Below are 57,671 nucleotides of genomic sequence, written 5' to 3' on the forward strand. Positions count from 1 at the left end.
CTGCTGCGCCAGGTTTTATAACCCTATATAATTCCGACTATTTAAGCATAAAACCTAGCGCATAATTTTACTCTCTTTCTATTACTTTAGAAAATCAGGTTTCTATTGGCATTGGCTATTCAATCCCGCCATAGCTATTAGCCCTCATTTTGATGCGTTGCCATTCCGGGCTATCCGCTTTGTCGGGTTTATGTAGCTAGCGCAACCACTTTTTTTAATAGACAAATGCCTAAAGTAATATTTGCGCCATAAAAGAATAATATTTTTCAGGTTAAAATTTATTCCTAAAGCCATTAATTAGGCTGGATCGGTTTTTTTAAAGATCCGCATAATCCTTTGTCAATAAACCCGATAACAACGGCAGCCCCTGATTTTTCTTCGGGGCTAGATTGTATAGCAGGGAAATTTTGCCACAAACTACTGGCATACATTTCCCTAAAAGATAAAAAAATAATAATCTCGGTGTGGAATTTGTGTACGCTTCACATCATTACAGTACACACAAAGAAAAATAGATATGAAAAAGTTAATAGTATTTGCACTGGTTGCATTTTTAGGTTTATCATCAGCGATGGCTCAACAAGTAGATTTACGCAGAAAAATAAGCGTAAGCGGAACAGCTGAAACAGAAGTTACCCCAGATATTATTTACATCAGTATTTCCTTAAAAGAATATTTAAACGGAAAGAAAAAGGTAGAAATTACAGAATTAGAGAAACAATTGTTTGCAGCAGTACAAAAAGCAGGCATTGCAAAAGAAAACTTAACCATTAGCAATTTAAGCAGCTGGAACTACGCTACTGAGAAAAAGAAAAATCCTGATTTTTTAGCAAGCAAACAGTACCGTTTAAAAGTTAGCGATTTAAACAAATTCAATTCAATTTTAGAATCAATAGATGCCAAAGGAATTGCAAACACCAATATCGAAAGCTACGATTACTCTAAAATTGAAACTTTAAAAAAAGAGCTTAAAGTTAAGGCACTTTTATCAGCAAAAGAGAAAGCTGCTTACATGGTAGAGGCTTTAGGCGATAAATTAGGTGGTGTAATTGAAATACAGGATGGTGGAGACAATGTGATACAACCTGTTTACAGAAATTTTGCAATGAAAGCTGAAATGGCCGATGCAACAGAAGCACCAGAAATCGATTTCAAAAAAATTAAGCTGAATTTCACAGTAAATGCCATTTTCGAGATCAAATAAAAATTTTAACAGTTAAATTAATGCTTTTTTAAAACCTACCGGAACATTTTGGTAGGTTTTTTGTTAGGTAGAGGTTGAACACTAAAAAATTAGATATTATGAAAAAATTCATCTACACGTTAGCCTTGATTTTCGCTTTGGGAATTAGTTTTAATTCAGTTCAGGCGGCTGATAAACCTGCAAAAAACCCAACAGAATTAACTGCAGAACAAGCTGTAAAACTTGAAAAAATTAAAACCCGTGTTGAAGAAATCAGAGACATGGACAAATCGAACTTAACTAAAGCAGAACGTAAAGCGTTACGTAGCGAGTTAAGAGAATTAAAAGGCCAGGCCCGTGCAGTTTCTGGAGGTGTTTACCTTTCAGTTGGTGCAATTATCATCATCATTTTATTATTGATCTTGATTTTATAATCAATACACAACACTCATCTATCTATAAAAACAAAAAAGCTTTGCACTACTGCAAAGCTTTTTTTTTATGAGGAATATCGTCATTGCGAGAAAATACGACGAAGTAATCTTATCTTTTTAGATTCATAACTGGTTTTTCCTCATTTCGCTACAGCATTAAGATCGCTTCGTGCCTCGCAATAATGATTTATCAATTAATCAATAATATCAAAACCTGTATATTTTACTAAAGCTTCAGGAATTTTAATACCATGCTCTGTTTGATAATTTTCTAAAATTGAAGCTACAATACGCGGTAAGGCCAACGCACTTCCATTTAATGAATGTGCAAGCTGTGCTTTTCCTTCTTTTCCTTTAAAACGCAATTTTAAACGGTTACTCTGGTAGGTTTCGAAATTAGATACAGAAGAAACTTCCAACCAACGCTCTTGCGCTGCGCTCCAAACCTCCATATCATAGGTCATGGCAGAAGTAAAGCCCATATCGCCACCGCATAAACGCAGCACACGGTAATGTAAACCAAGTTCTTTCAGTAAAGACTGAACATACAGACTCATATCTTCTAAAGTTTTATAAGATTTATCCGGGTGGGTAATTTGAACCACTTCAACCTTATCAAACTGGTGTAATCTATTTAAACCACGCACATGCGCCCCATATGAACCTGCTTCTCTACGGAAACATGGTGTATAAGCGGTATTTTTAATCGGCAGATCCTCTTCCTTTACAATTACATCACGGTACAAATTGGTAACAGGAACTTCGGCTGTAGGAATTAAATATAAATCATCAACAGTTGAGTGGTACATCTGTCCCTCTTTATCTGGCAACTGGCCCGTTCCAAAACCCGAAGCTGCATTAACCAAATGAGGTACCTGCATTTCTTTATAACCTGCAGCCGTAGCATGATCGAGGAAAAAATTGATTAATGCACGTTGTAACCGTGCTCCTTTTCCTTTATAAACCGGAAAACCTGCACCCGTGATTTTTACACCCAGTTCGAAATCAATAATATCGTACTTAGCTGCCAGTTCCCAATGTGGCAAAGCTTTGGTAGGCAATTTTGCGGGTTCACCATGGGTTAAAACAATTTCATTATCCTCGGCAGTAGAACCTTGTTTTACCAAATGATGAGGTAAATTAGGTAACTGAACAATTAAATTATGTTGGGCAGTTTCCAACTCGGTAAGTTTATCGCCAAGGTTTTTAATGCTTTCTTTATGAGAAGCAGTTTGTGCCTTAATCACTTCAGCTTCTTCTTTTTTACCTGTACGCATTAAATCGCCAATCTGTTTGGCAGCTGCATTAGCCTCAGCAGAAATTTTATCAAGCGAAGTTTGTGTAGAACGGCGGTCTTCATCAATTTTAATGATTTCATCTACCAGTTCTGGCTGTTTAAAATTACGGATACTTAAACGTTCTAAAACTTTCTCTCTATTTTCGCGGATATAGTTAACTTGCAGCATTATTTAATTTTTTAAGCAAAGATAGCAAGAGTTTGGAGTTTGGGGTAAGGAGTTTGGAAAAAACTGTAAACCATTAACTGTAAACTGCAAACTGAAATATGGATGGCAAACTATTTCTCGTACCAACGCCAATAGGCAATTTGGAGGATATGACCTTTAGGGCAATCCGTATATTAAAAGAATGTGATTTAATACTGGCTGAAGACACCCGTACCAGTGCGCCAATGCTTAAACACTTTGGTATTGATAAAAGAGTTTTCTCACATCATCAGCATAATGAGCATAAAGCAACTTCAGAAATCATTAAGTTTTTAAATGAAGGGCAAAAAATTGCCTTGATTTCTGATGCCGGAACACCTGCCATTTCTGATCCGGGTTTTTTCCTGGTACGCGAAGCCATAAAAAATGATATTGCTGTAGAGTGCCTGCCAGGAGCAACGGCTTTTGTGCCTGCTTTGGTTAATTCGGGCTTACCTGCTGATGCATTTTGTTTTGAAGGATTTTTACCTGTTAAGAAAGGAAGACAAACAAAATTTAAAAAACTGGCAGAAGAAGACCGTACCATTATACTTTACGAAAGTCCGCACCGTTTATTAAAAACTTTAGAAGAGTTTGCCCAATATCTGGGGGCAGATCGGCAGGCATCAGTAAGCAGGGAACTGACCAAGATGTTCGAGGAAACCGTTCGCGGTACTTTGGTAGAAATAAAATCACATTTCGAAAACAATACTTTAAAAGGAGAATTTGTAATTTGCATAGCGGGGAAACCCAATATTAAAAGCAAAAACAAATATGATGATGCTGAAGAATAGCATTTAAACGTAACCACACAACAATTTTAAAAACATTATGATTAGCATAGATAGATTTCTGAGTGACGAACAAGACCCAAAAGCGGTTGAAAAAGTTATTGGAAAATTAAACGACCTTTTAACCACAGGCGAAGAACTTTTATATTTGGCCGTACAAAAAAAACCTGCGGTAAATTTGTTGCCAGATAGCATTGCGATTTCGAATAAACGCATTTTTTACTGCGAACCTGGTAATTTAGGTTTGACCATGAACTTTAAAGATATTTCGTGGAAAAGCATTAAAGAAGTATCATTTAAGGAAGAATTTTTTGGTTCTAAATTTATCTGTGTGCCACAACATGGCGAAAATATTGTAACCGAATTTATCCCAAAAGTACAGGCCCGCAAATTGCATCAGGCCGCAAATCAGCAATTGGAAGAATATAAAGAATTGCTCCGTCAACAAAAACTGGAAGAAAACCGTGCAACTTCTTCCCCGATTAATTTAAATGCGCAACCCATTGCCGAAATTCCTGCTTATGAGCCCACTCCTGAGCCAGAACAACCAGTAATTCAGATTGCTGAAGTTGTAGAAGAGCCTGAAGATGAAACCACATTAAAATTACGTAAGCTTAAAACGTTGTACGATAAACACCTGATTACCCAGGAAGAATACGAAGCTAAAAAAGCCAATATTTTAGATAGTTTGTAAACCAAATCCGTCACCCTGAATTTATTTTAGATCTTAATAAAAGTTTATTTAAAAGATGCTGAAATAAATTTAGCAGGACGGGCATAAAACGGCGAAAAATAGCAAAAATGAACAAAAAACAAACTTACCTCCTCGCCCTCTTAAGTGCATTTTTACTTTGGCTCGCCTGGCCACCAATGCCGTTTACCACACCCTTGCTTTTAATCGGTTTGGTACCATTATTTATTGCGCTAAATTCTATTTCGGGCAATCCGGAAAAAAAACAGGGAAAAAGGATTTTCTTAACAGCTGGCTTAACTTTCTTAGTTTGGAATACAGGATCAACTTACTGGGTTTATAATGCCATAAGTGCCTATAACGGACCTTTGGTAGCCATACCGGTTTCTTTAATTCCTTATGGTTTAGGTGCACTTTTAATGACTTTTGCTTTTTGGTTATATTACCGATTGGGCAAATACGTAAATAAAAAAACCGCTTACCTCGGTTTAATTGCCTTTTACATTGGTTTAGAATACCTTCAACAAACCTGGGATCTGGCTTTCCCCTGGATGACTTTAGGAAATGGACTGGCGGGCATGCATCAGCTTGCCCAATGGTATGATTATACCGGCATTTATGGTGGTTCGTTATGGATTTTAGTGAGCAATATCCTGGCTTTTGAAGCTTATAAGAAATTTAAATCACAAAACGGTTATTTAAGGTTTAGAACCACAGGAATTTGGGTTTTAGTGGTAATTATTCCCATCAGCATTTCATTAGCCAAATACTTTACGGCAGAACAAAAAGGAACGCCAAGTAATGTAGTAGTGGTGCAACCGAATATTGACCCTTATCAAAAGCTAGAGAGTATTCCTCCTTTGGAGCAGGTTAAAATATTAACACAATTATCCGATTCGATCGGGCAAACCAACACCGAATATTTTATCTGGCCAGAAACGGCTATACCAAGTTACGACAATGAAGATCGGATCCGTGAAACTACAACTTTTGGTACCTTACAAAACTTCATGGGTAAATATAAAAACGGCACATTAATAACCGGGATAGAAAGCATTAAAATCTATCCGGATAAAAAAACACTTTCTGCGCGATACGATTCGCAGGCAAACCTTTACGTTGATCATTTCAATACGGCCATGCAGATTGAAAACTCTGCTGATGTTCAGTTTTACCATAAATCCAAGTTGGTACCTGGTGTAGAAAAAATGCCTTTCCCGAAAGTCTTTTCATTTTTAGATGTTGTTTTTGCACAATTGGGCGGTGCTGTTGATGGGTGGGGATGGCAGGAAAAACCGGATGTGCTTTACGCACAAAGTGGAATTGGGGTTGCGCCGGTAATTTGCTATGAGAGCCTATGGGGTGATTGGATCGGCCAATCGGTTAAAGATGGTGCCCAATTTATTGCAGTGATAACCAACGATGCCTGGTGGGGAAATACCTCGGGCAAAGATCAGCACATGATGTACGCCAAACTCAGAGCCATAGAAACACACCGCGATGTGGCCCGTTCTGCAAACACCGGAATTTCCTGTTTCATTAATCAACGTGGTGATATTACGCAGCGTACCAAATGGTGGACAAGAACGGCTATCAAAGGCAATGTGAACCTTAATGACGATATCACCTTTTATGTAAGAAGTGGCGATATCATTGCAAAAATATTTAGCGTTTTAGCCGTGATCTTAGCCTTGATTATTCCTTATAAAAAATGGGTAAAAAAATAACCCTTCAATAAACTTCAATTATAAAAACATGCAACATTTTAAAAGCCTTCGGTGGTCTGTTTTATTATTACTGCTAACGCTAAATTTTGGTTGCGATCAGATTTCAAAGAATATTGTACGAACCGAGATTTCAGATTATGAACACATCAGCATCATTAAAGACCGTTTTACACTCACAAAAGTAGAAAATAGTGGCGCTTTTTTAAGTTTAGGCGACAATATGCCTTATATCTTCAGAATTATAATATTAACAGGTTTACCATTGCTATTTTTAGCTTACGGATTGTATTTTTTATTCGCTAAACCAAACCTTCCTGCAAGTATGCAAATTGCGATCTGCTTTTTAATTGGTGGTGGTATCGGAAATCTTTACGATCGGATTGTACATGGCTCAGTTACGGATTTTATGCACCTGGATTTATACCTTTTTCAAACAGGCGTGTTCAATTTTGCCGATATTTCGATCATGATCGGTGTAGGTATATTACTTTTTCAATCTTTTAGAAGTAAAATGGTTAAAGAAGAGCCAACAGAAGCAGAGACTGAGTAATAGCATCATTTCTTAACAAAGAATTGCTACCATTAAACAAACATATTTTTATCTTTAGGTGTTAAACAATCTAAAAATAAAATCCCATCATGAAAAGAAATGCAACAGCCGTATGGCAAGGTTCTATTAAAGAAGGTAATGGCAGTATTACTACCCAAAGCACTACATTAAACAACACACAATATTCTTTTAATTCTCGTTTTGCAGAGGGTGTTGGCACCAATCCTGAAGAATTAATTGCTGCTGCACATGCAGGCTGTTTTACGATGAAATTATCTGCAAACTTAACTGAAGCAGGATTTACAGCTGATAAATTAGAAACAAAATGCGAAATCAACCTTGATCCATCGAAAGGTGAAATTGTAGAATCGCATTTAACTTTAACAGCTTCTGTACCTAACCTAACACAAGAAAAATTTGATGAACTGGTTGCCGATGCAGAAAAAAACTGCCCGATCTCTAAATTATTAAATACAACGGTTACTGTTGATGCTACTTTAGCATAAATAAATTTTAAACCTCGCAGGTTTTGAAAAACATGCGAGGTTTATCATTATGAAAAAATAATATAAGCTGACGATTTTCTTCACACAGTTTCCCGGTTTTCAGTTTACAGCTTAATCAAACCTAATAATTAGGCCGTTAAATAACTTAAGCCATATATTTACCTACTATTGGCATTCTTCTGCCCATACCAAATGCTTTTGGCGATACCCTTAAAATTGGTGGCGTTTGATAACGTTTAAATTCAGCGATATTGACCATCTTTAAAATGCGCTTAACTAATTCTGCATCATAACCCTGGGCTATAATGGCTTTCGAGCCTTGCTTTTTTTCGATATGCTGGTACAATATTCTATCCAGAATTTCATACTCAGGAAGTGAATCAGAATCTTTTTGATCAGGTCTTAACTCCGCTGATGGCGGTTTAACAATCGTATTAACCGGAATAATTTCTCTTTCTTTATTGATGTATTTTGCCAACTCAAAAACCTGCATTTTATATACATCACCAATTACCGCTATCGCACCACACATATCGCCGTATAAAGTACCATAACCTACCGCACACTCGCTTTTATTGGAGGTATTTAATAAAATATAACCAAATTTGTTGCTCATGGCCATATTAATAATTCCGCGGATACGGGCCTGGATGTTTTCTTCTGTAAGGTTAAAAGGCATGCCTTTAAAAGCTGGTGCCAATATCTGATCAAAAGCTTCAGCTGCATCTTTAATCGGCACAATTTCGTGCATGCAACCAATATTATTTACCAGGTCCAGGGCATCTTGTACAGAGTGGTCAGAAGAATATTTTGATGGCATTAAAACCGTCATCACATTCTCAGGCCCCAATGCCTTGCAAGCTAATGCACAAACCACAGCCGAATCTATCCCGCCAGAAAGACCCAAAACGGCTTTACTGAAACCAGATTTCTTAAAATAATCGCTGATTCCTAAAATCAGTGCATCATGAATCTGCTCAATATCCGTCATTCTTTCCAGTTGAGGATATTTGTTTCGTACATTTTCAACTTCTTCCAAATCAAAAACCTGAAGATCTTCTTCAAAATATTTCATTTCGGCTTTCATTGTTCCATCTGCATCGAAAACCATCGATCCACCGTCGAAAATAATTTCAGTTTGTGCGCCAACCTGGTTTACATAAAATACCGGAAGTTTATACTTTTTCGCATTATCCGCCAATACCTGTATCCGTTCATCATCGTGTGTATAAGAAAAAGGCGATGCTGCAATATTGATCATCACATCAGGCTGCTCTTTAATCAGCTCATCCATCGGATTGGATACATACAATGGATTATCATTTATATTCCATAAGTCTTCACAAATGGTTAGCGCAATCTTTTTCCCTTTAAAATCAATACAGCTAAATTGAGTGGCGGGCTCGAAATAACGGTATTCATCAAAAACATCGTAAGTTGGTAAAAGTGCCTTTCTAACCACCGCTTTAATCTTTCCTGCCTCAATAAAATAGGCCGCATTAAACAAATCCTTACCTTGTAATACTTTGTTTTTAATCGGCAAACCAACAATGCAAGCAATATCCGTGCAATGTTTGGCTATTTCCTCCACAGCGGTTTGGCAATGGATTATAAACTCATCAAATTCTAAAAAATCTCTTGGTGGGTACCCACAGATAGCCAGCTCAGCAAAAACAACAAGATCAGCACCTTTATTTTTCGCCAATTGAATATTTTCAGTTATTTTTTGGGTATTATGCTCAAAGTTTCCAATGTGATAATTGAGTTGTGCCAGTGCTATTTTCATTTTGCTTTTCTAGTTTTTGTTATAAAGAGATTGTATCAGGCGGCATATGTGTTTCCTCCGATTAGAAGAAAACACCGAAATTAAGTGCCAGGTAGTGATTTTTAACATTCCTGCCTTTATCCGATACAATATTAGTAAAGCCGTTATTAAAAGTTAAACCAGCTACAATACTGGTATTGCCAGAAATATCAAATTCACCACCACCACCAATAATTAATCCGGCGCGATAAAGTTTGATATTATCTGATACATTTTGATTATCGCCAACAGTAGTACCGCCCGTTACAGCATCTTGTTTAGCACTGATATTAATCGAATTAGACAAGCCAAACTGACCGTACCAACGCTTTCCATCAGCCTTTACCGTTTTTAATTTAACAGTTAAGGGTAGATCTACATATTGCAATTTATACTTTAAATCGTAAGCTTTAGGGGCAGTACTGGTACCGCCTGTATAATATGGCAAAACATTTGCCTCCGTGCTTTTACCGTTAATTGAAGTAATGGTTAACGCGGTAGAAAAACTATAATTGGGTGCAAAGTTAAAATCGCCGATCAATCCATAAGAGAAACCCAATGCTAAACCGTCGGTTTTTCCTTGTTCAGGTTTAATCCATCCAAAAGTTGGCGTAGCGGTTAAGCCCAACCTAAAACCATAGCTGGTTAAAGGAGAATTTTGCGCCCAGGCACCAATAGTTAATAGAGATAAAATTAAAATGGTCGATATTCTTTTCATGCTATAGCTGATTATATATATTTGTTCTACATGATGTATAACGTAAAACACTGGCAAATTTATCTAATTTTTCTTTTTGCCATCGCATTTATTTCCTGCAAGCAAAACAACAGGCCAGATGTTAGTAATACACAGGTAAATATCAAAATAGAACGATTTGATAACGAGCTATTTACAGGTAAAAACAAAAATATTATTGATGTAGATAAGCAGTTGAATATGAAATATGGTGTATTTTATGACGACTTTATTCATAGAATCCTTGATAGCAAATATTCAAATACCGAATCGTTGGCGAATTTGTACCACGATCAGGCCTACACGGATTTAAGCAAAGAAGTTGACAGCGTTTTTCCAAATTTAAAGGCACAGGAAGAAGGACTAAATGAAACTTTTAAATACATCAAATATTACTATCCAAAAGTAAAAATTCCTAGGTTTATTTCTTTTGCTTCGGGTTTTGCTTATCAGATGCCTGTGGGTGATAATTACCTGGGTATCGGTTTAGACATGTTTCTTGGCAAAGACAGCAAATTTTACAGGGCCATTGTGCAAAGTGTTCCATTATACCTTTCAAGGAGATTTGCTCCCGAATATATTGTACCACGCGTGGCAGAAACCTTTGCACACGAAGAACTTTTTTCCGAACCTGATGAAAACAGGACCCTGCTTTCTAAAATGATTTTTCAGGGAAAGATTTTATACTTTTTAGACCAGGTTTTACCTGAAAACACAAGCGACTCTACAAAAATTGGATACACTCAGCAACAATTGGATTGGGCACAAAATTTCGAGGGGGATATTTGGGCATATTTTTTGGAGAACAATTATTTATATGAAACGGATTACCAAAAGATTCAGGTATTCTTATCAGAAGGTCCATTTACTCCAGGTTTAGGAGAGAATAGAGATTCGGCACCAAAATTGGGTGTTTGGACGGGTTGGCAAATTGTTAGAAAATATATGAAAGCACACCCTGAAGTTACTTTACAAAAATTAATGGCCGATCAGGATGCGCAAAAAATTTTAACACAATCGAAATACAAACCTAAACAACAGAAGTAACTGCATTTTTTAATAGTTCATTTATGTACGCAGGTTAAATACAATTACACAATCAAGCAGTTTTTAAACAATTATCCCAAAGTAAATCTATGAAAGTTGGCATTGTATTATCAGGCGGAGGCATAAGGGGAATAGCGCATTTAGGTGTTTTAAAAGCTTTTAGCAATTTAGGCATTACCTTTAGTCACATTAGCGGAACAAGCGCTGGAGCAATTGCGGGAGCATTTTTTGCTGCAGGAATAGATCCGGAAGAAGGTTTGAGCATTTTCTTAAAAACAAAATTATGGCGTTTTGTTAGACCTGCAGTAGGCTCTTTGGGTTTGATTAACATAGAAAATACTTCATTAATTTTAAAAGAATACTTTCCCGACAATACAATTGAAAAGTTAAAAATACCTTTAACCATTGCGGCAGTAAACTTTAGCGAAGGCCGGTTGGTTTATTTTACCAAAGGCCCGTTAATTAGGGCTATTCATGCTTCGAGCTGCATCCCAGGTATATTTAAACCCATTATGATTGATGGTCAGATGTATGTAGACGGCGGCATTTTAAATAATTTTCCTGTAGAACCTTTAATGGAAGATTGCGATTTCATTATTGGATCATCTTGTAATCACCTCAAACCTGTTGATAAAATTACCGGCATAACCAATTTAATGGGACGCGCCGGTATCATGTCAATCAACCACGACATGGAAAGAAAAGCGAAATTTTGCAATGTTTTAATTGAACCAAAAGGTTTGGGCGCCATTAGTACCTTTGATATGAAACGTGCTGAAGATATTTATTGGCTAGCCCATGAAGAAGCCTTAATTACAATCAAAAACAGCCCGTTTATCTCTGATTTAATAACGAAATAAACATCCAGATATTTATTTCATTACCGGATAAAATATAGTATTTATAATACACATATATTTATATTTATTACAAATTTATAAAGTGTATAATATACACTTATGCAATAAAAATATTACAATTCTCTTGGTGATGATGTAATATTATTCTATTTTAGGATTATACTTTGCAAATGCAGAGCCAATCATCCTAAATTCTATCTATGTTTTTCAACCTTATTATTCTTTTCCAAAAAAGAAGAATTCCTGTTTTTACAATTTTCTAACTTGAGTTTCAGACCGAAAAAGATCATTAATTTTTACCTAAAAACCTAAACCATGAAATTCTTAAAATTAAACAAAACGCTATTAACTGCATTAGCGTTAACCACAGTATTATTTGCCTGTAAAAAAGAAAAACCAACAGAAATAACAGACTTAGATAAACCAGAATTAACAGCCGTTAATCCACTTGGTGATATCAAAATCTGTACAGAAAGATCTTTGGATGGTACTACTCCAAGGGGTGCTGTTTTAAAATCTACAAAATGGGCACCAGGAACCACAATTAAAGTAAGTTTAAACGGAAGCACAGCGGCAATCCGTGCCAAAGTAATCCAGTTTGCAAAACAGTGGGAAACCTATGCCAATATAAAATTCAATTTTGTAACCAATGATAACACTGCCAAAATTAGGGTAAGTTTTGTTAGTGGTGATGGATCTTGGTCTTATATTGGTAAATCGACTCCAAGCACCGGTGCCACCATGAATTACGGTTGGTTAACCGCCACTACAGCAGATTCGGAGTATAGCCGTGTGGTAATTCACGAATTTGGCCATGCTTTAGGCTTAATCCATGAGCACCAACACCCATTGGTAGCCATTCCTTGGGATAAACCAGCAGTTTATGCTTATTACGCGGCCGCGCCAAATTATTGGAGCCAAGCTGATGTTGATAACAACCTATTTGCTAAATACAGCACAACACAAACCAACTATAGTGCTTACGACAAAAGTTCGATTATGCATTACTCGGTTCCAAACGAATTAACCATTGGTGATTTCGAAGTGGGATGGAATACCGTATTATCACCAACTGACAAGTCATTTATCGCTACAGTATATCCATTTTAAAAAATAATCAATACACATAGTGGTTTAAATCAACACTATGTGTATTTTGCTTGTATAAACTGAAAAAAATATGTCTATCGCTTTGCGAAACTTTTCTTTAAAACCATTTTTTGCCTGCTTAATTCTTATCCTCTTTTACCAGGTTTCGTTTGCACAAGATGTGTTGCATAAATGGGAAGTAAAGCCATATGTTGGCATAGAACAGGCCAGATTCGATTGGTCTATTGCAGGAAATACTGCCGGAACCAATCCGAATATATTGTCAGAGTTGATTTGGAAAAATCTTAAAGGACCAGGTTTTGGCTTAAATGTAAAATACCTCATCACCAATAGGCTAAGCGTTAAGGTAAACAACCAGTATAGTAATATTACCAAAGGTGATGCAGAAGATACCGATTATGCAGATGATAACAGGCAAAATGCATTCTATTTCGACCTGCTAAATGCGAATAAAGGGTACTTGTACAATGCTGATTTACAATTTAGCTACCAGCTTTTAACTTTTGGGCAATTTAACATTAAACCGATTATTGGTGTATCGTACAATCAGCAAAAATTTTATCTTTTGGAAAGCGCAAACAATCCAGACAGCAAAGGTTTAAATTCTACTTATCAGGCACGATATAAAGGTTTTGATTTTGGCTCTGAATTTATTTTTAAAACACTAAAATTCAGTATCGGCGCAACAATTCTAGCTGGATTTTACAATTATTCGGCAAAAGCCAACTGGAATTTAATTCCTGACTTTGCAAAACCCATAAGCTTTACGCATAAGTCTAATTCTTTCGCACTAGGTGGAAATGTAAATCTTTCTGTCCCTCTGAACAAAAGTTTAGGTTTGCAGCTTGACTATCAATTGAATAATATTAAAACTTATTCTGGCGTAGATAAAGCCTATTTTAATACGCAACCTACTGAAGAAACCCAATTTAACGGCGCAAATTTTAGAAAAAATGCGGTTTTGCTCGGCTTAAACTTTAGCTTTTAGCCCCATTTTGGTGCTTTAATGCTGTAAGGCCACTAAACGTGCTCCATCTAGAACAGGTATTGCTTTGCAAAGATTTAACTGCAAACAGAAAACCACGTCTTCTTCAATATTCAATTGGGCTAAACGATGGCTATGTGAAGATTTATGCAGGTATTTTCGTAAATCTGTTTTTGCCAGTGAATATAAATCTTCAACAGCTACACTAGAATCATCGAAATGTTCAAAATTCTGTCGCAGTTTACTCACTACCGCTCCGGCAAAAAGAGTATCTTCTAAATTAAACTGATCTTTCCATCCGGCACACAGCAAAAGCACATTTTTATCCTGACTTTTCAGGTAATCGCAAAGTGCATCAAGATTTAAGAATGAGCCAATAATTACCTGGTAAGCTCTTTTCTGTGCCAAATGCAACGCTTTAGTACCATTTGTAGTTGTTAAAACAACAGTTTTTCCACCTACTTTTTCTTTGGTGTATGAAAAAGGTGAGTTTCCGAAATCGTACCCTTCTACTACTTCACCATTTCGTTCTGCAGCCAATAAAAATCCACTGTCGCTATACGTTAAGCAATCTTCCACGTTGGCAACAGGAATAATGGCCTCAGCTCCGTTATCTATTCCATAAGTAATGGATGATGTAGCCCTTAAAATATCGATAACCACCACAATACTTTCCTCGATATCATATAAATCGATCAAGGCTGGTGTTAAACAAACTTCTATTTTTTTTGACATTTGACGAGATATGAGGTGTGAGATATGGGATATGAGATTTTAGCGGTCAAACCGTCTCAAATCTCATATCTATTGTCTCAAATCTTATTTATAAAAAGGAAACTTAACTACTTTAGCCTTAATTGGCGTATTACGGATTAAAATAAAAACTTCAGTTCCTTCTTTAGTAAATTCTTTAGCGATATAACCCATACCTATTGCTTTTTGCAATGAAGGGGCCTGCGTACCTGAAGTTACTTTACCAATAATATTTCCTTCAGCATCAGCAATTTGATAATCATGACGTGGAATACCTCGATCGATCATTTCAAAGCCAACTAATTTCTTTTGAATACCCGCTTCTTTTTGTGCCAGTAACGCCTCAGAATTGGTAAAGGTTTTAGAAAATTTGGTAATCCAGCCTAAACCTGCTTCAATTGGCGAAGTGGTATCATCAATATCATTTCCGTATAAACAGAAACCCATTTCTAAACGTAAAGTATCGCGGGCACCTAAACCGATTGGCTGAATATTGTAGGATGCACCAGCTTTAAAAATGGCATCCCAGATTTGATCAGCATATTGATTTTCAAAATAAATCTCGAAACCACCAGCTCCAGTATAACCTGTTGCAGAAATCACCACGTTATCTATACCAGCAAAAGTACCTTTTACGAAAGTGTAATATTCCATTGAAGCCAGATTTACATCAGTTAAGCTTTGTAAGGCATCTGCAGCTTTCGGCCCCTGAATAGCCAAAAGGGAGGTTTGATCGGAAATATTATGCATTTCTACATCTTTCGAATTAAACTGTTGAATCCAGTTCCAATCTTTTTCGATGTTTGAGGCATTCACCACCAACATATAGGTTTTATCGTCTATTTTATAAACCAGAAGATCATCTACAATACCGCCATCTTTATTTGGCAGGCAGGAGTATTGAACCTTGCCATCATATAATTTAGAAGCATCATTACTGGTTACACGTTGAATAAGATCCAGTGCATTTTCACCTTTAAGGATAAATTCGCCCATGTGGCTTACATCAAAAACACCTACACCATTACGAACAGTTGCATGCTCGGCATTAATACCTTCGTAAGTAACAGGCATATTGTAACCTGCAAATGGAACCATTTTAGCGCCTAAAGCGATGTGTTTTTCAGTTAATGCGGTGTTTTTCATCCGTAAGTTTATTTTTTTATGATAATGAAGCTATTTGATCTATATTATTTAACGCATTAGGCTTTGAATAAAGGTTTCCAGCCTAATCTTTCTGGGTGGCAAAACTACTAAGAAAAAGACAAAATTTTGAGGTTAATTTTAAGGAGTTTATTAGCAGAATTCTTCTCGTAATCGTGATGCTGAACTTGTTTCAGCATCTATTTTACGAAATTTCCAGAGTTGACAACTTTTCTTTCTAAATGCATAGAAAAGTTGTAAACTCTTATTATAGCTATGCGCTCACCAATTCTTCGTAAATCTTTAGCATTTTACTGGAGATTAAATGAACACCGTGGTCGTTTTCTACCGTTTTTCGTGCATTTTCACCAATTTCCATCCAGCGTTTTGGATTGATGATACACTGTAATATTGACCGGTAAAATTCATCTGCAGAATCTGCAATCAAAATATCATGTCCATGCCTGCAATTAATACCCTCTGCCGCTGTAGTGGTAGCAATAATGCATTTTTTCATAGCCATACCTTCAATAATTTTTACCCGCATGCCGGTTCCTGAAATTAAAGGGACAATCATAATGGCTTTTGAGTTCATAAATTCTACGGCATCAAACACCTCTCCTTCTACAATAAGGTTTTCGGAATCGTATTCGAAGAAATGTTTTTGCATATTTTTCCCTGCGATATAAAAGCGGAGATCTTTATTTAATTTCTCTATATCGGGCCATATATCATCCAAAAACCATTCTAAACCTTCCTGATTCGGACGCCAATCCATAGCACCCAGATGAAAAAGTGTTGGAAAACTGGTTTTACTTTTATCTACTTTGTATTTTTCTAAATCGATGGCAACAGGAAAAACTGTCATGGGCACTTCGCAGCCAAACATCAGTATACTTTGGCGGTCGGGCTCAGAAATGGCAAAAATTTGGTGAAAACGGTTAATTTGATCAGTTTCGTAAGCTTTTAACCTTTGTGCCAAAAAGGCGAGGTACTTTCGGCGTATTAGAAACTTTTCTGAATGTGAAAGTCGCTCCCAAAGTGTAAATTCGATATTATGCGCACGGTAAATTAACTTCGCATTGCTATTTGCCTTTACTACATCTAAATAGGGAACAACAAAAAGACCTTCAAACTGGATAATATCAAATGCATTTTCGCGCAGGAGATTTTCTAACTGACGGGCGGCATCTTCGCTGTAATACCTGGAAACATTATAAGATTCGTTAGTGAAAATATTAAAAAATGCCGACCATACGTTTACTTCGGTATCTAAATCGTAGGTATGGTATTTAATCTGTTCAAAAATAGGATCATAGATATCTTCCATATCTATTTTTCCTTTTGTTGGGTTAAGGCTAAACAAAGTAATATCCGCACCAAGTTGCAGTAAGCCTTTTATGGTATTGTAAACCACAATGGGATAACCACTATTTGGCGGAAAGGGAACCCGCTTAGTAATCAACAGAATTTTCACAATGTTGTGAAAATACGAAAATTTAGGCGTTTTTTGAAAACAGTTCCAATTGGGGATCGCTCACGTTAAAAGTTTTGCGGTGAAAAGGCGATAAGCCGATTTCTATCACGGCTCTGCGGTGTGCTATTGTTGGGTATCCTTTATTCTGCTGCCAATTGTAATGGGGATAATCAATATGCAGATTAGTCATATATTCATCCCTATGTGTTTTGGCCAATATAGATGCCGCAGCGATATTTAAATATTTGCCATCGCCTTTAACAATACAGCTATGTGGAATTTGGGGATAGGTTTTAAAACGGTTGCCATCTATTACCAGGTATTTTGGTTGGGTATGCAATTTTTCTATCGCCCTGTGCATAGCCAGAAATGAAGCATTTAGAATATTAATCTGGTCAATTTCTTCGTGATCGCATGAGGCCACAGCCCAGGCCAGAGCTTCTTTTTCAATAATTGGCCGTAACACGTCTCTCTGCTCATGAGATAATTGTTTCGAATCATTTAATCCTTCCAACACAAAGCCTTTTGGTAAAATTACCGCAGCTGCAAAAACAGGCCCTGCAAGGCAACCTCTTCCAGCTTCATCACACCCGGCCTCTAATAATTCTTCCTGATAGCAGTTTAACAACATGTTGCAAATTTACTGAAATAGAGATACTAAGAAAATTATTTTGTTCAACATCTTTTAAACATTAATTTTAAGGATAAACAATGCCAATGTACACTACTAAACTCACTTTCCTTTTTGCTTTAATTTGCCTTGTAGGTTTTGCACAAAAGAAAAAATATGAGATAATAGAACCACCTTCGAAAGAAATTGGTGATGTTTTAGAAAAACGAATGGTTTGTATTTACAGAAACATTTATGCACCTGAAGCGCGATTAAGATTTTTCCCTTTCAATGAATACAAAAAGATCGTATTGATTTCCTTCGAACTGCCAGAAGCAAGTACTGATATTGTCATTTATGATACAGATAAGCCATTAGTTAACGCTCCGGACAAGAAAGAAGTTGATCTGCCGTTACTAACAAAAAAACAAAAACTAGATCAAACGAGAATTAAAGAAAAGAAGATTTTATCAACCTTCGAGATTGATAAGCTAACCGACATTTTATATAATTTTGGCTATAAGTCTACCAAGAGCTATAAAGGATTACGTATAGCAGATGAGGGATACAGTTGTTATAATCCCAGAAATGCAATTGTATTTTTAGATGAGAAGGGATTGATCGCAGAATATATTGAGATTTGTTTTGAATGCCGTCGAAGAGAAGAAAGTTCAGAAAAAATAAAATCCGGAGAGTTTTGCACCGAGAAGTATGATCTGATCAGAAAATATTTTTATGCTGCTGGGATTAAATACGGGACAAACAAAAGTAAAAACTAATCGTAAATCATGAAATACAACGAAACCCTCGCCCTGCGTGTTGCCGAACGTTTAATGCATATTCCAGATGTTGAAGAAAAAGAGATGTTCAGTGGATTGGTTTTTATGGTGAACGGCAAAATGTGCATTGGTGTTTCTAAAGAAAGTATGATGGTGAGGCTTGATCCCAATATTTTAGAAAATTTATCTGATAAAGATGGCTGGCAGCAGATGGTTATGGGCGATAGACCAATGAAAGGCTACATTTCGGTATTGGAAGATGTGTTGGTTCGCAATGATGAACTCGATTTTTGGGTAAACCTTGCATTATCCTTTAATCCATTGGCGAAAGCTTCAAAAAGAAATAATAGAAAAGCAGCTAACCTGTAAATAAGGCCGAAACTGGCAAATCCATATTTTTTGATTAATTTTATCTTTCTAATCAAATTTTATGAAAAAAGGAGCTCCTGTAGCGGTATTTCTGCTATCTATTTCACTTACTCTTCTGGCTCAGGTTAAAAGATCAACCACGCAAACTTCAGATATTAAAGAAACAAATACACAACAATTAAAAACAGCTACACCTGAAGGGCATTACTGTGATTATTGCAAATTAAATTACCCTGAATCGCATTTTCCATGCATCATGAAATCCATCAAAGGCAAACTGGATGTAATAACCGGAGAGGTAAGTTTTGCAGCTGGGCAACCCATAGGTGGTATTGTGGTTAAAGGTGGTAAAAATGCCGGAGGGAATACAATAAACCTGGTTACCAATCAAAACGGGGAAATAGAATTTAACAATGAAACTTCAGGAAATTACAAATTGATCATCACTGTTCCTTCCACTAACCCAAACTCAAGGGTAGCGGGTTCGCCAATTGGGGGGATAATTGTGAAAGGTGGTAAAAATCCGGGTGGCAGTTTGATTACGGTAATCACTAACGAAAATGGCGAAATAGAACTTAATAATCTTTCTGCGGGAACCTATAAATTCACCGCTCTTGGTGCTACTTCAACAGAGAAAAGTAATCCTTTGTACAAATCCAGTCATTCGGATAAGACCAACCCTTTATATCAGGAGTAAATTCGTTAAATTTACGTTACATTCCATTTTTGGCACCATTATGGAATCTTTCAAGTTTGTGCATCTTTAAATTGTTACACATTTAAAACACACATTATGAAACGTTTAAATTTAATATTGAGCCTTGCCTTTCTCTTGCTTGGATTTCAATCTTTTGCCCAAACCAATAAAGAAACTACAGTCAGAATTGTAGCCGACAAAAATTATACTTTTATTGCCAACTCAGCCATGCCGATGTCTAATAACGATATTAGCAAAATATTAACGATGATGCCTGGCGGACAAGGGGGAGCAACTATTAACCTATCGGGATCACAATACGATGTACGGGTGACTAAAGATAGTGTTGTGGCATATTTACCTTATTACGGAAGATCTTATACTTCGCCGATAGATCCGAGCCAGGGAGGGATTAAATTTACTTCAAAAGATTTTACCTACACAGAATCGAAAAATAAAAAAGGATCTTATACCATCCAGATCAACACCAAGGATGTAAAAAGAGAAAACTATCGCTTTACCATCAATATTTCTACCAATGGTTATGCTTCATTAACAGCAAGTAGCTTTAATAAACAGCCGATTATTTTTAACGGCTATTTAGACGAACCGAAGAAAAAGGATTAATATGTAAATCGTCATTGCTGAGAAGGAACGACGAAGCAATCTTTCATGCTGGCGAGCCCTGCTATAAAGATTGCTTCGTAGGCTGAAAAAGCCTTTCTCGCAATGACGATTTCACTTACTTCTTCACCAACTCAATTTGAAAAATATGTGGCCACTTTTTACCTGCCACGAAAAGTCTTTTGGTTGCTTTATCATAAGCAATGCCGTTTAAAACATTATTCGCTTTTTCATCTTCAGTTTTAAAGTAATCGGCGGGCAACAATCCTGATAGATCAATTTTGCTTTCTACAGCACCTGTTTCCGGATTGATAATCAGAATTTCGTTTGTTGTATATACGTTTGCATAAATTTTGCCATCAATAATTTCCAATTCGTTCAAGTTTTGAATGGCACCTTTATTGTCGAAAACATCAATTGATCCAATTTTCTGATAAGAATCTTTATCCAGAAAAAATATTGTGTTCGAACCATCAGTATTGTATACTTTTTGTCCATCGAAAGCCAAACCCCAACCTTCTCTGCCAGTGGTATAAGAAAATTCAGACAGTTTTTTAAAAGTTGTCTTATCGTAAACGAAACCAACTTTTTCACGGTAAGTTAACTGAATAATCTTATTGCCGATTACCGTTATTCCTTCGCCAAAATATTGTTTATCTAAATCTGCTTTCTGTAAGATTTTCCCGGTAGAAGGTTCTACTTTACGTAAGCTCGAATGGCCGTAATCTCCTGCACTTTCATAAAAAAATCCGTCATGATATTCAAGGCCTTCTACATAAGAAGCTGTATCGTGAGGCAAGGTTTTAATTACCTTATAACTGTATTCAGAAGGTGCCTGAGCAGCTAAAACATTAATGTTTGAGGTTAAATCTTCTGATTTTCCTTCGCCGAATATTTTTGCTGTGATTAAGTGATTTCCTAATTTTAAACCTGCAGTTTTTAGTTTAATGGCTGAAGTATCAGTTTTCGAAAGTACTTTAACGGTATCGATTAAATAAACAACAGAATCTACCTTTTGCTCGGCTCCAAATTGTACTTTAACATCAAATTCATTACCTGATGCCACATTAAGGCCCGTCATAGGTGAAACAAAGCTTCTGTAGGTTGTGGTAGAACTGTCTTTACAAGAACTTACGAAGGCAAGTGCAATTCCGATAAATAAGAAATTTTTGATTGGGTTAATCTTCAGGCCAAAACGCATCTTCAATATGTTTTAAATTATAATTTTTATTTTTTATAAATGTAATCGCAATAATGTCAAAACGGACATCATTTTGATGATTCATGATTTCAATATAGGCATTCGCAGCCAATTCCATCTGAATTTGCTTCGCTTTTTGTACAAATTCTTCCGGATCGCCAAAAGCTACAGAACTTCGGGTTTTTACTTCCACAAAGATCATGATTCCGTTTTTATATACAATCAGGTCAACTTCGGCTTTTCCGTGCGTCCAGTTTTCATCTAAAATTTCATAACCTTCAACTTCCAAATATTGCTTGGCAATTCGTTCTCCCTCTTTCCCTAAATCATTGTGTAATGCCATAAATGATTAAAACTGGATTTAGATTAAAAATTTCTATAGAAATGATACTAGTTTCTTAACTTAAATTGATCGTCATGCTGAATTTATTTTATTAGCAGTTTTTATTGTTTTAAAGGTCTAATAGCTACTTCGTGGTCAGCATCTTCCTGCTATAAAGACCCTAAAATAAATTCAAGATAACGATACTATTATTTAATACATGAAGTTATGTTATCTATAAAACTAAGCGATCATTTCTATTAAATGATAATCAACTCTAATTTATTTTACAATCACAGAACCCAAAAACTTCGAAATTTCTCTTTCGACGCCCTTAATCACCCCGTAACGCTGCATCAAAATCATTTGATTGTCCTCATTTTTTTCATCTTTAATTTCCTTCAACAGATTCATCAATATTTTTTCGACTTTTCGTTTTTTAAGGTGAAAAATGCCGCCTAAAATCGTAGCTTTTAAATTCATTGATTCATCTTTTACATAAATGAGATGCTTGTTTAACCAATTTTCACTTAAGGCATATTCTGAAGTCGATAATGTGATGGCGAGATCGGCAATGTCTCTATCTTCGTGTTTTACAAAATGGTTGGAAGTAGGCAAACGTCCATTGTCGATTTCTGATTTATAGTAATCAATAATTCTTTTACACAGCGGATCGTCGAATTCTACGTCGCTCAGATTCTGCATAATAAAAGAACCGATGTACATGTCATCAATCTTATCCCAATTTACAAACTCGTGTCCGAAAGCCAGTAATAACCTCACAATTTCTTTTTCCTGATGCTCGTTTTCCTCTACAGGTGGCTCTTGCCCCATCGGGCCTGCGCTATCATCCCATAAATCATCTGGCGGACCAAGCGGCTCGGGCGGACCTGAAGAATATGGCTTTGAACTTGCAGAAGAATTTGATCGCTGGTTGTTATCAAAACTTTTTTTAAGCTTAGCCGAACGCATTTTATTGAGCTCACTTAATAGAATGTGTTCATCAATTTCGAGCAAACTGCTACACTCACGGATAAAAACAGATGCTTTAATAGGATCGGGAATTTTCGCAATACTTTCTACAATATCACGGATAATACCAGCACGTTTAATGGGATCGTTACCAGCGTCTTTTAGTAGTACATTGGCTTTGTATAAAATAAAGTCTTTTCTGTTCTGCTCAAGATAGGTTTTAAAAGCTCCTGCTCCCACATGGTGCATATAAGAATCCGGATCGTGACCATCGGGGAAGGAAACGATTTTCACGTTAAGGCCTTCTTCCAAAATCATATCCAAACCACGGAGTGAGGCTTTAATACCTGCAGCATCACCATCGAATAAAATGGTAATGTTCTGTGTAAAACGCCCGATCAGTTTAATCTGCTCTACTGTTAACGAAGTACCCGAAGATGCTACCACGTTTTCTATGCCGGCCTGATGAACGGAAAGCACATCGGCGTAACCTTCTGCCAGGTAACAGTTATCTAAATCGCGAATGGCTTTTTTAGCATGGAATAAACCATAAAGCACATTCGATTTATGGTAAATTTCACTTTCCGGAGAGTTTACATATTTCGGAACATTTTTATCGGTTTTTAAAGTTCTACCTCCAAAACCGATAATCCTACCCGTAAAGTTGTGGATTGGGAACATCACACGGCCACGGAAGCGATCGTAAATTTTGCCGTTATCGTTTTTAATTGATAATCCGGTAGCTTCTAAAAATTCTAATTTATGGCCTGCGTTGATCGCGCTTTGCGTCATGGCATCCCAAACATCGGGTGAGTAACCTACCTCGAATTTCTTTAGGATGTCTTCTCTAAAGCCACGCTCTTTAAAATAGCTGAGGCCAATGCCTTTGCCTTCTTCTGTTTCCCAAAGTTGTTTCACAAAAAATGCAGCTGCGTATTGTGAAACAACGTAAAGACTTTCTTTGGCACTTTGTGCTTCGGCATCCTGAGGACTTAATTCAGCTTCCTCAACTTCAATATTGTATTTATTGGCTAAAAACTTAAGTGCTTCCGGATATGAATATTTTTCATGATCCATTATAAAGCGCACTGAATCTCCACCTTTGCCACAACCAAAACATTTGTAAATGCCTTTGGTTACGGATACGTGAAAGGATGGTGTTTTTTCGCCATGGAAAGGGCAATTGCCAATTAAACTGGTTCCGCGTTTTTTTAAGTGCACAAAATCCCCTACTACCTCCTCAATACGGGCGGTATCCATTATCTTATCTATCGTTTCGCGGTTTATCATATACGCACAGCGCTTTCCTCTTCTTTTTTACCACAAAGATAACAGAGAAAAAAAACACAAAGAACACAGAGAAAAGTTTCTTTGTGTTCTTTGCGAAATACTTTGCGCGCTTTGCGGTTTAAAATGTTCTACTTCACTAAAGGCAATAACTCATCGGCAACCAATTTATTGCCAGTTTCGTTTAAGTGTACCCTATCAACGGTTAAAACACCTTTTTCTTTATCTTCAGGATTATTTTTTGCTTCGTATTCTGTAAAAATCTTTCTTAAATCGCATACCGGAAGATTGTTTTTTGCAGCCAGTTCTCTAATCCCGGCAGCATATTTATTTAAATCGGCATCCAATTCATTTGTACCATCTTTTTTCTCTCCTACTACAGAAGGTGTTACCAATACTACTTTGCTTCCTACGCCCTGAATTTTATTGATCAACGCCTGGTAAAACTTTAAATATTTATCGTAATCAGTTCCTGTATGAGAAGATTGCTTGTGCCAAACATCATTAATACCCACATAAATTACCACTAAATCAGGTTTTTTATTCAACACATCATCTTCTAAACGGAGGTATAAATCGTATACTTTGTTACCGCCTATCCCTGCACCAGTTACATTGTATTTAGTAGAATCTAACGCTTGTTTGATCAGGGTTACATATCCTTTTTTTGAAACTCCTTGCTGGGTAATCGAATCGCCGAAAAAGATAATCCGTTTTGGTTTAAATGTCATTGAGGTTAATGCAATTAGGCAAAAGCTTAGTAAAATACTTGTTTTTAATAGTGTTTTCATCTTTTTATAATTGGTTAGGGTTATTTATTGTCGGTCTTTTTAAAATCCAGGTCTTGGAAATCGAAACTAAAATCGGTTAGTGGCGAAATTGCTTCTATTTTAAATCCATTTGCTATGGCATTGTTATCTAAACTGAAATTAACAAAAGCATCTGCATCCAAACTTCTATCGTACCATTTTACGATGTAGGTATTTCCTTTATAGTAAGTCATGTCGCCTTTTAATTTTGGAGCATTTTTAGCCTTGAAATGCATTTTACCATTTACTTCACTAATGGTAACATCGCCAAACCAGGCATCGTGGAAAGTGCCGTAGTAATTTTTAGCATCAGGTTTAGAGGTAGATAGTTTTTGTTGTGCGGCAATATCATTCCAAACTTTGCTCACCATTTCATCAGCCTGTTTTTCATTCCTTAACCGGTTATCGTTATAGGTTTTAATTCTATCCTGTGCTTTAATGCCTAAATAACCATCTTTAATTGAATTTGTGATGGCGTTAAATGCAGCACCAGATTGTTGATTGGTTAATACGATAATCCCCAATTTCATTTCTGGCAAAATGGTTACCTGAGTTACAATACCCGATAAACCACCAGTATGCGTTGCCTGAAAATTACCATTAACGTTACTCAAAAACCAGCCTAAACCATAGCTGCTAAAAGCGGCCGGATTACCACCTGCTATGATGGTTTGAGGGGTCCAAAGCTCTTTGGCTACAGCAGCACTGAATAATTTCTTATCTAATGTTTCTCCGTATTTACCACCGTTAATCATTGCTGTTACCCATTTGCTCATATCGGTAACGTTAGAATAAATGCCTCCTGCTGCATTGGCAATTTCGCCAAAACTAAGGCCTACCGGAAGCAATTTACCCTGGTACGGTGCATGGCCATCAATTACATTCGATTTATCTTTTAAGCGGTACCAAGAGGCTGCAGTTTTTGTCATGCCGAGAGGCTTAATAATTCTGCTTTCTATAAAATCCTCATAAGTACTACCCGAAACCCTTGCCACCACATCACCTGCAACAATATACATAAGGTTGTCGTAATCATATTTTGTGCGGAAAGATGAAACGGGCTTTAAATAACGGAGGTTATGGGTTAACTGTTTCTTATTAACTGTTGAAGAATCTGGCCAGATCATTAAATCACCTGCACCTAAACCTAAACCACTGCGGTGTGTAAGCAGATCGCGAATGGTAAATTCGCTGGTAACATAGGCATCATACATTTTAAATTCCGGTATTACATCTGTTACTTTTGTATCCCAGGTAATTTTCTTTTCATCAACCAACATACCCAAGGCAGCCGCGGTAAAAGCTTTTGTATTTGAGGCCACGCCGAAAAGGGTATTTTCATCTACCTTTTTATTGGTTTTGATAGAACTTACCCCGTAACCTTTGAGGTGAATGATTTTACCATCTTTGATAACAGAAACTGCAATTCCAGGTACGTTAAAAGTAGTTAATGTTTTTTCTACAACACTATCGATCTGTTTGGAGGTAAGTACCTGGGCTTGCACCTGGATACCTAAAAACAGTAAAATAGCAAGCGATATTTTGAATTTTAATAAGGAAAAAAGTTGCATTTGTATCAGTTTTAATAATCGGTTAAAGATAATAAGCTGCGTTCGAATAATATTTATTCATGAAGATTAATTTTTATCTCCTCATCTCAACGCCATCGTTATGCTGAATTTATTTTACAACTAAATAGCGTGTTTTAAATTGTCTGGTAGCTACTGCCGGGCAGCCAGCTATCATGCAAACAGTGCCTAAAATGAATTACCTTCAGTGAGCTCGCGAAGGTTTGGTTCAGGGAGAAGGCTCTATGGGTATTAAATGCAGCTTAATACACATAGGAGAAAATCACTCTTTATTTTCCTTTTTCGAGTTTGTAATCTTTATGCACGATTAAAAAACTTGCCCGTTCTTCTTTTTTGAAAGGGTAATCCCAGTTGCCCTGGTAGGTAATTTTAGTTGGCAGCTTATCATCCCCAAAATAGCCCATTTCGATATTCATCTGCACATCGAAATCGAACAGCATGTTGCTGTATTTCATATCAACATAACGGCCCAAAATATTGAAATTCCGCTTATCAAAAATGGTTACCAGTTCTTTAATCATAATGCCATCTTTCGTCCAGCTACTTAAATCCGGTTTTACCGAAACTTTAAAACGGTATACCGGGATAGAATCCAGATAGGTGCCACTTGTAAAACCATAATCGTAATACTGGCGCATATTGGCTGAAAAAATTTCGGTTTTACTCCCAATAAAAGGAACTTTTATCGGTCTGCCAGGATTAAAAATTAATGTTTTCAGCTTGTCTTTATAACTTTCGTTTGTTCCACCTTTGCCATCCGGTTGCGGTGCATTGGGTACAAAATCGGTATTGTAAGCATTCATAAAAATGTAATCGAACATTTCTACGGTATACAATTGGTATTTTCCGTTTTTCTTGTAAATTTTACCCGTGTCTTGTTTAACCAGGTACTCCATTTTATAAGGGCCACTGTTGTTGTGTTTTATTTTACGGTAAACCTTTCCGTCAACTTTATTCTTCTTATCATAGCTATAAATTCTGTTTTCGGCAATGAAGCTATAACGTTTCATATCCCTAAACGATTGATAAAAAGAAGTATCGTACATCACTCTTTTAATAAAGGTTTCTACATTCAACTTTTCGGCCTTAATGTTTACTGTAGAATCGAGTGTAATGGTTTTGATCGTATCCGGATTAAAACGGTTTATTTCCTGGGCAAAACCTTTGTAAGAGATTGACGCTAACAGTAAAAGAAAAAAGTATTTTTTCATCGAAGGTGAATAAGTAAATGGTTTTTGCCTGAAATTTAGGGATGTTAAATGGTGAGTGCGAATGGTTTTTTTATACCGTTTCACCCTTAATTTCCTAATTGTTTCAAAGCGATATAAGCCATCAGTCCTGTTGATATTTTTAAAGCATCTTCATCTACATCAAATCTTGGCGTATGTACCGAATATTGAGTATCTTTAGCTGCATTACCAGTACCTAAACGATAAAAACAGGCATCTGTTACCTGAGAATAGAAAGAAAAATCTTCGGCTGCCATCCAGATATCCAAATCCACTACGTTTTCTTTACCTAAAAAATCTTCGGCAAAAGCCCTTGCATTGGCAGTTAATTTTTCTTCATTGATTAAAAATGGATATCCCCTATGGATATCGAAATCACAGCTTCCACCCATGCTTTCTGCCATTCCTTCGGCCATTTTTTTCATGCGTTTATGCGCTTCATCTCTCCAGTTTTCATCCAAAGTTCTGAATGTTCCTTCGATTTTAACCTCATTAGGAATAATATTGGTTGCGCCATTAGCGATTACTTTACCAAATGATAAAACTGAAGGCAAGCGCGGATCTGCATTGCGACTTACAATTTGCTGTAACGCGATAATAATATGTGATGCAATTACAACAGGATCGATATTTTGGTGAGGCTGCGCACCATGACCGCCTTTTCCGGTTACGGTTACATACAATTCGTCGGTAGAGGCCATATAAATTCCCGATCGGAAACCCACTTTACCAGCATCAATCATTGGCATTACATGCTGGCCAACAATATAATTAGGTTTTGGATTTTCGAGCACACCTTCTTTAATCATAATACTGGCACCACCGGGCAATAATTCTTCTGCTGGTTGAAAAATCAGTTTGATTGTACCACCGAAATCATCTTTCATTTGATTTAAGATATTCGCAGTACCTAAAAGTGAAGATGTATGTACATCATGGCCACAAGCGTGCATTACACCATGGTTTTTAGAACGGTAAGGTTTATCGTTCGCTTCATGGATGGGTAAAGCATCCATATCGGCACGCAAAGCAATTACTTTATCAGATGGGAGATTTCCTTTAATTAAACCCACAACACCTGTATTGGCGCAATCGGTGTATTCTATTCCCCATTTTTTTAATTTATCCTTGATGAATAGTGAGGTTTCGAATTCTTTAAAAGATAATTCGGGATTGGCATGAATATGTTGACGGAAGCCTACAACTTCATTAAAAATGTTGCCGGCCAGTTCTTGTATTTTATTTTTGATCATTGTTTGTTGTGGTATCTAAACTTGGTGCGTTAATTTTTTCCCTGAAAATAAAAAGAGTGGGAAAAGTTGGTCTAAGTTCGTTAATTAGTCGCTGAGCCTCCAATCGACTCCTAAAATCGCCTACCCGAACATAGTAATTTGGTTCTTTATAAGTAAGGTATGTATTTAATTGTGGATAAAGCCCTTTAAACCTTGCCTGTTGGTTAAAAACCTCACGCCGGTCAGAGCCATAAAAAATCTGCACCCTATAACCATAGGCAGAAACGATGGGTTTGCCTGGTTTTACTTCTCCTGAGCTTTTATAAACAGCAATACGTTTGGCTATTAAACTATCAATTAAAGGGTCTTTTATTACCGTTACTTCTCCTTTTTGTGCAAAAGCAGTATTAAAAAGAAACAAAAAACAGATAAAAGTTAATATTTTTTTCATGTGTAAAAACCTGAGCATTTATGAGCAGATGAGTAAAATATCATCTCATATCTTCTTAACAACAAGAATGCCGAAATCGTTGCAAAAATCGGCATTCTTTATGGGTTAAGCAAATTGATATTATCCGAACGAAATATTATCTGTCGAATGGATTGGTAACCTTTAAACTGGAAAGCCTATCAAAGTCTTTAAAATTTCGTGTAATAAGAGTAAGGTTGTTTACAATAGCTGTTGCAGCAATTATTGCATCGGGCAATTTCAGGTTATAATATTTGCGTACCTCTACAGTTTGATTTTTAATTTCCTGGCTTAGTTCATACACATAAGAATCCTTAATAAAGTTTCTTAATATGAGTAAATCGTTTTCAGTAGCAGTTTTCCAGCAAAGAAGTTCAATCTCAGTGATCGCAGAAATGGCAGGCTGGTTAGTAGATATTATATTGTCAATAAACTTTTCAGCTGTTGGTGCAAATTGCCTTTGCAGAAAATAGATTACAGTATTGGTATCCCAAAGATAACTTATTCCCACTCGTTTCGTATACTATTTAATTGTTCATCAACATCTGAAATTGGCTGTTTTTGCATCGAGCCCTTATATTTTGTGATCAGATCGTTACCAGAGAGATCCTGAGTCTTAGAATCTTTTCTTAAGCGAATAACTTTAAGCAATTCCAAATCTTTTAAAAGATCTAATGCTTTATCGTTTAAAATATCCACTGTTACAGTTCTCATACTCAAAAATACTAATTTAAATACAAAAACCAGTCAGCTTAATCCAAAATCTGCATTCTTTATGGGTTAAGCAAATTGATATTATGCGGGTTAGTTTTTTCGGTTTGTGATTTCTTTATACCTCAACAATGACGACCTTTCTTAACAGATCTATCAATGGTAGCGTAGCCGAAGGATTTTAACCATACATCTACACAGATCAGTTTGCCACGGAAACAGAGAAAAGCACGGAGAATTCATAGATTTTAATCCCTTATTTGGGTCATCAGTAGAAGATCTTGTTTCCTAAAAATTTTCAGGTTTTCTCCTCCTCTCAATAAATAAGGCAGATTCGTTTTAAAAACCAGCGTTATAAAAAAAGCCCCAACGATATGTTGAGGCTTTATGTGAAATATTTATTCCGGCTATAAGTTTGCGCCGTGGCAGTTTTTATACTTTTTACCACTACCACACGGGCAAGGTTCATTTCTACCAACTGTAGCTTCTTTACGGATGGGCTGTTGTGGAACAGCCTCACGTGTATCGCCAAACTCAATACCTGGCTCCTCTCTGCCAAACTCTTGTTTAGTAGTTTGCAACTTTGGTTGTTTTACCGGAGCTGGTGCTTCTCTAACTTCATCTGGCTCTTGCTGAACCGGGATACCACCTTTATATAAGAAACTTACCACTTCTTTATTTACCGCATTAAGCATGTTTTTAAATAAGTTAAAAGCTTCCATTTTATAAATTACCAATGGATCTTTTTGCTCGTAAACTGCATTTTGTACAGATTGCTTTAAATCGTCCATTTCGCGTAAATGCTCTTTCCAGCTATCATCAATTAAGGCCAGAACAATGGTTTTTTCGAACGAACGAACCACTTCTTTTCCCTTATTTTCGATTGCTTTCTTCAAATCAACCGCCACTTGAATACCGCGGATACCATCGGTAAACGGAACTACAATCTGCTCAATATGCTCACCACGTTCTTGATAAACCTGGGTTAAAACCGGTAATGACTGTTGAATAATTGCTTCTGATTTACGTGCATAAAATGCTTCAGCTTCATCAAACAATTTTTCAGTTAACTGAGGAGTACTGGTTGAAGTAAATTCTTTTTCGGTAATGGCGGTATCTAAAGAGAAGTTCTTAATCACCTCCAGTTTGAAACCATCATAATTTCCTTCCTGTTTATATTCGCTTACGATATCTTCTGCAACATCGAAAACCATATTGTTCATATCTACATCTAAACGTTCGCCAAACAAAGCGTTTTTACGTTTAGCATAAATTACAGTACGTTGCGAGTTCATTACATCATCGTACTCCAATAAACGTTTACGGATACCAAAGTTGTTTTCTTCTACTTTCTTCTGTGCACGCTCTATAGATTTGGTAATCATTGAGTGCTGAATTACCTCACCATCTTCAATACCCATACGCACCATAATGCTCGAGATACGCTCTGAACCAAATAAACGCATCAGGTTATCTTCCAACGAAACAAAGAACTGAGATGAACCTGGATCGCCCTGGCGACCGGCACGACCACGTAACTGCCTGTCTACACGACGGGATTCGTGACGCTCAGTACCAACGATGGCTAAACCGCCAGCTTCTTTAACACCTGCTCCCAATTTAATATCGGTACCACGACCAGCCATGTTGGTTGCAATGGTTACAGTTCCTGCCTGCCCGGCTTCTGCAACAATATCAGCCTCTCTCTGGTGCATTTTAGCATTTAAAACGTTGTGTTTAATGCCACGAAGTTTAAGCATGCGGCTTAACAATTCTGAAATTTCTACAGAAGTTGTACCTACCAATACCGGACGGCCAGCTTTTGGCTCCAGTTGACCTGTTTCAGGATTAACCGCAGGAATTAATGCACCTTTGGCATCAAGTTTTGGTACGGCTCTGCCAGTTTGATCATATTTAACAACTGGTTTGCCATCTTTTTGCTTTACATTACCTTCTTTATCGGTTTCGTATTCTGTTTCGTAATGAGAATATGGAAAAACAAGGTACTGGATCTCTGCAGCAACAGCGTTGTATTTTTCGCGAACGGTACGGTAAACATAATCCTGTTCATCTATTCTTGAAATGTTCCTGTTTGTTGGTATTTCTACAACGTCTAATTTATAGATCGACCAAAACTCGCCTGCTTCTGTCGTTGCTGTACCCGTCATACCGCAAAGCTTGTGGTACATACGGAAATAATTTTGCAGGGTTACAGTTGCATAAGTTTGGGTAGCATCTTCAACCTTAACATTCTCTTTGGCCTCAATTGCCTGGTGTAAACCATCAGAGTAACGACGGCCATCCATAATACGGCCGGTTTGCTCATCAACAATCTTAATTTTGCCTTCATCGATGATATATTCTACATCAATTTCGAATAATGTATAGGCTTTTAACAATTGGTTTACCGAGTGGATGCGTTCCGCCTTAACAGAATAATCGCGCATTAAAGCATCTTTCTCAATTACTTTTTCTTCCAATGGCAAATCAGATTTCTCTAACTCGGCTACTTCAGTACCAACATCAGGCAATACGAAAAAGTGAGGATCTTCTCCCGATTGGGTAATCAGTTCGATACCTTTTTCAGTTAATTCAACCTGGTTATTTTTTTCATCTATATAGAAGTACAACTCAGAATCTACCTTAGGCATATTCTTGGATTGATCGGCCATATAGTGGTTTTCTGTTTTCAACAACAAACCACGAACACCGCTTTCACTTAAAAACTTAATTAAAGCTTTGTTTTTTGGTAAACCACGGTAAGCACGCAATAAGGCTAAGCCACCTTCGCCCTCTTCGGTTCCGCTATTACCAGCGTTAATTAATTTTTTAGCTTCGTTTAACGCTTGTGTAACATAAGCTTTCTGTGCATTAACCAAACGCTCAATACGTGGTTTTAACTCATAAAATTCATGCTCATCACCACGGGGAATCGGGCCCGAAATAATTAAAGGTGTACGGGCATCATCAATTAAAACTGAATCGACCTCATCCACCATTGCAAAGTGCTGCTTGCGTTGTACCAGTTGATCTGGCGTTTGCGACATATTGTCACGCAGGTAATCAAAGCCAAATTCGTTATTGGTACCGTAGGTAATATCTGCGGCATAAGCTCTTCTTCTTTCTTCGGAGTTTGGCTCATGCTTATCAATACAATCAACAGTTAAGCCATGGAATTCGAACAACGGCCCGTTCCACTCACTATCCCTTCTTGCAAGGTAATCGTTCACAGTTACAATGTGTACGCCTTGCCCGGCCAGGGCATTTAAATATGCAGGCAAAGTACTCACTAATGTTTTACCCTCACCGGTAGCCATTTCGGCAATTTTACCACTGTGTAAAACAATACCACCAATTAACTGCACATCATAGTGTACCATGTTCCAGGCCACTTCAGTTCCTGCGGCATCCCATTTATTGGCCCAGTGTGCTTTATCGCCAACAATTTTAACATTGTTTTTTCTTGCAGCATAATCTCTGTCAAACTGGGTTGCGGTAACTTCTAAATAGTCGTTTTCGCTTAAACGGCGTGAAGTTTCTTTTACAACAGCAAAAGCTTCAGGAAGAATTTCTAAAAGTACTTTCTCCAATTCTGTATCGCGGTCTTTACCTAAAGCATCAACCTGATCATAAATTGCTGTTTTTTGATGAAGATCTAAATCTTCGTTTTCTGCATCAGCTTTTAGGGCTGAAATTTTTCCGTCTATATCGGTTAAGAAAGTAGAAATCCTTTCTTTAAATTCTATGGTTTTACCACGTAACTCATCATTGCTTAGTGCAGATAGTTTACTGTAGTGTTCGTTAATTTTAACAACCAATGGCTGGATAGCCTTTATATCTCTTTCTGATTTACTTCCGAAAACCTTCGCTAAAAATCCTAACATTATAATATTTTAAATCGTATTTATAAAAAAATGGTGTGTTACAACAACCAAGCCATTGTCTGTATTAAGTCAGTTTGGCAGTTATTGCTATCATTGGGGGCTTAAAATCTTTTAAAAGATTCTTATAACAAAAGGAACTAAGGGCTGTTGTTCTTCGGTTTTTTTCTGATGGTTAAATCGGCAATTACCTGATTTACACTTACGTACTTTGCAACTTTTAATTGCGCTTGTGTGCCAATTAAAGCCAGTTTAGTGTAGGATAACAGGTAAGGATTGCGCGCTTCGTTAAGCTGAACCGAGGCCTTACCAGCTGCATTGATACTAATGTTATGCTCATGACAATATTCATTTAATATTCTAAGCCCTTCAACGCGTTCGGCTTTCGCCAAATGTGTTAAGCTAAAAAATACAAGTGATATGGTTACAAGGTGTTTCATTAATAGCGGCAAAGCTAGTTTTAATTTTTATAAAATGAAATTACATCATCCCAAAAATCGTACCTCATTTTTTAATCCTGTATTTCTTTTATCGCCCCTTGATTCTATTTTGCTGAATTGGCTTTTTATAATGACGCCCCCGCTTTTTATAATGATGCCCCCGCTTTTTATATTGATGCCCCCGCTTTTTATAATGACGCCCCCGCTTTTTATAATGATGCCCCTGCTTTTTATAATGACGCCCCCGCTTTTTATAATATTGTTTTATTTTTTAAAAAGACATTAGGAATTCTTACCGTCTTTTTTAATTTTATGGCATGTTGAAAAAAGTAATTACGCTCTGCTACCGAAAAATAATTGATACCACCAACACCAGTGCCTGGGATAAGTTTGTGCATGAAGATAGTTTTGCAGAGTTTAAGATGCAGGCTCAATTTTACAATCAGGAACAACGTTTTACCACTTTTGCCGAAATGTTGATCAATACTCCTGAGGCAGAAAAACTGCACTTTTTGGTAAGCGCAGCCATTACCGGATATTTACGCCAGTTAAATGGCATTATACCGGATATAATGGACAATTTAGGCCGTCGGTTTCTAACTTTTGAAAACTTTAAGTTCGAATTGATCAACTCAGATATCAACGACCTGGAAAAACATAAAATAGCGATCAACTTTTTTTCTAAACCACTTCTTTGGCATGATACCGTTGATAACCTGCTTTTAGTATCGCAATTTAAAGAAGCAAATGAAGCTGAGGTTTTTACAAATCTTTTTCAGATTCAACCTTTTGTGAGTATACATGCTATAAAACATACATATTAAACGATGGAACTTACACCTGGAAAAATATTTTTGGCAGATCAGCGCGGATTAACCGAAAGTTCAGTTTTAAGAAGTTACAATACCTTTAATTTCGAAAAATATTTTAACGAATATAAAGAAGCTTTTGGCAACCTGTTTATATGCAATGACGAATCGATTGTTGGTGGCAAGGTTACGTTTTTTCTATGTAAAGAAGATTCGCTTCAGCTATTTATGCCCATTACCGGCGGCATTGATATTGTTGCCAACGGAAAAGAATTCGCTTTAGAAACCGGCCAGATACAGGTTTTGAATATGGGTAAAGGTGAAGTGTTGGAAATTAGCAATCCTTACCAGAACGATACCATTAATTACATGCAGTTTGGGATTAAAACCGACATGTTTTTAATGCGTACAAGTGAAATGCTTTTTGGTTTTGATTTTGAAAAGAGTCCGAATCAACTGATCAAAATTATCGACAACCAGAAATTACCCTTTAAATTAAGCGCAGGTATTTTTGCCGAACGCGAAGCAGCAGTTTATAAAATTCAAAAGGCGGATAACAATTTTTTTGCTTTTATTATTGAGGGTACTTTCGAAATTGAAGGCCGCTTAATGCACGCCAGAGATGGTTTAGCGCTCTGGGATATTGAGCAGGTTGAATTGAAAGCCCTAAGTAATAATGCGATTGTAGTGGTTTTGGAATTGGGGTTTTAGCTTTTAAATTTTTGCAAACAAATGGTGTGTGAGAACACGAACCATGACGTAAATTTATCCCGCAGATTTTAGAAGGTTATCGCTGAGTCTTTCGACAGGCTACCGTAGATAGAATCCAAAAAGAAGATCGGCAATGCTGAGGAGTAACGACGAAGCAATCTATCATGTAATTTATTATTAAAAAAGATTGCTTCACGCCTACGCAAAGTCCCTTCTTCAGTTCGCAATGACGAAATCAAACCCCAAAACTCACGTGAATATAGCAGCACATTCCCTTAACATTTTTTCTACGCCGGGTTTTGCCTTAGGGATTGGAAGGGTTGGTACCGATTAAGCATCTGTTTTTATTTAATTACGGTATGCTTGCTTGTTTCACAGGTTTTCATCGGTACCGCAGCGAAGCGCAGCCCTGAAAAGCCCGCCCCTTTTCCGTTCTAACGGGATTGGGGAACGCCCAAATGATTAAATAAATAAATTAATTGATGATCTGCCGCCAGGCTCAGGATGATATTTTATTTAAAAACTACCTCCGTAGCCCCGTAGCCAAACTTTTCTTTCCGTGCATCCATATATGTTTTCACATGTGGATTTTTACTGATCAGTTTATGAATTTTATCCCTCAAAGTACCATTTCCTGAACCATGGATAAAAACAATTTTATCGAAATGATGCACAACCGCAGCATCCATAGCCGTTTGAAAATAATTAATCTGGATCTGCAGCATTTCATCAGTTTCTAAAAAATGATGATCATCTCTCAGTTTTTCGATATGCAGATCGATTTCTTTTTGTGGGGCGGCAACCGTTCTTTTCTCTTCTGTTGATTTAAAAAAGCTTTCTTTCAGTTTCTGAGGATCGATGTTTACAGGCACAAGATCATCCAAACGGATTAACCAGCCTTTATTTTTTAATTGTGGCAATTCTTTTTGCTCGGTACTAAAATCTTTTGCCCTAAATTTTTTAGCAATCACCAATGGGTCAATAGGTTTTACATCGGCTTTACTGAAAACCAAAAACTGGAAATTAAATTCCGGCCAAAGATCTAAATCAGCCAGAGAAGCCGAATAAACCAAGGCAGATGCATAAGATTCTACTACCCCATGGAAGGCACCCGCATATTTTTCTTTACGCGCTGTGGTTAAACTTACTAATAAAATATTGGGCGAATGGTTTTGCAGGTGGAAATGCACCACATTACCTGCTTTATCATCTGTAGCTACAGCAACATAAATTCCATTTTCAATTTTACTAATACCGGGAACATTTACCTGGATGGGTTTCGGCATATCAACCTCTTCGGCTACCACACCATGGCCATGTACCGAAGTTAAATTACTAACCGCTACAGGAATTTCGAAACCATCCTCATCAGTTACACCTAAAGTTTGGGCATCGATAATCTTCGTTACATAACCTTCACGTTTTTCATCAACAAAACGCACAAAATCTCCAAGTTTAAATTTCATAGCCCCTAAATCCCCTAAAGGGGAATCTCCATATTATTTAGTAATAGTTATTACAATTTCTCCAAATTTCACTTCACCATGCAGCTCCCCTTTAGGGGCTGGGGGTTAATGACGAGTATCGTTTCCATGGTAAATACTCAGGTAACTTTCGTATCTGGATACTGCAATTTCGCCATCATTTACTGCCGCCATAACTGCGCAGCCAGGCTCGTTAATATGCCTGCAATTGTTAAACCTGCAACTGTGTGAGGTTTTAAAAATTTCCCTAAAAAAATGCCCCAGCTCTTCTTTTTCAATATCAATAACACCGAGTTCTCTAATTCCCGGCGAATCTACAATAAAACCACCCTGAGGCAGTTCGAACATTTCGGCAAAAGTGGTGGTATGCTGCCCTTTATCACTCCAATCTGATACCTCTCCTGTTCTTAAATCGCGATCGGGCAACAATGCATTAATCAAACTTGATTTCCCCACGCCCGAATGACCGGAGATGAGGGTAATTTTATCAGTAATCAGCTCCTGTATCACCGGAATATTGATGCCTTTTAAAGCCGAAACTTCATAGCAGGCATAACCAATATTTTCGTATATATTTTTAAATTCCTGAAGGATTTCTAAACCCTCTTTACTAAACAGATCGAGTTTATTAAATACCAATACGGCAGGCACATCATACGCTTCGGCTGTTACCAAAAAACGATCGATAAAACCTAAAGAAGTGCGTGGCGAGGCCAATGTAACCACCAACATGGCCATATCAAGGTTCGCAGCAAGTATTTGCGCCTGCTTACTCAGGTTAATTGATTTGCGGATGATGTAGTTTTTGCGGGGCAACATCTCGTTAATCAAGCCCTGGTTACTGTCCTTTTCAAGGTCAAATTTTACCCTATCGCCAACCGCAATCGGGTTGGTGGTTTTAAGTCCTTTAATTCTGAATTTCCCTACAATACGACAGTCGTAACGTTCACCATTATCGGCCAAAACGCTATACCAGCTCCCTGTAGACTTAATAACTAATCCCTGCATATTTGCGGTAAAGGTATGAATATGATTTCATTGGTAGAAGCAGCCAACGTGGATAAAAGTTTGGTTATCCGCAATAAAGATTTAAAGTTTACAGCCATTTTCACTATATATTTTCCTTTCTACCAAATATCTTACATAAATTCAACGCTTTAAAAGGCAAAAAACCTAAATTTGCGACAATAAAAATCAAAAATATAATGAGTTTCAGAATAGAACACGATACCATGGGCGAGGTGCAGGTACCAGCCGACAAATACTGGGGTGCACAAACCGAACGCTCACGCAATAACTTCAAAATTGGGCCGGAAGGTTCGATGCCAAAAGAAATTATCCACGCTTTTGGATACCTGAAAAAAGCTGCGGCACTTGCCAATACGGAACTTGGCGTATTATCGGCCGAAAAAGCTGAATTAATTGCCAAAGCCTGTGATGAAATTGTTGCCGGTCAACTTGATGATCAATTCCCATTGGTAATCTGGCAAACGGGTTCTGGCACACAGAGTAACATGAACGGTAACGAGGTAATTGCCAACCGTGCGCATGTAATTAATGGTGGTGCACTGGCCGATGATAAAAAAGTACTTCACCCTAATGATGATGTAAATAAATCGCAGTCATCAAACGATACCTTTCCAACTGCAATGCATATTGCGGCATATAAACTTACGGTAGAAACCACTATCCCCGGTTTAGAGAAACTTAGAAATACATTAGCTAAAAAAGTTGAAGAATTCAGTTCTATTGTTAAAACTGGCCGTACTCACTTTATGGATGCTACTCCCCTTACCCTGGGGCAGGAATTTTCGGGTTATGTACAACAGATTGATAACAGCATCAGGGCAATTAAAAATGCTTTGGTGATGGTTGCTGAGTTAGCTTTAGGTGGTACCGCTGTAGGTACTGGTTTAAATACACCAAAAGGATACGATGTTTTAGTGGCAAAGAAAATTGCCGATTTAACAGGATTGCCATTTGTAACCGCCCCGAATAAATTTGAAGCTTTAGCAGCACACGATGCGATGGTAGAACTATCTGGCGCATTAAAACGTACCGCGGTTGCTTTAATGAAAGTAGCAAATGATGTTAGGATGTTAAGTTCTGGTCCACGTTGTGGCATTGGCGAAATTGTAATTCCTGATAACGAACCAGGCTCTTCTATTATGCCCGGAAAAGTAAATCCTACACAACCAGAGGCTTTAACCATGGTTTGTGCACAGGTAATTGGTAACGATGTTGCCGTTTCGGTAGGTGGTATGAGCGGCCATTTTGAACTTAATGTATTTAAACCGGTAATTGCGGCCAACGTATTGCAATCAGCACGTTTAATTGGCGATGCCTGTATTTCTTTCAACGATAAATGTGCTGAAGGAATTACAGCCAACTTACCAGAAATTGAAAAACATTTACAAAATTCGTTGATGTTGGTAACGGCTTTAAATCCACATGTAGGTTACGAAAACGCAGCTAAAATTGCAAAGAAAGCACATAAAGAAAATAAAACCTTAAAAGCAGCAGCTGTAGAACTGGGATTATTGACCAACGAACAGTTTGATGAGTGGGTACGCCCGGAAGATATGGTAGGCAGTTTGAAATAATTTAGAGGATCGTAATTCCCAACTCGATTGGGAATCTTAATGCGTATTGCATTAAGATTCCCGCCTGCGCGGGAATGACGTCACTTTGAAAAATTAGTTTTTTAATCAATACCATTAATCAAAACAACTGGTAATATGAATTCAATATTCGCTACAATGATCAGTATGACATCGATCATTGCGCCATGTATTGTACTTGGGGCATGTTGCTATTTTTTATCAAAGAGAACGGTTGTTGAAGCTATTTTAATGACCATTGGGGCTGGAATGGGTTTAGTTATTAATGTGCTTTATCTTTTTATGCCAATGTTAACGAGCTATAAAAATATACCCTACACTGATATCTCTAAGTATTATACCGTAATTGGTATTTTTAATCTCATTGCCAGTCTTTGCTTTGCCATCGGTTTTTTAATACTGGTTACCAACACAGTTAAAAAGAATACTGATTTTACTAATCAATTTCCTAAAAGCATCGATTAACCATACAATGAACAAACTGCAGCCGGGTTTAAAGGGTTTTTACATCATCCTTTTTGCATTATCTATTTTTTATATTGCCTGTAGCCCTAGGCCTAACATACAGGGCAAGGGAGAAGATTTTATGCAGGGCGTATGGAACGAAGATTCGGTTGCCTTTAGCAATAAATTAAGCAATTATACCCAGCACCATTTTCGGTTTAGTTGCGATTCTGTTTACATCGATATGGTTACACACAGTAAAGTAAACCTTTACGAAGATTCGTGCTATCATAATGGCGTTTGGAAAGAATATGCAAAGGGTGTTTATGCCGTTAAAGGCGATACACTATTTGTTGGCGCAACCTTTACGCATGCCAATTACAAACAAAAAATATCGGGCTGTTACCGTATCGGTCGATATGAAAAGAATTTCCTGATTAAAAAGCATACCGCAGATACAATGTCGTTAGAAAGCTTAAGTGATCAGCGTGAAATCAAATTAATCCTCAAAGAAAAAATTACCTGCGTACAAAAAGAATTATAAAATGATTTTTACATCAATTAAAAAGAAACTAACCACAGCTTTAGCACTTGGTTTTTTAGCTTATTTTCCAATGCAAGCAAATGCATGGGGCACCATTGGCCACCGTGTAGTTGGTGAAATTGCCGATAGCTATTTAAAGGCCAAAACGCGCAAAGCCATTCAAGGTATTTTAGGTTACGAAACTTTGGCCATGAGTGCCAATTGGGGCGATTTTATTAAATCGGATTCTACCTACAATTACATGTATAACTGGCACTTTGTTAATCTTCCTGCCGGATTGGATAAAAATGGTGTATACAACTTCCTATCTACCGAAAAAGCACCAAGCCTTTACACTAAAATACCTGATCTTATTGCTGTTTTAAAGAAAACAAGCAGTACAGCCGCCGAAAAAAAACTCGCTCTACGCATGTTAGTGCATTTGGCAGGCGATTTATGCCAACCTATGCACGTTGCCCGTAAAGAAGATTTAGGTGGTAACCGTGTTTCTGTTTTGTGGTTTAATGAAAAATCTAATATCCATCGCGTTTGGGATGAGCAGTTAATTGAATATCAGCAGTTAAGTTATACCGAATATGCAAAGGCAATTAATCATGCTTCTGCAATTCAGCTTTATAACTGGCAAAACACAAGCTTAAAAGATTGCATTTATGAATCGTATGGCATTTGCAATAAAATTTACGATAACACAAAACCCGATTCGAAATTGAGCTACCGCTATAACTTTGAATGGGTGGAAACGTTAAACGATCAACTTTTAAAAGGCGGCGTACGCTTAGCCAAAATGTTAAACGACATTTACGGGTAAACCATTTTGATAAGATTTTAATGCCTCAACGCCAAAAAGCTTGAGGCATTTTTTGTTTCTTGTAGCATATTAATCGTTACTTTCGTTAAAGGGGTATAAACTAAAACGCTATGAAAAAATTAATGTTTATATTACTGGTTCTTTTCTCCCTTTCCTGCAAAAAAAGCCAAAAAGAAGATCCCATTACTAAACTAAAATGGGTATTGGAAACTGCTATTGTTTCTCCAGCTTTAAACATAAGAGGCGAATTGGTTAGCGATTATAAGAAATTGGAAGGGAATGATGGCTGTTTATCCAACAACTTTACCCTAACATTTCTACCTAACGGCACCTATCGGCAATCTTCTACCGGATCGCTATGCGATATGGTAGAAAATGATGAAAATCAAAAGTGGAGAAGATCAGGTGAGCAGATCATTTTAGGCCACAGTCCCAATACTGAAAATATTTGCACCATTAATGGTAACAAATTAACTTATACATTGGTAAATTCGCCAGGAATATTTTATTCCAAAGTGGTATATACTTTTAAAGCACAATAATATTGAAAATTTTAATGGTTTGCCTGGGCAATATCTGCCGTTCGCCATTGGCTGAGGGCATTATGCGCCATCTGGCAGATAAAAGCTCTTTAAACTGGGAAATTGCTTCTGCCGGCACAGGCAACTGGCATATTGGTAGTGCACCTGATCATAGGAGTATTGCTGCGGCCAAAGCACTAGGTTACGATATCAGTAAACAACGTGCGCAGCAGTTTAACCATTCTATGTTCGGTTATTACGACCTGATTTTAGTTATGGACCATAATAATCTCGCTGATGTAATAAGCCTCGCCAAAACCCCTGAAGAAAGAAAAAAAGTTAAACTTTTTCTTGATAACAACGAAGTTACAGACCCATATTGGGATAATGCGCTTTTTAGCCCCGTTTGCAAACAGGTAGAGGAAAGATGTATGGAAATTATCAAACAACTTTCTTAAATTTAAAATTCATAATCAAACACTAACCAAGTCTGCAAAATGAAAAAGTACCTTTCCCTCTGTTTATTAATTGCATCCGTTTTTTTACTACAAAGCTTTACCACAGCAAAAAAACAGGCAAGAGTTTTAGTTTTTTCTAAAACCAAAGGCTTTAGGCATAACTCCATTGAAACCGGAAAAGAAGTAATACAAAAATTAGGGCTTGCTCATCATTTTGATATTGATACCACCGAAAATGCTGATGCATTTACTGAAGACAACCTTAAAAAATATGCTGCTGTAATTTTTTTAAGCACTACCGGTGATGTTTTAGACAGCAAACAGCAAATAGCTTTCGAAAGATACATCCAGGCAGGTGGAGGTTATGTAGGCATCCACGCGGCTACCGATACAGAGTATGATTGGCCTTGGTATGGTAAATTGGCGGGAGCTTATTTTATCAGTCACCCAGCCGTACAAGAAGCAAAATTTATTATTAAAGACAAAAAACATCCCGCTACTAAATTCCTTACTGATTCGGTTTGGATGAGAAAAGATGAATTGTATAATTTTAAAGATATCAATCCAGATATTAAAGTACTGATTACCTTAGACGAGAAATCGTATACAGGTGGTAAAAACGGCGATTTTCACCCATTTAGCTGGTACCACAGTTTCGATGGCGGAAGAGCATTTTATACAGGTATGGGCCATACCAAAGAAGGCTGGGCCGACGAAAAATTTCAGAACCATTTATGGGGAGGAATTGAATACGCAATTGGCAGCCAGAAAAAATTAAACTACAGTAAAGCGCATTCTAAATTTTAAGTAATCATTGCACTTGTTGATTCATCATAAATAAGTGCAATCGTTTTATGTTTGTCGTTTCTTGTAATTAACCAAATAAATATAATTCAACATACAGAACGAAGCCACTGCACCAAAGGTATGCCACAAAAAGTGGGTACCGATGCTCAATATATCCCATTTATCGGCAATACGAAAAGTGAGTGCAAATACAAAAGCAACCAAGGCAAAACCAACCCATTTACCATTTTTCCATTCTGTTTTAATGAGGTAGCCAAACACAGGGAATAAAACAAGTGCTGCCATAAAAGCATAGTTGATGTTGATAAAAATCTGAAAATCACCGTTACTGAAAAGCCGCCTTACATAAAACTGAAATAAGGCATACACTGCTACAATTAAAGCGGCGAAGTACCATTTTGTAAGTTTGGATAAAAAATAAATCCCCGCAGATAAACACAACAGCATTATAGGCATCCAGTCCATCATAATAAATATTGGCCAGCGCCTTAAGCCATGGTAAGTAGTGCCTCCTATCCCTCCAATATATAGCAATACCAACGCAATGCTGAGAAAAGTGTGCTGTTTAAAATTCCCCCAGAGTTTTATCGTCCAGTAAACGGCAATGGCCAAAAACAAGCAACTTGTTAGGGTATTAAACGGTTCGGGAAAAAGCTGGCTCAAATTGGTTTCGGTGTACATTGTACCGCCATCGGGAGGGTTTTGATTTAAAGCGCTCATGATAAGTTAACGTATACTAAAATTAAATGTTTCATGGTTCAGTGTAACGATGAAGATGTAAAAATAATTTCGCATCTACATTTCCGGCAGATTAAATATCAATTAACCTATACTTCAAAAATCGTATTTATTTGTACTTTAGTTTTAGCTAAGCTATACCATTATGAGCAAATTATTAATTGTTTTTTTATTCCTATCTACCAGTATTTATGCCCAATCACCTCCTAAACCTTATGGTGCAGTGCCATCGAAAAGGCAATTGGCCTGGCATGATATAGAGGTATATGGCTTAATTCATTTTACACCCACTACCTTCGAAAATAAGGAATGGGGCTTTGGTGATGCCGATCCGAAAACTTTTAATCCAACCGATTTTAATGCCGATCAGATTATTAAAGCAGCAAAGGCAGGCGGGTTAAGAGGGATTATTTTAGTGGCTAAACACCATGATGGCTTTGCGCTGTGGCCAACCAAAACCACTGAATATAACATTAGTAAAAGCCCATTTAGAGCAGGGAAAGGAAATTTAGTTAAAGAAGTAGAGCAGGCTGTACGTAAAAACGGTTTAAAATTTGGTGTGTATTGCTCGCCATGGGACAGGAATAATGCGCTTTATGGCACCGATAAATACCTTGCCATTTATCAGGCGCAATTAAAGGAACTCTACAGCAATTTTGGTGAGCTTTTTATGAGCTGGCATGATGGTGCCAATGGTGGCGAGGGATATTATGGCGGCGCAAAAGAAAAACGATCTATTGATAATACCACGTACTACGATTGGAAAAATACCTGGGCAATTACACGGAAAATGCAGCCAATGGCAAATATTTTTAGCGATATTGGTTTGGATATCCGCTGGGTTGGCAATGAAGACGGTAATGCTTCAGTAACCTCATGGGCCACTTTTACACCAATGGCACCTGATGGAAAAAGTGCAGCCGTACCTGGCCAGGCAAATTACCCGCAAAGCCCCGAAGGAATTAGAAATGGTAAATTCTGGATGCCGGCCGAATGCGATGTTCCCTTGAGAAAAGGCTGGTTTTATCACCCTAATGAAAAACCAAAAACACCAGAAGCTTTATTCGACCTATATTTAAAAAGCGTTGGCCGTGGTGCAGGATTAGACCTCGGTTTAGCACCCGATACCCGTGGGCAGCTGCACAACGATGATGTTGCTGCACTAAAAACGTTTGGCGACATGGTGAAACATACTTTTGAGCATAATCTGGCTAAAAATGCATCAATCAAAGCAAGCAATAGTCGGGGTAAAAAGTATAATGCGGCTAACCTGCTTGATGGCAAAAAGGATAGTTACTGGGCCACACAAGATAATGCCCATAAGGCAAACATAGAACTGGATTTAAAAGCAGCCAAAACCTTTGATATCATTAGCCTGCAAGAATTTATTGCTTTAGGGCAACGAATTGAAGCTTACACTATTGAAGTACTTGTAAATAACACCTGGAAAAAAGTTTACGATGGTACTAGCATCGGCGCAAAACGCTTAATTAAATTGGAGAGTCCTGTTACAACTAATAAAGTAAAAATAAATATTACCAAATCTCCGGTTTGTATTACGCTAAGTGAAATTGGGTTGTACAAAAAAGCAGTTTAAACTTAATCTGGTTTGTAAAGGATTTCGAAAACTTGTGCCAGTGCATTAGAAGTCTGTTTGCTATAGCGATAAGTGCTATCGGCCTTAATATCTCTGTACATCAGCATTACGGCACGATGGGATGCTTTACTCAGTTTAATTTTTTCCTCTCGTTCTTTAGCATCTTCAGGCTTTAAATTTAAGGCCTGCATTTGTTTAATTACAACAAGGTTCCTTTCCATCGGTATAATGCCATCCTGCTTAATAGAGGTAAGCTTTACATCCTTTGGTAAGGAAATCTTTAAATTCATAATGCTGTTAAGCGAGCCCATATTACCGTTAAAAGTATCCCTTAATTTGCGGTACTCTTCAGTTCCATACTTTGGGCTAAAATAAAGCACTCCGCTAAAAAACAGCAGAAATAAAAGTACTGAAACTGCATACCTTGCCCAGCTTTTAATTTCAAAACTTTCATCCCATTTATAGTTAAGCAAATAGGTAAAAATAAAACCTGAAATAAAACCGCCAACATGTGCGGCATTATCTACTCTTTTGCCAAATGCACCATTTAGGAGTACCAGTAAGGAGACAATTAAGGTACTCATTAATAATGCTTTCGTTGCTTTACGTTCAAAAGATTTAGTAATCAATAAAGCAATAAAAGCGCCATATAAGCCCATTATAGCTCCTGAAGCGCCCATCATCACTCCTTCCTGATGAAAAATTAAACTCACCAAGCCGCCACAAATGCCGCTCACCAAATAAATAAAGAGGTATTTTTTCCAGCCCAGTTTATTTTCGATCATTAAACCCAGATAAACCAGGGCATACATATTAAAAAACAAGTGCGATTTAGATCCGTGAATAAACTGATAGGTAATTAAACGCCAGTATTCGCCGCCCAGCACAAGATTACGCTGATTAACCCCAAAATTTAATGAAATCCTTCTTATTTCCTCAATATAATCATCATGAGAAGCACTCCCGGTTTTTAATGATAGATTGATCATTAATACGGCCGAAAAAAGGAAAATTGCTACATAATAAAAAACATTGATCAGGACAACGATCGGCGTTGCGGTATAACCTTTTTGGGGGAAGAACAGGAAGAAAACATTTTTGATCTTATTTTTTGTTGCCAAAGGGGCCTTTTCAAAATAATGATCATCCTGCGTTGCTATAAGCTGGTGAAATTTAGACAAACTTTCTTCCCAAACATCTTTAAGATGAAACTCAACATATTCAAATTCATGAAAGAACTTTTCGAGGTTTAAGTCGTTCTTGCCATAATCATTAAAAAGCATCTGGATACCCACACACTCACTCTTTACTACAGCGAAATTTCCATGGATGCGGATTGATATTTCTTCACTATAGGATTGGAAAGATATTGGTGTGTAAGCAATTAGCCCGCTTTCAGACACATGACTAAGGCTCCAACCCAGATTTTCGATCACCTGCCTGGCAACAATTAAATATTTATCTGCCGGAAAATCGGCCAAAGGAATATATTTTTCAATTTTAGGCGAGTAACCCCAACTTACAGACATAGCGCGTTAATTTTTCTTCGCCACTAATATAATATAAGGTGATAGATTTTTGCTTTCGAAAGGGATAATCTTTGTAAATACTTTACCTGTTAACCAAACTGCTTTTTTAAATAAACGAACACCTGCAGATTTTTGGCTTTCATTCTCCAACCATACGCTAAAACGACCAAAATACCCCGATTTTACCTCACTGAGACCAGCTTGCTCACATATTGATTTCAATAACGCGGGATCCATGCTATCGATATTATGTTTGTCGTAGTTTTCTTTATCAAAATTCTTTTGAAACCAACCGTTAACCGCTTTAAAATTTGGCAATGTAATAAATAATGTGCCTCCTGGTTTTACAAAGGCAATGTGGCGGTTAATTATATCGGCAGTATCATTAAAATGTTCAATTAAACCACAGCTTAACACAAGATCGTACTGTTTTTTGGGCGTGTAGTTAAAAAGGTCGGTTTCGACGATATGGATATCACTTTCAGTTAAATTATTTTTCTCTAAAAGCTCGTTTACAACAGGTGGATGCACAAAATAATCTAAAAGCGTAACATCAAGCTTAAAGTATTTTTTTAGGAATACGGCATAATAACCCGGGAAACCACCCAACTCAATGGCAGTTTTAACATTATTCTTTTGAATAACATCAGCCAGTTGCAGGTGAAATAAATAGTTTGAAGGTAACTGAACCGCTAGTCCTTTTTTACTTTCCCAATAATTTACCCAAAAAGCCCTGTCGGTTAATAAATTTGCCATGTTTTAAATAATTCCAATCCCAAAGAAACGGAAAAAAATGGTTAATTGTTAAAAGTGGTTAACTGTTTAAACTGTGAAAATGCGTTAAAAGCATATGCTTACTTCAAATCTTTCAAAATTTCAGCTACTGCTCTTTCCAGTTGAGGATCTTTATCTGCCAGGCGGTCTTCAAAAGTATTTTTTACAAAAATATCTGGTTTAACACCTTCCTTTTCGATATTCTTGCCATCCATAGTATAACAACCCCAGGATGGTAAACGGTATGAAGAACCATCAACCAAACCTTTAGCTGAAGTAAAAATAATCCATCTGTAGGTTTCTGTGCCAATAATTTTACCCAATTTTAATTGTTTAAAACCCGCAGCAGTCATTTCTGCATCACTTAAAGATTGCTCATTAACCAACAGCACAATTGGCTTAGCCGCCGGACCAAAATTACTTTGCGGAGCCAATTTGCCACCACGGTATTTCCATTGGAGGTACAGCCGCTGAGAAAGAAATTTCAGCACATCATCATGTACATTTCCCCCGGTATTGTAACGCAGATCGAGAATAATAGCCTCTTTATTTTCTTCCTGTGCAACCATATCCAAAAGAAAAGTTTCCAATTCGCCACCGCTCATATTTTTCATATAAGAATAGGCAATTCGGTTATTGCTCCATTTATCAACATTTTTATGGTTTCGACTAATCCATTCATCATAAAGATTTCCCCTCAAAGTACCCGAACTTTCTGGATGTAAATTAACAAATACATCCTTTCCATTACGTTTAAAGGTTAAGGTAATCTCTTTATCTAACGATGGCTTACTAAAATAATAATCGCGGTCTATTTTTTCATCCACCTTAACACCATTCACTTCTGTTAAAATATCTCCTGGTAAAATATTCGTTCCGTTACGTGCAGCATTACTTTTTGCAGCCACACGTACAACCTTTAACGGGTTTTCGTTATCAAAAATAATCCCTGTTTCATTGGTGGTATAATTCAGATTTTTTCGTTCTTCTGCACCAGTACTATTAAAACCCATGTGCGAAGAATTCAACTCGCCCAACATATCATTTAATAAAATTCTAAGGTCGCTCCGGTTATTTACATAAGGCAAATAAGCAGCATAACGCGTTCTCATTTTATCCCAATCAACACCATGGAATTTTTCATCATAGAAATTCTCATCCAAACCCACCCAGGTTTCGAAAAACATCTGGTTAAATTCTGCATTCAGATTTCTCGTAAATTTATAGTCGTGGTCTACCCGATCAAGTTTATTGCCTTCTAACGAGTACTTGTTAATTGTACCCCGCGATAAGACGTAAAATTTATCACCTGCTGAGATAATTGAATAATCGCCACCATCGGCCACCTTTTCGGTTTTATTGGCTTCGAAAGGCTCAATGGTAGTCCGGTAAAGCCCGGGAGCACCCCCTTCGTGGTTAGAGGAATAAAACACATAGGTTTTATCCCCTTTGGCAAAGGCATCAGTTCCGTATTGGCCACCAAAAGCCGGACCAACCAGTTCAATGCGATCCAGAATATTCTGGGTATTAATTGTGATGATATTTGCCGGCTTTGGTGTTGGTTTTACCTCTGTTTTCTTTTTAGCAGTATCTGCTTTTGCTTTTTTAGTATTGGATATTGCAGGCTTAACTTCAGTTGGGGCAGGCTTGGTTTCTTTAAATAAATCATCAAATTTATCAGAGCGGTAAGCTTCATCATAATTATCCAATGCCATCCTGTAAATATGTGCATTGGCCATTCCTGTTGGATAAGATGGCTTGGTGCGTGCACTTGTAAAAAAGATATATTTTCCGTCTGGCGACCAGGCAGGCCCGGTTTCGGTAACACCGGTATTGGTTAAATTAATGGTTTTATCGCCTTTAATGTTGTGTACCATGATATCCTGTTCAAAGTTTCGATAAACGGTAAATAGTACATATTCATCATTAGGTGAAAAACTTGGTGCAGCATTTTGCAAAGCCCAAAACTCATCGGTTACTAAGGTTTTAGCTTCGAAAGTTTTAAGGTTCATCAGTTTAAGCTCATTTCTACCGCTCAGATACACGGCCATGGTTTTGGTTTTATTCAGTGTAACATCGCGCACATTTGCTTTATCTTTCGTAAGCTGTTTTACCGATCCTTTTCCATCACCGGTAATGGTAAACCAGTTTTGATAGCCGTTAGCGGTTTCGCTGAATAATATTGTTTTGTTATCTGCAAGCCACTTACATTCGAGTGCCCGTTCGCCGCTATTGGTAATTTTCCGGATAAACTTTCCGTCAGCATCACTTACAAATACCTCACCCCGAGAAACAAAGGCCATTTTTTTACCATCGGTGGATACGTCAAATGCTGAGATATTTCCGCGTACTTCATACTCCTGCTCTTTACTCAAAACCTGGTTGCGGGATGTGCTGATATTCACCCTTTCTGCCTTTTTTGAGGTTACATCATAAGTATACAATTGATAATCCTTTTCAAAAACAACGGTGGTTCCATTGGCCGATACAAAAGGACGTTTAATTGATGTATCAAAATTAGTAAGTCCGGTTTTTTTACCTCCAATAAACGTGTAAAGATTGTATTCTTCATTGCCTTCATCCGATACGAAAAATATGTTGCCTTTTTGATCGATGCTCGTCCAGAAATCTTTTCCGATATAATCGGTATAGCGTTTATAACTTTTTGATTTTGGATTATACGATTGAATATCAGGATTATATGCCCCTTTATAATGTTTGCGGTTTGCAAATCGATAACTTTCCCAGGTATCGTTAAAAAACAGCTCACCATCAGGCGATTCGGCAATATGATGAGTGGTATTAAAATAATTATCGAACAACCGTTTGGCTGTACCTCCAGTTACACTCACTTTATAGCTTGAAAAAGAATTGTATCGGCCGGAAGTAAAATAGATCGTTTTCGAATCCCAGCTCCAGTTGTCCACTTCATCCGCAGCATCATTAAAAATGAGTTGTTTAATGTCGCCACCCGTTAAAGGCATCACATACACATCATAATTGCCAAACTGATTGGATGAAAAAGCCATCCATTTGCCATCGGGAGATATTTTAGGGTTAATTTCTTCGCCCTGCATCGCTGTAACCCTTGCCGCTACACCACCTTTTACAGGTACTTTCCAAATATCACCATCATAGCTGAATACTATTGTTTGTGCATCGGGCGTTAAAGCAGGGTATGCCGCGAAATACGTTTGATTTTGAGCAAAAGAATGAACTGGCAACAAAAACGCCAGTGTTGCAAGCGATTTTAACAGGGATTTGATCATGATTTATTTTGTTTGGCTTTGATGCATGAACCCGGCTTGTTTAAAATAATCATTCATTTCAGACATGATTATTTTAAACATCAAAGGCTCCATCCTACAATTAAAAAGCAATAAAAAATATTAGGATGAAATTACACAACAGATTTTATATTCGTAAACAATAAAATGTATTTTTGATTGATTTGAAAGTTGTACACCTAAATACCTATGATGGAAATGGCGGAGCAGGGCGGGCCTGTTTGCGCTTAAGTGACGCCCTAAAGGCCAATGGTATCGATTCAAAAGTATTGGTTTACTACAAATTTGGCCAAAACCCAAAAATAGATACTTTTAGCAATTCGCCTTTCCAAAAAGCAAAAGCCATTTATAACATTTTATCCGAAAGGTATTACGCCAAATGGCTAAGTAAATCGGTAAAAACACCCTTTAGTTTACAGTGGTTTGGCCGTTCGGTAATTAACCATCCCGATGTTAAAAATGCCGATATTATTCATTTACATTGGGTAAACCACGGTTTTCTTAACCCAAAATTTTTGGCGCAGCTTGATGAACTGGAAAAACCAATTGTATGGACATTTCATGATAGTAATGCCTTTACAGGTGGATGCCACGTGCGTTATGGTTGCGAAAACTTTCATCAACAATGTGGCAATTGCCCGATTTTGAAAATTAGCGGCAAAGATGATATTTCGCACAAAACTTGGCTACGCAAGCAAAAAGCTTATAGCGCATTAAACTTTCACATTGTTGCACCAAGCAAATGGATGGCTGCTTCAATAAAATTTAGCAGTTTACTGGGCACCAGAAAAGCCACAGTAATTCCAAATACCATTGAAACAAAAATTTTTAAACCCTACGTTAAATCAGAAGCTAAAAAAATCCTGAAAATTAATCCGGATAAATTTGTGCTGATGAGCGGATTTATGCCCTCAAAAAATGATAAACACAAAGGAACGCCTTACTTAATTGAAGCGTTAGAAATTTTATCCCGAAGGGCTGGAATACAGAAAGAAAATATCGAAATTGTGATCTTCGGCAATAAAGAAAATGCCGAAATGCCAGAATTCCCATTTAAAACCACTTTTTTAGGCACTATTAATAAAGATGACCATTTAGCCAAATGTTACTCTGCTGCAGATGCTTTTATTACCCCTTCATTAGAAGATAACCTGCCGAATACTGTGATGGAAAGTTTATCATGTGCTACACCTGTTGTTGCTTTTACCACAGGTGGTATTCCGGATATGGTTAAACACATGCAAAACGGTTATCTGGCCGAATATCAGAATGCAGAGGACCTGGCAAATGGAATTGAATGGCTTTACCACCGCCCAAATAAAGAAGAAATACAAAAAGCAGCAAGGCTAAGCATTTTAACTGATTTCTCTGAAGAAGTAATTGCGGCAGAACATATTCATTTGTACGAAACATTGATTGATTTACAGCCGAAATAATTTTAATAGCTATAGAAAAACAGCATTCACGGAAAATATTTAGATAGACTAGAGCAGGTTTTGACGCAAAATGTTTACCCAATTTCATTTCCACATTGAAAGAGAAAAATTGAGTAATCTTTATTAAATTTACTCCAATCCAAAAAAGCCATCCCTTGCCAAAGCTAACAGTCATCACTATTGTATACAATAACGTTCGCGATATCGAACGTACTCTCCAATCTGTTCTTAACCAAACATATAAAAAAATTGAATATATTGTAATCGACGGAGCATCAACAGATGGCACTTTACAGGTTGTTCAGCGTTATAAGAATCAGCTTACCAAAATTGTATCGGAGCCCGATAAGGGTATTTATGATGCCATGAACAAGGGGCTGGCATTAGCTACAGGCGATTATGTTTTATTTATGAACTCAGGAGATGAGATTTATGATAACCATACCGTAGAAGATGTTTTTGCATCGGCTCCAGGTGCCGACATTTATTACGGCGAAACTGAAATGTACAACGACAACTGGGAAAACCTGGGCCGAAGAAGGCATGAAGCACCAGAAAAATTCGATTGGACCAGTTTTAAATATGGCATGAATATAAGCCATCAGGCGATTTATATCAGAAGAAGCATTATTACGCCTTATGATTTAACTTATAAATACAGCTCAGATATTGATTGGATTATAAAAGCAGCAAAAAAAGCATCTAATATTGTAAATGTTCACCGCTATGTAGCCAAATACCTGGTAGGCGGCATGAGCAAGAAAAAACACCGTGAGAGCCTAAAAGAACGGTTTAAAATATTCACCAAATATTATGGCCTAATTCCTAATATTTTTAACCACATCGTTATTGCTAGTAATCTGGCCTTATATTTTGTTAAGCACCGTAGAACGAATGACTAATATTTGTCCGTCATTCTAAACTTGTTTCAGAATCTGTCAGGCTTGAAAATAGGCAGAACTAATATCCTAAACTAGGTTAACTATTATCTCTTAAAAAAGATGCTGAAACAAGTTCAGTACAACGATCCGGCTAGGCATATCTTCTCCCTAATCTCAAATTTATAAAAACAATAATTTTCCTCAACTGTCTTTAATACATCACCTATTAAAAATTTAAAGATTATGGGACAATTAAGTAACCGCACTATTGCTGTACTTTCAGAAAGCGGATTTGAAGAAGTAGAATTAACCGAACCAGTTAAAAGGTTAAAAGAAGAAGGAGCTACCGTTCACATTATCTCCTCAAAAAGTGGAAAAATTAAAGCTTGGGATCAAGATCACTGGTCGATCGAAGTAGATGTAGATAAAACTCTTTCTGAAGCAAATGCAGAGGATTATCATGGTTTGCTTTTACCTGGCGGCGTAATTAACCCTGATCAGTTACGTGTTAATGAAGATGCAATTGCTTTTGTAAAAACATTTTTTGCTGATGGAAAACCTGTAGCAGCAATTTGCCACGGACCACAGACATTAATTAATGCTGATGTAGTTCAGGGTAGAAAAATGACATCCGTGAAAAATATTTCACAGGATTTGATCAATGCCGGAGCCATTTGGTCTGATGAAGAAGTTGTGGTAGACCAAGGTTTTGTAACCAGCCGCACACCAAAAGATTTACCTGCTTTTAACGATAAAATTGTAGAGGAATTTGCCGAAGGTGTTCATGAAGGGCAACACGCCTAAAAATTTTGGACGCTCTTTCTAGATTCACTCAAAAACGGTTGGCAAAATTGCCAGCCGTTTTTATTTTTATTTCTGTGTTCCAGAAGATATTACCTTCTGAACCATCTATAATTTAACTTGCCTGATAATATTCTTAATATTCAATTCAATAATATCGGTCATGGTTTTACAACGCAGGTAATTCGTATCCTTAAAATAATCACTCATACTTTGTTTTAGCAAAGCGATGTTCTCAGGGGTGGTTAATTCTTCTTTATTCGAAACATCTCTTAAATCGGTTAACCGGTGCCTTTCACTCCGTACTCGGTGCACAATCGATGATCTTTCTTCCTGTTGATATTGCAGCACCGTTTTTTCTGTTAACTGTTCCATGCTCATTTTTACATAAGGCAGGTTCTCCTTAAAAAACTGGGGCAGATATACCTTTAAATTTCCCTCATAAAATTGCTGGTCAAAATCAATTGCACGGATCCTGAATTGAATATCATCAAAATCAGGCGTAATCTGTACCACAAAATTATAGGCCCGCATGTCGCCCAAAAGCATAATTAAACAACGCTCGTTAAACTTTACAAACTCTTTTGCAATACGGGTAGGGTTAAATTCAGGAGTATACAGCTGGCCTTTTGTAAAAACATCACCCGGAATTCCTGCAATGTGTTCCTCAACCAAAGTATTTCCATCAACAAGATAATTTACCTGGTTTGGCGAAAGAATTTCTTCCATTTCCAGGCCATAAATACGCGAGGCATCGGCTTTCTTGATATAAAAATAATCGTAAACATCATTTAAACGGTTTACAATGCGGATACGGAAAGGATGGGTATTTCCGAAGGTACAATATTCAATTTTATCAATGTACTTGTGCTCTACAATTCGCAGGTTTCCTGAAGCTTTTAGGTTGGCGTAAATTTCTTTCAAACCATCATGTAAGGTTTCAATTAAGTCTTGCGCATAGATAGGGCCTTCCCAAAGTGAATCTTTACCAAACTTATCCATTAAAGGAAAAGCCTCGTTGAACTGCATTAAATCATTGTAACCGATAGGTAGTTTTGCTTCACGCTGGTAAGTGCGCAAATATTTTTGCAAAGCAGGTGTAACCGGAAAAATCGGCTTCTTTTTTGAAATTTTTACATCATTGTTTTCCATGTAGAGGCAATTTACCATTTTAAAAATTTAACCGCAAAGGCCGCGAAGTTTTACGCGAAGAAGTAAAAGAAAAAAACAGTAGTGCGTGCTTTGCGGTTAAAACTTGGGATAACTAAATGGCAAACCGCTTAAATACCTGCTGATTTTACGGTAAGGATAATTGCCAGCACCGTGATCTGCAAACTGTACAATTATGGTATTTGTTTTAGGATCTATATATAACCTTTGCCCAAGCATCCCCTCTGCCGAGTAATCACCATTTTCTCCTTCCTGCGGAATCCACCAGAGATAATGATGTGCAGACTTTTGCCAACCTTTGGCAGAGGCAGGTATTTCTTTACCGATATTGATTGATTGATTAACCCAACGCTCCGGTACCACCTGTTTGCCATTGTATCTGCCTTTATTTAAAAATAATCGCCCAATTTTTGCAAAATCAATGCCCGTAACCTGAAAACGGCTTGCGGTATTTGTTAAACCATCAACCTGATCTAAACCCCAGGTAGCATTATACTCTGCGCCAATTTTTTGCCAAACATTCGCCTCAAAGTATTGCGCTACCGATTTCCCAGTTGCATTTTTTAAAACCCAGCCTAACAAAATCGGGTCAATGCTCTTGTATTTCCAAACTGTGCCGGGTTTATTTGCCAGCTTAACTTTCATCAGCTGTGCTTTCATATCATCCGTATAATAATACTTGGCCTCATCCGAAAAAAATGCTTTCACAATTCCACCCAAGGCATCCTGAAATTCCAGTCCGGATTTCATATCCAGAAGATTTTTTAACGTAACCTGCTCAAAAGCTGGATTCGATTCTAATTCGGGAATGTATCTGGTTACTTTATCATTTAAATTTTTAATTGAACCATCTTCTAAAGCTTGACCAATCATAATGGAAATTATACTTTTAGCTCCAGAAAATATACTTGTTAGCGTGCTATCGCTATATCCATTATGATACCTTTCGTATAGCACACTATCGTTCCTGATCACCATAAAAAGATTGATTTCTCCGTTTTTTATATATTCTTTTAAAGGAATAGATCGATTGTCACCATCCAAAACATGGAGAGTATCTAAGTCATCACGTTGCTTACCAGTTCTGATAAAATGAAAAATGGAGTCACTTTTATGCGAAACTTCCTGAGGAAAGATTTTATACGTTTCTGCATTTGGAGTTCTATACTTTATAACATTTAATAAATAAGGCTTCCAAAGGAATAATACGAACAGCGAGAAGAAAAAAGTATAGATTAAGATTAAAAGCGTTTTTTTTAAGATCTTCATTAGATAGGCGTTGTACAGGCAAATATAAAATATTTAGGTATTTATGCCTGCTTAGCCAATTGATTTATTGCAAAAGAATTTGCATTTTTAGGCTGATATTTCCACCTTTTATGGCTCCACAACCAATACTCGGGCCTGGCCTTGATCATTTCTTCCAAAAAACGGGTATGCATTTCTGTAATTTCAAATTCAGCAGTTCCGGCCGGATTTAAACAGAGCGGTATACAATCTACACTATAAAAGCCCCGTTTAAGTACATTGATTTTAAAATAAAATATTGGCTGATTGGTTCTTTTAGCAATTTTTTCTATACCCAATTGAACAGAACTCGGCTGATTCATAAAAGTTGTCCAATAATGTGATTCATCTTTTGAAGGTGCCTGATCGTTCCCAAAACTAAATATGCTCGGCTTATCTTTGCTCGCCTGTAAAGCCCTCATAGTTTGGCGCATGGCAATTAATTTATTTCCGAATTTACTG

56 protein-coding genes (1 of these 56 running past the window's edge) are annotated in these 57,671 nt (G+C 37.1%); 28 read left to right on the top strand and 28 right to left on the bottom strand.

Annotated elements, in window-relative coordinates:
- The first annotated feature begins 517 nt into the window (after window positions 1-517).
- A complete protein-coding gene (locus tag ASE74_RS11005) occupies window positions 518-1,204 on the top strand; it encodes an SIMPL domain-containing protein (protein WP_055908544.1) in 687 nt (228 codons plus the stop codon).
- A gap of 98 nt (window positions 1,205-1,302) precedes the next feature.
- Window positions 1,303-1,617, top strand: coding sequence for a hypothetical protein (locus tag ASE74_RS11010; protein WP_055908547.1), 315 nt, complete (start codon window positions 1,303-1,305; stop codon window positions 1,615-1,617).
- Window positions 1,618-1,811: 194 nt separating this feature from the next.
- Here ASE74_RS11010 and serS read toward each other — a convergent pair whose 3' ends face one another.
- Window positions 1,812-3,083 carry a serine--tRNA ligase gene (gene serS / locus ASE74_RS11015; protein ID WP_055908550.1) on the bottom strand — a complete coding sequence of 424 codons (1,272 nt, stop codon included), beginning with the start codon at window positions 3,081-3,083 and terminating at the stop codon, window positions 1,812-1,814.
- A 98-nt stretch (window positions 3,084-3,181) separates the two neighbouring features.
- On the opposite strand from serS, the gene rsmI reads away from it, so the two are divergent.
- The 5 genes from rsmI (at window position 3,182) to ASE74_RS11040 (ending at window position 7,366) form a co-directional block, all read left to right on the top strand.
- On the top strand, window positions 3,182-3,895 hold the full coding sequence (gene rsmI / locus ASE74_RS11020) for a 16S rRNA (cytidine(1402)-2'-O)-methyltransferase (protein WP_055908553.1): 714 nt from the start codon (window positions 3,182-3,184) through the stop codon (window positions 3,893-3,895).
- 37 nt (window positions 3,896-3,932) lie between these two features.
- Window positions 3,933-4,586, top strand: coding sequence for a PH domain-containing protein (locus ASE74_RS11025; RefSeq protein WP_055908557.1), 654 nt, complete (start codon window positions 3,933-3,935; stop codon window positions 4,584-4,586).
- Between the two features lie 107 nt (window positions 4,587-4,693).
- Window positions 4,694-6,310 carry an apolipoprotein N-acyltransferase gene (lnt, locus tag ASE74_RS11030; RefSeq protein ID WP_055908560.1) on the top strand — a complete coding sequence of 539 codons (1,617 nt, stop codon included), beginning with the start codon at window positions 4,694-4,696 and terminating at the stop codon, window positions 6,308-6,310.
- A gap of 28 nt (window positions 6,311-6,338) precedes the next feature.
- Window positions 6,339-6,860, top strand: coding sequence for a signal peptidase II (gene lspA / locus ASE74_RS11035; protein ID WP_055908564.1), 522 nt, complete (start codon window positions 6,339-6,341; stop codon window positions 6,858-6,860).
- Between the two features lie 89 nt (window positions 6,861-6,949).
- Window positions 6,950-7,366 (top strand): OsmC family protein, encoded by a 417-nt coding sequence (locus ASE74_RS11040; RefSeq protein ID WP_055908566.1) that lies wholly within the window; start codon window positions 6,950-6,952, stop codon window positions 7,364-7,366.
- Window positions 7,367-7,511: 145 nt separating this feature from the next.
- Here ASE74_RS11040 and ASE74_RS11045 read toward each other — a convergent pair whose 3' ends face one another.
- A complete protein-coding gene (locus tag ASE74_RS11045; RefSeq protein ID WP_055908571.1) occupies window positions 7,512-9,152 on the bottom strand; it encodes an NAD+ synthase in 1,641 nt (546 codons plus the stop codon).
- A gap of 61 nt (window positions 9,153-9,213) precedes the next feature.
- A complete protein-coding gene (locus ASE74_RS11050) occupies window positions 9,214-9,888 on the bottom strand; it encodes a porin family protein (RefSeq protein WP_055909482.1) in 675 nt (224 codons plus the stop codon).
- A 30-nt stretch (window positions 9,889-9,918) separates the two neighbouring features.
- On the opposite strand from ASE74_RS11050, the gene gldB reads away from it, so the two are divergent.
- From gldB to ASE74_RS11070, 4 genes are all read left to right on the top strand, one after another.
- The gene (gene gldB / locus ASE74_RS11055) at window positions 9,919-10,953 is read left to right on the top strand and encodes a gliding motility lipoprotein GldB (protein ID WP_055908574.1); all 1,035 of its coding nucleotides are present in this window, start codon (window positions 9,919-9,921) and stop codon (window positions 10,951-10,953) included.
- 89 nt (window positions 10,954-11,042) lie between these two features.
- The gene (locus ASE74_RS11060) at window positions 11,043-11,813 is read left to right on the top strand and encodes a patatin-like phospholipase family protein (protein WP_055908577.1); all 771 of its coding nucleotides are present in this window, start codon (window positions 11,043-11,045) and stop codon (window positions 11,811-11,813) included.
- 315 nt (window positions 11,814-12,128) lie between these two features.
- Window positions 12,129-12,923 carry a M12 family metallopeptidase gene (locus ASE74_RS11065; RefSeq protein WP_055908580.1) on the top strand — a complete coding sequence of 265 codons (795 nt, stop codon included), beginning with the start codon at window positions 12,129-12,131 and terminating at the stop codon, window positions 12,921-12,923.
- Window positions 12,924-12,993: 70 nt separating this feature from the next.
- Entirely contained in the window at window positions 12,994-13,911 is a 918-nt protein-coding gene (locus ASE74_RS11070) for a hypothetical protein (protein ID WP_055908584.1), read from the top strand.
- Between the two features lie 15 nt (window positions 13,912-13,926).
- Here the strand turns inward: ASE74_RS11070 and ASE74_RS11075 are convergent, their stop codons facing one another.
- The 4 genes from ASE74_RS11075 to ASE74_RS11090 all read right to left on the bottom strand — a co-directional run bounded on the left by ASE74_RS11075 (window position 13,927) and on the right by ASE74_RS11090 (window position 17,912).
- Window positions 13,927-14,643 (bottom strand): 2-phosphosulfolactate phosphatase, encoded by a 717-nt coding sequence (locus ASE74_RS11075; protein ID WP_055908587.1) that lies wholly within the window; start codon window positions 14,641-14,643, stop codon window positions 13,927-13,929.
- An 84-nt stretch (window positions 14,644-14,727) separates the two neighbouring features.
- Window positions 14,728-15,807 carry a glycine cleavage system aminomethyltransferase GcvT gene (gene gcvT, locus ASE74_RS11080; protein WP_055908590.1) on the bottom strand — a complete coding sequence of 360 codons (1,080 nt, stop codon included), beginning with the start codon at window positions 15,805-15,807 and terminating at the stop codon, window positions 14,728-14,730.
- Window positions 15,808-16,078: 271 nt separating this feature from the next.
- A complete protein-coding gene (locus tag ASE74_RS11085; RefSeq protein WP_055908593.1) occupies window positions 16,079-17,281 on the bottom strand; it encodes a glycosyltransferase family 4 protein in 1,203 nt (400 codons plus the stop codon).
- 22 nt (window positions 17,282-17,303) lie between these two features.
- Complete coding sequence (locus tag ASE74_RS11090; RefSeq protein WP_055908596.1) at window positions 17,304-17,912, bottom strand: ribonuclease HII; 609 nt, start codon at window positions 17,910-17,912, stop codon at window positions 17,304-17,306.
- Between the two features lie 86 nt (window positions 17,913-17,998).
- On the opposite strand from ASE74_RS11090, the gene ASE74_RS11095 reads away from it, so the two are divergent.
- The 4 genes from ASE74_RS11095 (at window position 17,999) to ASE74_RS11110 (ending at window position 20,363) form a co-directional block, all read left to right on the top strand.
- Window positions 17,999-18,670 carry a hypothetical protein gene (locus tag ASE74_RS11095; RefSeq protein ID WP_157255403.1) on the top strand — a complete coding sequence of 224 codons (672 nt, stop codon included), beginning with the start codon at window positions 17,999-18,001 and terminating at the stop codon, window positions 18,668-18,670.
- A gap of 9 nt (window positions 18,671-18,679) precedes the next feature.
- On the top strand, window positions 18,680-19,039 hold the full coding sequence (locus ASE74_RS11100; RefSeq protein ID WP_055908603.1) for a TfoX/Sxy family protein: 360 nt from the start codon (window positions 18,680-18,682) through the stop codon (window positions 19,037-19,039).
- A gap of 61 nt (window positions 19,040-19,100) precedes the next feature.
- Window positions 19,101-19,736: a carboxypeptidase regulatory-like domain-containing protein gene (locus ASE74_RS11105; protein ID WP_055908606.1), complete on the top strand. Its 636-nt coding sequence runs from the start codon at window positions 19,101-19,103 to the stop codon at window positions 19,734-19,736.
- Window positions 19,737-19,832: 96 nt separating this feature from the next.
- Window positions 19,833-20,363: a DUF4251 domain-containing protein gene (locus tag ASE74_RS11110; protein ID WP_055908609.1), complete on the top strand. Its 531-nt coding sequence runs from the start codon at window positions 19,833-19,835 to the stop codon at window positions 20,361-20,363.
- Window positions 20,364-20,478: 115 nt separating this feature from the next.
- Here ASE74_RS11110 and ASE74_RS11115 read toward each other — a convergent pair whose 3' ends face one another.
- The 12 genes from ASE74_RS11115 to ASE74_RS11170 all read right to left on the bottom strand — a co-directional run bounded on the left by ASE74_RS11115 (window position 20,479) and on the right by ASE74_RS11170 (window position 34,502).
- A complete protein-coding gene (locus ASE74_RS11115) occupies window positions 20,479-21,561 on the bottom strand; it encodes a glutaminyl-peptide cyclotransferase (RefSeq protein WP_055908612.1) in 1,083 nt (360 codons plus the stop codon).
- On the bottom strand, window positions 21,539-21,904 hold the full coding sequence (locus ASE74_RS11120; protein ID WP_055908615.1) for a YraN family protein: 366 nt from the start codon (window positions 21,902-21,904) through the stop codon (window positions 21,539-21,541). The genes ASE74_RS11115 and ASE74_RS11120 overlap by 23 nt, the downstream gene beginning before the upstream one ends.
- A 261-nt stretch (window positions 21,905-22,165) precedes the next feature.
- Window positions 22,166-24,145, bottom strand: coding sequence for a DNA primase (dnaG, locus tag ASE74_RS11125; protein ID WP_055908619.1), 1,980 nt, complete (start codon window positions 24,143-24,145; stop codon window positions 22,166-22,168).
- A 128-nt stretch (window positions 24,146-24,273) separates the two neighbouring features.
- The gene (locus ASE74_RS11130; RefSeq protein ID WP_055908622.1) at window positions 24,274-24,933 is read right to left on the bottom strand and encodes an SGNH/GDSL hydrolase family protein; all 660 of its coding nucleotides are present in this window, start codon (window positions 24,931-24,933) and stop codon (window positions 24,274-24,276) included.
- A 20-nt stretch (window positions 24,934-24,953) separates the two neighbouring features.
- Window positions 24,954-26,522, bottom strand: coding sequence for a serine hydrolase (locus tag ASE74_RS11135; protein WP_055908625.1), 1,569 nt, complete (start codon window positions 26,520-26,522; stop codon window positions 24,954-24,956).
- A 287-nt stretch (window positions 26,523-26,809) separates the two neighbouring features.
- Window positions 26,810-27,751 (bottom strand): hypothetical protein, encoded by a 942-nt coding sequence (locus ASE74_RS11140; protein ID WP_055908628.1) that lies wholly within the window; start codon window positions 27,749-27,751, stop codon window positions 26,810-26,812.
- An 86-nt stretch (window positions 27,752-27,837) separates the two neighbouring features.
- Window positions 27,838-29,022: a M20 family metallopeptidase gene (locus ASE74_RS11145; RefSeq protein WP_055908629.1), complete on the bottom strand. Its 1,185-nt coding sequence runs from the start codon at window positions 29,020-29,022 to the stop codon at window positions 27,838-27,840.
- Window positions 29,009-29,452: an SPOR domain-containing protein gene (locus ASE74_RS11150; RefSeq protein WP_055908632.1), complete on the bottom strand. Its 444-nt coding sequence runs from the start codon at window positions 29,450-29,452 to the stop codon at window positions 29,009-29,011. Before ASE74_RS11150 ends, ASE74_RS11145 begins: the two co-directional genes overlap by 14 nt.
- Window positions 29,453-29,588: 136 nt before the next feature.
- Complete coding sequence (locus ASE74_RS11155; RefSeq protein ID WP_055908634.1) at window positions 29,589-29,981, bottom strand: type II toxin-antitoxin system VapC family toxin; 393 nt, start codon at window positions 29,979-29,981, stop codon at window positions 29,589-29,591.
- Entirely contained in the window at window positions 29,972-30,184 is a 213-nt protein-coding gene (locus tag ASE74_RS11160; RefSeq protein ID WP_055908637.1) for a hypothetical protein, read from the bottom strand. The genes ASE74_RS11155 and ASE74_RS11160 overlap by 10 nt, the downstream gene beginning before the upstream one ends.
- Before the next feature lie 404 nt (window positions 30,185-30,588).
- Window positions 30,589-34,065, bottom strand: coding sequence for a preprotein translocase subunit SecA (locus tag ASE74_RS11165; RefSeq protein WP_055908640.1), 3,477 nt, complete (start codon window positions 34,063-34,065; stop codon window positions 30,589-30,591).
- 137 nt (window positions 34,066-34,202) lie between these two features.
- Entirely contained in the window at window positions 34,203-34,502 is a 300-nt protein-coding gene (locus tag ASE74_RS11170) for a hypothetical protein (RefSeq protein WP_055908644.1), read from the bottom strand.
- Window positions 34,503-34,819: 317 nt separating this feature from the next.
- Here ASE74_RS11170 and ASE74_RS11180 point away from each other — a divergent pair, with 317 nt between their 5' ends.
- Window positions 34,820-35,326, top strand: a complete 507-nt coding sequence (locus ASE74_RS11180) for a hypothetical protein (protein WP_055908650.1) — start codon at window positions 34,820-34,822, stop codon at window positions 35,324-35,326.
- Between the two features lie 3 nt (window positions 35,327-35,329).
- Window positions 35,330-36,022 (top strand): hypothetical protein, encoded by a 693-nt coding sequence (locus ASE74_RS11185; RefSeq protein ID WP_055908652.1) that lies wholly within the window; start codon window positions 35,330-35,332, stop codon window positions 36,020-36,022.
- 512 nt (window positions 36,023-36,534) lie between these two features.
- On the opposite strand, the gene ASE74_RS11190 is transcribed toward ASE74_RS11185, so the two are convergent.
- Both ASE74_RS11190 and rsgA read right to left on the bottom strand, forming a co-directional pair.
- Window positions 36,535-37,488 carry a Smr/MutS family protein gene (locus tag ASE74_RS11190; protein WP_055908655.1) on the bottom strand — a complete coding sequence of 318 codons (954 nt, stop codon included), beginning with the start codon at window positions 37,486-37,488 and terminating at the stop codon, window positions 36,535-36,537.
- A 105-nt stretch (window positions 37,489-37,593) separates the two neighbouring features.
- Window positions 37,594-38,514, bottom strand: coding sequence for a ribosome small subunit-dependent GTPase A (gene rsgA, locus ASE74_RS11195; RefSeq protein ID WP_055908658.1), 921 nt, complete (start codon window positions 38,512-38,514; stop codon window positions 37,594-37,596).
- Window positions 38,515-38,711: 197 nt separating this feature from the next.
- Here rsgA and fumC point away from each other — a divergent pair, with 197 nt between their 5' ends.
- The 7 genes from fumC (at window position 38,712) to ASE74_RS11230 (ending at window position 43,709) form a co-directional block, all read left to right on the top strand.
- Window positions 38,712-40,109, top strand: coding sequence for a class II fumarate hydratase (fumC, locus tag ASE74_RS11200; RefSeq protein WP_055908661.1), 1,398 nt, complete (start codon window positions 38,712-38,714; stop codon window positions 40,107-40,109).
- 135 nt (window positions 40,110-40,244) lie between these two features.
- Window positions 40,245-40,592 carry a hypothetical protein gene (locus tag ASE74_RS11205; RefSeq protein ID WP_157255404.1) on the top strand — a complete coding sequence of 116 codons (348 nt, stop codon included), beginning with the start codon at window positions 40,245-40,247 and terminating at the stop codon, window positions 40,590-40,592.
- 7 nt (window positions 40,593-40,599) lie between these two features.
- Window positions 40,600-41,115 carry a hypothetical protein gene (locus ASE74_RS11210; RefSeq protein WP_055908666.1) on the top strand — a complete coding sequence of 172 codons (516 nt, stop codon included), beginning with the start codon at window positions 40,600-40,602 and terminating at the stop codon, window positions 41,113-41,115.
- A gap of 1 nt (window position 41,116) precedes the next feature.
- Complete coding sequence (locus ASE74_RS11215) at window positions 41,117-41,923, top strand: S1/P1 nuclease (RefSeq protein WP_055908669.1); 807 nt, start codon at window positions 41,117-41,119, stop codon at window positions 41,921-41,923.
- Window positions 41,924-42,033: 110 nt separating this feature from the next.
- A complete protein-coding gene (locus ASE74_RS11220; protein WP_055908672.1) occupies window positions 42,034-42,465 on the top strand; it encodes a hypothetical protein in 432 nt (143 codons plus the stop codon).
- A gap of 2 nt (window positions 42,466-42,467) precedes the next feature.
- The gene (locus ASE74_RS11225; RefSeq protein ID WP_055908675.1) at window positions 42,468-42,902 is read left to right on the top strand and encodes a low molecular weight protein-tyrosine-phosphatase; all 435 of its coding nucleotides are present in this window, start codon (window positions 42,468-42,470) and stop codon (window positions 42,900-42,902) included.
- 39 nt (window positions 42,903-42,941) lie between these two features.
- Window positions 42,942-43,709 (top strand): ThuA domain-containing protein, encoded by a 768-nt coding sequence (locus tag ASE74_RS11230; protein WP_055908677.1) that lies wholly within the window; start codon window positions 42,942-42,944, stop codon window positions 43,707-43,709.
- Between the two features lie 45 nt (window positions 43,710-43,754).
- Here ASE74_RS11230 and ASE74_RS11235 read toward each other — a convergent pair whose 3' ends face one another.
- Window positions 43,755-44,429 carry a hypothetical protein gene (locus ASE74_RS11235; protein WP_055908680.1) on the bottom strand — a complete coding sequence of 225 codons (675 nt, stop codon included), beginning with the start codon at window positions 44,427-44,429 and terminating at the stop codon, window positions 43,755-43,757.
- Between the two features lie 163 nt (window positions 44,430-44,592).
- Here ASE74_RS11235 and ASE74_RS11240 point away from each other — a divergent pair, with 163 nt between their 5' ends.
- A complete protein-coding gene (locus ASE74_RS11240) occupies window positions 44,593-46,044 on the top strand; it encodes an alpha-L-fucosidase (protein ID WP_055908682.1) in 1,452 nt (483 codons plus the stop codon).
- Between the two features lie 2 nt (window positions 46,045-46,046).
- On the opposite strand, the gene ASE74_RS11245 is transcribed toward ASE74_RS11240, so the two are convergent.
- The 3 genes from ASE74_RS11245 to ASE74_RS11255 all read right to left on the bottom strand — a co-directional run bounded on the left by ASE74_RS11245 (window position 46,047) and on the right by ASE74_RS11255 (window position 51,616).
- Entirely contained in the window at window positions 46,047-47,573 is a 1,527-nt protein-coding gene (locus tag ASE74_RS11245; RefSeq protein WP_055908685.1) for a rhomboid family intramembrane serine protease, read from the bottom strand.
- Between the two features lie 6 nt (window positions 47,574-47,579).
- Window positions 47,580-48,329, bottom strand: a complete 750-nt coding sequence (locus ASE74_RS11250) for a bifunctional 2-polyprenyl-6-hydroxyphenol methylase/3-demethylubiquinol 3-O-methyltransferase UbiG (RefSeq protein WP_055908687.1) — start codon at window positions 48,327-48,329, stop codon at window positions 47,580-47,582.
- A gap of 98 nt (window positions 48,330-48,427) precedes the next feature.
- Window positions 48,428-51,616 carry a S41 family peptidase gene (locus ASE74_RS11255; protein ID WP_055908690.1) on the bottom strand — a complete coding sequence of 1,063 codons (3,189 nt, stop codon included), beginning with the start codon at window positions 51,614-51,616 and terminating at the stop codon, window positions 48,428-48,430.
- A 182-nt stretch (window positions 51,617-51,798) separates the two neighbouring features.
- Here ASE74_RS11255 and ASE74_RS11260 point away from each other — a divergent pair, with 182 nt between their 5' ends.
- The 3 genes from ASE74_RS11260 to ASE74_RS11270 all read left to right on the top strand — a co-directional run bounded on the left by ASE74_RS11260 (window position 51,799) and on the right by ASE74_RS11270 (window position 54,755).
- Complete coding sequence (locus tag ASE74_RS11260) at window positions 51,799-53,070, top strand: glycosyltransferase family 4 protein (RefSeq protein ID WP_055909485.1); 1,272 nt, start codon at window positions 51,799-51,801, stop codon at window positions 53,068-53,070.
- A gap of 155 nt (window positions 53,071-53,225) precedes the next feature.
- Window positions 53,226-53,972, top strand: a complete 747-nt coding sequence (locus ASE74_RS11265) for a glycosyltransferase family 2 protein (protein ID WP_055908692.1) — start codon at window positions 53,226-53,228, stop codon at window positions 53,970-53,972.
- 222 nt (window positions 53,973-54,194) lie between these two features.
- Window positions 54,195-54,755 carry a type 1 glutamine amidotransferase domain-containing protein gene (locus ASE74_RS11270; protein WP_055908696.1) on the top strand — a complete coding sequence of 187 codons (561 nt, stop codon included), beginning with the start codon at window positions 54,195-54,197 and terminating at the stop codon, window positions 54,753-54,755.
- Between the two features lie 105 nt (window positions 54,756-54,860).
- Here ASE74_RS11270 and ASE74_RS11275 read toward each other — a convergent pair whose 3' ends face one another.
- The 3 genes from ASE74_RS11275 to ASE74_RS11285 form a co-directional block, all read right to left on the bottom strand.
- Window positions 54,861-55,904, bottom strand: a complete 1,044-nt coding sequence (locus ASE74_RS11275) for a hypothetical protein (protein ID WP_055908699.1) — start codon at window positions 55,902-55,904, stop codon at window positions 54,861-54,863.
- Window positions 55,905-56,000: 96 nt separating this feature from the next.
- Window positions 56,001-57,191 carry a serine hydrolase gene (locus ASE74_RS11280; RefSeq protein ID WP_055908704.1) on the bottom strand — a complete coding sequence of 397 codons (1,191 nt, stop codon included), beginning with the start codon at window positions 57,189-57,191 and terminating at the stop codon, window positions 56,001-56,003.
- Window positions 57,192-57,232: 41 nt separating this feature from the next.
- Window positions 57,233-57,671: the end of a lysophospholipid acyltransferase family protein gene (locus ASE74_RS11285; protein ID WP_055908707.1), read on the bottom strand. It continues 476 nt past the right edge of the window; only the last 439 of its 915 coding nucleotides appear in the window; its start codon lies off the right edge, out of view; its stop codon occupies window positions 57,233-57,235.

The sequence above is a fragment of the Pedobacter sp. Leaf216 genome (genome assembly GCF_001421515.1).
In the GTDB taxonomy this organism is placed as follows: domain Bacteria; phylum Bacteroidota; class Bacteroidia; order Sphingobacteriales; family Sphingobacteriaceae; genus Pedobacter.

Bases quoted from the DNA above. Each gene is read 5' to 3' on its own strand.
- ASE74_RS11005 (WP_055908544.1), top strand. From the start codon at position 518: ATGAAAAAGTTAATAGTATTTGCACTGGTTGCATTTTTAGGTTTATCA.
- ASE74_RS11010 (WP_055908547.1), top strand. From the start codon at position 1,303: ATGAAAAAATTCATCTACACGTTAGCCTTGATTTTCGCTTTGGGAATT.
- serS (WP_055908550.1), bottom strand. From the start codon at position 3,083: ATGCTGCAAGTTAACTATATCCGCGAAAATAGAGAGAAAGTTTTAGAA.
- rsmI (WP_055908553.1), top strand. From the start codon at position 3,182: ATGGATGGCAAACTATTTCTCGTACCAACGCCAATAGGCAATTTGGAG.
- ASE74_RS11025 (WP_055908557.1), top strand. From the start codon at position 3,933: ATGATTAGCATAGATAGATTTCTGAGTGACGAACAAGACCCAAAAGCG.
- lnt (WP_055908560.1), top strand. From the start codon at position 4,694: ATGAACAAAAAACAAACTTACCTCCTCGCCCTCTTAAGTGCATTTTTA.
- lspA (WP_055908564.1), top strand. From the start codon at position 6,339: ATGCAACATTTTAAAAGCCTTCGGTGGTCTGTTTTATTATTACTGCTA.
- ASE74_RS11040 (WP_055908566.1), top strand. From the start codon at position 6,950: ATGAAAAGAAATGCAACAGCCGTATGGCAAGGTTCTATTAAAGAAGGT.
- ASE74_RS11045 (WP_055908571.1), bottom strand. From the start codon at position 9,152: ATGAAAATAGCACTGGCACAACTCAATTATCACATTGGAAACTTTGAG.
- ASE74_RS11050 (WP_055909482.1), bottom strand. From the start codon at position 9,888: ATGAAAAGAATATCGACCATTTTAATTTTATCTCTATTAACTATTGGT.
- gldB (WP_055908574.1), top strand. From the start codon at position 9,919: ATGATGTATAACGTAAAACACTGGCAAATTTATCTAATTTTTCTTTTT.
- ASE74_RS11060 (WP_055908577.1), top strand. From the start codon at position 11,043: ATGAAAGTTGGCATTGTATTATCAGGCGGAGGCATAAGGGGAATAGCG.
- ASE74_RS11065 (WP_055908580.1), top strand. From the start codon at position 12,129: ATGAAATTCTTAAAATTAAACAAAACGCTATTAACTGCATTAGCGTTA.
- ASE74_RS11070 (WP_055908584.1), top strand. From the start codon at position 12,994: ATGTCTATCGCTTTGCGAAACTTTTCTTTAAAACCATTTTTTGCCTGC.
- ASE74_RS11075 (WP_055908587.1), bottom strand. From the start codon at position 14,643: ATGTCAAAAAAAATAGAAGTTTGTTTAACACCAGCCTTGATCGATTTA.
- gcvT (WP_055908590.1), bottom strand. From the start codon at position 15,807: ATGAAAAACACCGCATTAACTGAAAAACACATCGCTTTAGGCGCTAAA.
- ASE74_RS11090 (WP_055908596.1), bottom strand. From the start codon at position 17,912: ATGTTGTTAAACTGCTATCAGGAAGAATTATTAGAGGCCGGGTGTGAT.
- ASE74_RS11095 (WP_157255403.1), top strand. From the start codon at position 17,999: ATGTACACTACTAAACTCACTTTCCTTTTTGCTTTAATTTGCCTTGTA.
- ASE74_RS11100 (WP_055908603.1), top strand. From the start codon at position 18,680: ATGAAATACAACGAAACCCTCGCCCTGCGTGTTGCCGAACGTTTAATG.
- ASE74_RS11105 (WP_055908606.1), top strand. From the start codon at position 19,101: ATGAAAAAAGGAGCTCCTGTAGCGGTATTTCTGCTATCTATTTCACTT.
- ASE74_RS11110 (WP_055908609.1), top strand. From the start codon at position 19,833: ATGAAACGTTTAAATTTAATATTGAGCCTTGCCTTTCTCTTGCTTGGA.
- ASE74_RS11115 (WP_055908612.1), bottom strand. From the start codon at position 21,561: ATGCGTTTTGGCCTGAAGATTAACCCAATCAAAAATTTCTTATTTATC.
- ASE74_RS11120 (WP_055908615.1), bottom strand. From the start codon at position 21,904: ATGGCATTACACAATGATTTAGGGAAAGAGGGAGAACGAATTGCCAAG.
- dnaG (WP_055908619.1), bottom strand. From the start codon at position 24,145: ATGATAAACCGCGAAACGATAGATAAGATAATGGATACCGCCCGTATT.
- ASE74_RS11130 (WP_055908622.1), bottom strand. From the start codon at position 24,933: ATGAAAACACTATTAAAAACAAGTATTTTACTAAGCTTTTGCCTAATT.
- ASE74_RS11135 (WP_055908625.1), bottom strand. From the start codon at position 26,522: ATGCAACTTTTTTCCTTATTAAAATTCAAAATATCGCTTGCTATTTTA.
- ASE74_RS11140 (WP_055908628.1), bottom strand. From the start codon at position 27,751: ATGAAAAAATACTTTTTTCTTTTACTGTTAGCGTCAATCTCTTACAAA.
- ASE74_RS11145 (WP_055908629.1), bottom strand. From the start codon at position 29,022: ATGATCAAAAATAAAATACAAGAACTGGCCGGCAACATTTTTAATGAA.
- ASE74_RS11150 (WP_055908632.1), bottom strand. From the start codon at position 29,452: ATGAAAAAAATATTAACTTTTATCTGTTTTTTGTTTCTTTTTAATACT.
- ASE74_RS11160 (WP_055908637.1), bottom strand. From the start codon at position 30,184: ATGAGAACTGTAACAGTGGATATTTTAAACGATAAAGCATTAGATCTT.
- ASE74_RS11165 (WP_055908640.1), bottom strand. From the start codon at position 34,065: ATGTTAGGATTTTTAGCGAAGGTTTTCGGAAGTAAATCAGAAAGAGAT.
- ASE74_RS11170 (WP_055908644.1), bottom strand. From the start codon at position 34,502: ATGAAACACCTTGTAACCATATCACTTGTATTTTTTAGCTTAACACAT.
- ASE74_RS11180 (WP_055908650.1), top strand. From the start codon at position 34,820: ATGTTGAAAAAAGTAATTACGCTCTGCTACCGAAAAATAATTGATACC.
- ASE74_RS11185 (WP_055908652.1), top strand. From the start codon at position 35,330: ATGGAACTTACACCTGGAAAAATATTTTTGGCAGATCAGCGCGGATTA.
- ASE74_RS11190 (WP_055908655.1), bottom strand. From the start codon at position 37,488: ATGAAATTTAAACTTGGAGATTTTGTGCGTTTTGTTGATGAAAAACGT.
- rsgA (WP_055908658.1), bottom strand. From the start codon at position 38,514: ATGCAGGGATTAGTTATTAAGTCTACAGGGAGCTGGTATAGCGTTTTG.
- fumC (WP_055908661.1), top strand. From the start codon at position 38,712: ATGAGTTTCAGAATAGAACACGATACCATGGGCGAGGTGCAGGTACCA.
- ASE74_RS11205 (WP_157255404.1), top strand. From the start codon at position 40,245: ATGAATTCAATATTCGCTACAATGATCAGTATGACATCGATCATTGCG.
- ASE74_RS11210 (WP_055908666.1), top strand. From the start codon at position 40,600: ATGAACAAACTGCAGCCGGGTTTAAAGGGTTTTTACATCATCCTTTTT.
- ASE74_RS11215 (WP_055908669.1), top strand. From the start codon at position 41,117: ATGATTTTTACATCAATTAAAAAGAAACTAACCACAGCTTTAGCACTT.
- ASE74_RS11220 (WP_055908672.1), top strand. From the start codon at position 42,034: ATGAAAAAATTAATGTTTATATTACTGGTTCTTTTCTCCCTTTCCTGC.
- ASE74_RS11230 (WP_055908677.1), top strand. From the start codon at position 42,942: ATGAAAAAGTACCTTTCCCTCTGTTTATTAATTGCATCCGTTTTTTTA.
- ASE74_RS11235 (WP_055908680.1), bottom strand. From the start codon at position 44,429: ATGAGCGCTTTAAATCAAAACCCTCCCGATGGCGGTACAATGTACACC.
- ASE74_RS11240 (WP_055908682.1), top strand. From the start codon at position 44,593: ATGAGCAAATTATTAATTGTTTTTTTATTCCTATCTACCAGTATTTAT.
- ASE74_RS11245 (WP_055908685.1), bottom strand. From the start codon at position 47,573: ATGTCTGTAAGTTGGGGTTACTCGCCTAAAATTGAAAAATATATTCCT.
- ASE74_RS11250 (WP_055908687.1), bottom strand. From the start codon at position 48,329: ATGGCAAATTTATTAACCGACAGGGCTTTTTGGGTAAATTATTGGGAA.
- ASE74_RS11255 (WP_055908690.1), bottom strand. From the start codon at position 51,616: ATGATCAAATCCCTGTTAAAATCGCTTGCAACACTGGCGTTTTTGTTG.
- ASE74_RS11270 (WP_055908696.1), top strand. From the start codon at position 54,195: ATGGGACAATTAAGTAACCGCACTATTGCTGTACTTTCAGAAAGCGGA.
- ASE74_RS11275 (WP_055908699.1), bottom strand. From the start codon at position 55,904: ATGGAAAACAATGATGTAAAAATTTCAAAAAAGAAGCCGATTTTTCCG.
- ASE74_RS11280 (WP_055908704.1), bottom strand. From the start codon at position 57,191: ATGAAGATCTTAAAAAAAACGCTTTTAATCTTAATCTATACTTTTTTC.